General features: G+C 49.4%; 57 protein-coding genes, 2 tRNA genes and 2 pseudogenes (1 of these 61 running past the window's edge). 34 read left to right on the top strand and 27 right to left on the bottom strand.

The features are described from left to right. Window positions 1-147 carry the final stretch of a C40 family peptidase gene (locus NNO08_RS06950; RefSeq protein WP_137381281.1) on the top strand. 684 nt of this gene lie to the left of the window's left edge, so 147 of the gene's 831 nt are visible here — the last part of the coding sequence; the start codon falls outside the window, past its left edge; it ends in the stop codon at window positions 145-147. Between the two features lie 127 nt (window positions 148-274). Beyond that, window positions 275-856 carry a superoxide dismutase [Fe] gene (gene sodB, locus NNO08_RS06945; protein ID WP_048211764.1) on the top strand — a complete coding sequence of 194 codons (582 nt, stop codon included), beginning with the start codon at window positions 275-277 and terminating at the stop codon, window positions 854-856. A gap of 40 nt (window positions 857-896) precedes the next feature. Here the strand turns inward: sodB and NNO08_RS06940 are convergent, their stop codons facing one another. Together NNO08_RS06940 and cydH are read right to left on the bottom strand one after the other, a co-directional pair. Beyond that, window positions 897-2066, bottom strand: coding sequence for an MFS transporter (locus NNO08_RS06940; protein WP_271456423.1), 1170 nt, complete (start codon window positions 2064-2066; stop codon window positions 897-899). A 177-nt stretch (window positions 2067-2243) separates the two neighbouring features. After that, a complete protein-coding gene (cydH, locus tag NNO08_RS06935) occupies window positions 2244-2333 on the bottom strand; it encodes a cytochrome bd-I accessory subunit CydH (RefSeq protein WP_003029209.1) in 90 nt (29 codons plus the stop codon). A 297-nt stretch (window positions 2334-2630) separates the two neighbouring features. On the opposite strand from cydH, the gene purR reads away from it, so the two are divergent. Then, the gene (gene purR / locus NNO08_RS06930; protein WP_137381283.1) at window positions 2631-3656 is read left to right on the top strand and encodes an HTH-type transcriptional repressor PurR; all 1026 of its coding nucleotides are present in this window, start codon (window positions 2631-2633) and stop codon (window positions 3654-3656) included. Here the strand turns inward: purR and punR are convergent. Further along, a complete protein-coding gene (gene punR / locus NNO08_RS06925) occupies window positions 3653-4585 on the bottom strand; it encodes a DNA-binding transcriptional activator PunR (RefSeq protein ID WP_271456422.1) in 933 nt (310 codons plus the stop codon). The genes purR and punR overlap by 4 nt on opposite strands. A gap of 111 nt (window positions 4586-4696) precedes the next feature. On the opposite strand from punR, the gene punC reads away from it, so the two are divergent. Both punC and cfa read left to right on the top strand, forming a co-directional pair. Further along, entirely contained in the window at window positions 4697-5902 is a 1206-nt protein-coding gene (gene punC, locus NNO08_RS06920) for a purine nucleoside transporter PunC (protein WP_271456421.1), read from the top strand. Between the two features lie 290 nt (window positions 5903-6192). Continuing rightward, complete coding sequence (gene cfa / locus NNO08_RS06915; RefSeq protein WP_271456420.1) at window positions 6193-7341, top strand: cyclopropane fatty acyl phospholipid synthase; 1149 nt, start codon at window positions 6193-6195, stop codon at window positions 7339-7341. Between the two features lie 41 nt (window positions 7342-7382). Here cfa and NNO08_RS06910 read toward each other — a convergent pair whose 3' ends face one another. Then, complete coding sequence (locus NNO08_RS06910) at window positions 7383-8030, bottom strand: riboflavin synthase subunit alpha (protein ID WP_271456419.1); 648 nt, start codon at window positions 8028-8030, stop codon at window positions 7383-7385. A 217-nt stretch (window positions 8031-8247) separates the two neighbouring features. Between NNO08_RS06910 and mdtK the strand changes: the two genes are divergently transcribed. After that, window positions 8248-9621 carry an MdtK family multidrug efflux MATE transporter gene (gene mdtK, locus NNO08_RS06905; RefSeq protein ID WP_271456418.1) on the top strand — a complete coding sequence of 458 codons (1374 nt, stop codon included), beginning with the start codon at window positions 8248-8250 and terminating at the stop codon, window positions 9619-9621. A 19-nt stretch (window positions 9622-9640) separates the two neighbouring features. Here mdtK and NNO08_RS06900 read toward each other — a convergent pair whose 3' ends face one another. Then, the gene (locus NNO08_RS06900) at window positions 9641-10339 is read right to left on the bottom strand and encodes an RluA family pseudouridine synthase (protein WP_271456417.1); all 699 of its coding nucleotides are present in this window, start codon (window positions 10337-10339) and stop codon (window positions 9641-9643) included. A 302-nt stretch (window positions 10340-10641) separates the two neighbouring features. Here NNO08_RS06900 and NNO08_RS06895 point away from each other — a divergent pair, with 302 nt between their 5' ends. From NNO08_RS06895 to NNO08_RS06860, 8 genes are all read left to right on the top strand, one after another. Next, window positions 10642-11337, top strand: coding sequence for a hypothetical protein (locus NNO08_RS06895; RefSeq protein WP_271456416.1), 696 nt, complete (start codon window positions 10642-10644; stop codon window positions 11335-11337). A gap of 285 nt (window positions 11338-11622) precedes the next feature. Continuing rightward, window positions 11623-11940 (top strand): hypothetical protein, encoded by a 318-nt coding sequence (locus NNO08_RS06890; RefSeq protein ID WP_271456415.1) that lies wholly within the window; start codon window positions 11623-11625, stop codon window positions 11938-11940. Window positions 11941-11985: 45 nt separating this feature from the next. Next, window positions 11986-12369, top strand: coding sequence for a His-Xaa-Ser system protein HxsD (gene hxsD / locus NNO08_RS06885; protein ID WP_212734694.1), 384 nt, complete (start codon window positions 11986-11988; stop codon window positions 12367-12369). A 4-nt stretch (window positions 12370-12373) separates the two neighbouring features. Next, window positions 12374-12598, top strand: a complete 225-nt coding sequence (locus tag NNO08_RS06880; protein ID WP_271456414.1) for a hypothetical protein — start codon at window positions 12374-12376, stop codon at window positions 12596-12598. After that, entirely contained in the window at window positions 12588-14045 is a 1458-nt protein-coding gene (gene hxsB / locus NNO08_RS06875; protein ID WP_271456413.1) for a His-Xaa-Ser system radical SAM maturase HxsB, read from the top strand. The genes NNO08_RS06880 and hxsB overlap by 11 nt, the downstream gene beginning before the upstream one ends. Further along, window positions 14042-15250, top strand: coding sequence for a His-Xaa-Ser system radical SAM maturase HxsC (hxsC, locus tag NNO08_RS06870; RefSeq protein WP_271456412.1), 1209 nt, complete (start codon window positions 14042-14044; stop codon window positions 15248-15250). The genes hxsB and hxsC overlap by 4 nt, the downstream gene beginning before the upstream one ends. 169 nt (window positions 15251-15419) lie before the next feature. After that, a complete protein-coding gene (locus NNO08_RS06865) occupies window positions 15420-16529 on the top strand; it encodes an AI-2E family transporter (RefSeq protein ID WP_271440582.1) in 1110 nt (369 codons plus the stop codon). A 116-nt stretch (window positions 16530-16645) separates the two neighbouring features. Beyond that, a complete protein-coding gene (locus tag NNO08_RS06860; RefSeq protein WP_271456411.1) occupies window positions 16646-18430 on the top strand; it encodes a sensor domain-containing diguanylate cyclase in 1785 nt (594 codons plus the stop codon). A 62-nt stretch (window positions 18431-18492) separates the two neighbouring features. On the opposite strand, the gene NNO08_RS06855 is transcribed toward NNO08_RS06860, so the two are convergent. After that, window positions 18493-19890, bottom strand: a complete 1398-nt coding sequence (locus NNO08_RS06855) for a hypothetical protein (RefSeq protein ID WP_271456410.1) — start codon at window positions 19888-19890, stop codon at window positions 18493-18495. Between the two features lie 311 nt (window positions 19891-20201). Between NNO08_RS06855 and trpS the strand changes: the two genes are divergently transcribed. The 3 genes from trpS to NNO08_RS06840 all read left to right on the top strand — a co-directional run bounded on the left by trpS (window position 20202) and on the right by NNO08_RS06840 (window position 22936). Further along, complete coding sequence (trpS, locus tag NNO08_RS06850) at window positions 20202-21206, top strand: tryptophan--tRNA ligase (RefSeq protein WP_271456409.1); 1005 nt, start codon at window positions 20202-20204, stop codon at window positions 21204-21206. 391 nt (window positions 21207-21597) lie between these two features. Beyond that, window positions 21598-22335: an SDR family oxidoreductase gene (locus NNO08_RS06845; protein ID WP_271456408.1), complete on the top strand. Its 738-nt coding sequence runs from the start codon at window positions 21598-21600 to the stop codon at window positions 22333-22335. Between the two features lie 118 nt (window positions 22336-22453). Continuing rightward, a complete protein-coding gene (locus tag NNO08_RS06840) occupies window positions 22454-22936 on the top strand; it encodes a glutathione peroxidase (RefSeq protein ID WP_271456407.1) in 483 nt (160 codons plus the stop codon). Between the two features lie 88 nt (window positions 22937-23024). Here the strand turns inward: NNO08_RS06840 and NNO08_RS06835 are convergent, their stop codons facing one another. Together NNO08_RS06835 and NNO08_RS06830 are read right to left on the bottom strand one after the other, a co-directional pair. Then, a complete protein-coding gene (locus NNO08_RS06835; protein WP_271456406.1) occupies window positions 23025-23333 on the bottom strand; it encodes an AzlD family protein in 309 nt (102 codons plus the stop codon). Continuing rightward, window positions 23330-24037: an AzlC family ABC transporter permease gene (locus NNO08_RS06830; RefSeq protein ID WP_271456405.1), complete on the bottom strand. Its 708-nt coding sequence runs from the start codon at window positions 24035-24037 to the stop codon at window positions 23330-23332. The genes NNO08_RS06835 and NNO08_RS06830 overlap by 4 nt, the downstream gene beginning before the upstream one ends. A 124-nt stretch (window positions 24038-24161) precedes the next feature. On the opposite strand from NNO08_RS06830, the gene NNO08_RS06825 reads away from it, so the two are divergent. Next, complete coding sequence (locus NNO08_RS06825; protein ID WP_271456404.1) at window positions 24162-25034, top strand: LysR family transcriptional regulator; 873 nt, start codon at window positions 24162-24164, stop codon at window positions 25032-25034. 179 nt (window positions 25035-25213) lie between these two features. On the opposite strand, the gene NNO08_RS06820 is transcribed toward NNO08_RS06825, so the two are convergent. After that, complete coding sequence (locus NNO08_RS06820) at window positions 25214-25588, bottom strand: winged helix-turn-helix transcriptional regulator (RefSeq protein WP_442870772.1); 375 nt, start codon at window positions 25586-25588, stop codon at window positions 25214-25216. A gap of 400 nt (window positions 25589-25988) precedes the next feature. Here NNO08_RS06820 and NNO08_RS06815 point away from each other — a divergent pair, with 400 nt between their 5' ends. Next, window positions 25989-26966, top strand: a complete 978-nt coding sequence (locus tag NNO08_RS06815) for a zinc-dependent alcohol dehydrogenase family protein (RefSeq protein ID WP_271456403.1) — start codon at window positions 25989-25991, stop codon at window positions 26964-26966. Between the two features lie 300 nt (window positions 26967-27266). Here NNO08_RS06815 and NNO08_RS06810 read toward each other — a convergent pair whose 3' ends face one another. Both NNO08_RS06810 and NNO08_RS06805 read right to left on the bottom strand, forming a co-directional pair. Further along, window positions 27267-28160, bottom strand: a complete 894-nt coding sequence (locus NNO08_RS06810; protein WP_271456402.1) for a dihydrodipicolinate synthase family protein — start codon at window positions 28158-28160, stop codon at window positions 27267-27269. A 50-nt stretch (window positions 28161-28210) separates the two neighbouring features. Continuing rightward, window positions 28211-29101, bottom strand: a complete 891-nt coding sequence (locus tag NNO08_RS06805) for a DMT family transporter (RefSeq protein WP_271456401.1) — start codon at window positions 29099-29101, stop codon at window positions 28211-28213. Between the two features lie 103 nt (window positions 29102-29204). On the opposite strand from NNO08_RS06805, the gene NNO08_RS06800 reads away from it, so the two are divergent. The 3 genes from NNO08_RS06800 (at window position 29205) to NNO08_RS06795 (ending at window position 31746) form a co-directional block, all read left to right on the top strand. Further along, entirely contained in the window at window positions 29205-30539 is a 1335-nt protein-coding gene (locus NNO08_RS06800; RefSeq protein WP_271456400.1) for an aminotransferase-like domain-containing protein, read from the top strand. A 234-nt stretch (window positions 30540-30773) separates the two neighbouring features. Beyond that, entirely contained in the window at window positions 30774-30986 is a 213-nt protein-coding gene (locus tag NNO08_RS23100; RefSeq protein ID WP_442870775.1) for a hypothetical protein, read from the top strand. A 301-nt stretch (window positions 30987-31287) separates the two neighbouring features. Further along, window positions 31288-31746 carry a hypothetical protein gene (locus NNO08_RS06795; protein ID WP_271456399.1) on the top strand — a complete coding sequence of 153 codons (459 nt, stop codon included), beginning with the start codon at window positions 31288-31290 and terminating at the stop codon, window positions 31744-31746. Between the two features lie 326 nt (window positions 31747-32072). Here NNO08_RS06795 and NNO08_RS06790 read toward each other — a convergent pair whose 3' ends face one another. Both NNO08_RS06790 and NNO08_RS06785 read right to left on the bottom strand, forming a co-directional pair. Further along, window positions 32073-32654: a GNAT family N-acetyltransferase gene (locus NNO08_RS06790; protein ID WP_271456398.1), complete on the bottom strand. Its 582-nt coding sequence runs from the start codon at window positions 32652-32654 to the stop codon at window positions 32073-32075. 220 nt (window positions 32655-32874) lie between these two features. Beyond that, the gene (locus NNO08_RS06785) at window positions 32875-33345 is read right to left on the bottom strand and encodes a GNAT family N-acetyltransferase (protein WP_271440597.1); all 471 of its coding nucleotides are present in this window, start codon (window positions 33343-33345) and stop codon (window positions 32875-32877) included. A gap of 199 nt (window positions 33346-33544) precedes the next feature. Here NNO08_RS06785 and NNO08_RS06780 point away from each other — a divergent pair, with 199 nt between their 5' ends. Beyond that, entirely contained in the window at window positions 33545-33889 is a 345-nt protein-coding gene (locus NNO08_RS06780; protein WP_271456397.1) for a DUF1294 domain-containing protein, read from the top strand. 128 nt (window positions 33890-34017) lie between these two features. Beyond that, window positions 34018-34878: a DMT family transporter gene (locus tag NNO08_RS06775; protein WP_442870771.1), complete on the top strand. Its 861-nt coding sequence runs from the start codon at window positions 34018-34020 to the stop codon at window positions 34876-34878. A 395-nt stretch (window positions 34879-35273) separates the two neighbouring features. On the opposite strand, the gene NNO08_RS06770 is transcribed toward NNO08_RS06775, so the two are convergent. Then, window positions 35274-35495, bottom strand: a complete 222-nt coding sequence (locus NNO08_RS06770) for a hypothetical protein (protein WP_271440600.1) — start codon at window positions 35493-35495, stop codon at window positions 35274-35276. A gap of 97 nt (window positions 35496-35592) precedes the next feature. On the opposite strand from NNO08_RS06770, the gene NNO08_RS06765 reads away from it, so the two are divergent. Continuing rightward, window positions 35593-36105, top strand: a complete 513-nt coding sequence (locus NNO08_RS06765) for a GNAT family N-acetyltransferase (RefSeq protein ID WP_271440601.1) — start codon at window positions 35593-35595, stop codon at window positions 36103-36105. Between the two features lie 381 nt (window positions 36106-36486). Here NNO08_RS06765 and NNO08_RS06760 read toward each other — a convergent pair whose 3' ends face one another. Next, a complete protein-coding gene (locus tag NNO08_RS06760) occupies window positions 36487-37686 on the bottom strand; it encodes an RES family NAD+ phosphorylase (protein WP_271456395.1) in 1200 nt (399 codons plus the stop codon). A gap of 155 nt (window positions 37687-37841) precedes the next feature. On the opposite strand from NNO08_RS06760, the pseudogene NNO08_RS06755 reads away from it, so the two are divergent. Both NNO08_RS06755 and NNO08_RS06750 read left to right on the top strand, forming a co-directional pair. Beyond that, window positions 37842-38160: pseudogene (locus NNO08_RS06755) on the top strand (integrase core domain-containing protein); the annotation flags it as partial. Window positions 38161-38350: 190 nt separating this feature from the next. Further along, window positions 38351-38962, top strand: a complete 612-nt coding sequence (locus NNO08_RS06750; protein WP_271456394.1) for a hypothetical protein — start codon at window positions 38351-38353, stop codon at window positions 38960-38962. Window positions 38963-39098: 136 nt separating this feature from the next. On the opposite strand, the gene NNO08_RS06745 is transcribed toward NNO08_RS06750, so the two are convergent. Then, entirely contained in the window at window positions 39099-39647 is a 549-nt protein-coding gene (locus NNO08_RS06745; protein ID WP_202038756.1) for an AAA family ATPase, read from the bottom strand. 263 nt (window positions 39648-39910) lie between these two features. Between NNO08_RS06745 and NNO08_RS06740 the strand changes: the two genes are divergently transcribed. The 5 genes and pseudogenes from NNO08_RS06740 to NNO08_RS06720 all read left to right on the top strand — a co-directional run bounded on the left by NNO08_RS06740 (window position 39911) and on the right by NNO08_RS06720 (window position 41423). Further along, window positions 39911-40243 (top strand): EmrE family multidrug efflux SMR transporter, encoded by a 333-nt coding sequence (locus NNO08_RS06740; RefSeq protein WP_271456393.1) that lies wholly within the window; start codon window positions 39911-39913, stop codon window positions 40241-40243. Window positions 40244-40276: 33 nt separating this feature from the next. Next, on the top strand, window positions 40277-40825 hold the full coding sequence (locus NNO08_RS06735; RefSeq protein WP_271456392.1) for a GNAT family N-acetyltransferase: 549 nt from the start codon (window positions 40277-40279) through the stop codon (window positions 40823-40825). 16 nt (window positions 40826-40841) lie between these two features. Further along, window positions 40842-41068, top strand: a pseudogene (locus tag NNO08_RS06730) (glutathione peroxidase); the annotation flags it as partial. Between the two features lie 198 nt (window positions 41069-41266). Beyond that, window positions 41267-41343, top strand: a tRNA-Val gene (locus NNO08_RS06725). A 3-nt stretch (window positions 41344-41346) separates the two neighbouring features. After that, window positions 41347-41423 (top strand) — tRNA-Val (locus tag NNO08_RS06720). 67 nt (window positions 41424-41490) lie between these two features. On the opposite strand, the gene NNO08_RS06715 is transcribed toward NNO08_RS06720, so the two are convergent. Continuing rightward, window positions 41491-42288 carry an MBL fold metallo-hydrolase gene (locus NNO08_RS06715; protein ID WP_271456391.1) on the bottom strand — a complete coding sequence of 266 codons (798 nt, stop codon included), beginning with the start codon at window positions 42286-42288 and terminating at the stop codon, window positions 41491-41493. A 248-nt stretch (window positions 42289-42536) separates the two neighbouring features. Here NNO08_RS06715 and NNO08_RS06710 point away from each other — a divergent pair, with 248 nt between their 5' ends. After that, on the top strand, window positions 42537-43277 hold the full coding sequence (locus tag NNO08_RS06710; RefSeq protein ID WP_271456390.1) for a substrate-binding domain-containing protein: 741 nt from the start codon (window positions 42537-42539) through the stop codon (window positions 43275-43277). On the opposite strand, the gene NNO08_RS06705 is transcribed toward NNO08_RS06710, so the two are convergent. The 6 genes from NNO08_RS06705 to puuE form a co-directional block, all read right to left on the bottom strand. Next, window positions 43246-43998, bottom strand: a complete 753-nt coding sequence (locus tag NNO08_RS06705) for an ABC transporter ATP-binding protein (protein WP_271456389.1) — start codon at window positions 43996-43998, stop codon at window positions 43246-43248. The two genes, NNO08_RS06710 and NNO08_RS06705, sit on opposite strands and share 32 nt — an antisense overlap. Further along, window positions 43995-44999, bottom strand: coding sequence for a FecCD family ABC transporter permease (locus NNO08_RS06700; RefSeq protein ID WP_271456388.1), 1005 nt, complete (start codon window positions 44997-44999; stop codon window positions 43995-43997). The genes NNO08_RS06705 and NNO08_RS06700 overlap by 4 nt, the downstream gene beginning before the upstream one ends. Beyond that, a complete protein-coding gene (locus NNO08_RS06695; RefSeq protein WP_271456387.1) occupies window positions 44986-46041 on the bottom strand; it encodes an ABC transporter substrate-binding protein in 1056 nt (351 codons plus the stop codon). Before NNO08_RS06695 ends, NNO08_RS06700 begins: the two co-directional genes overlap by 14 nt. A gap of 164 nt (window positions 46042-46205) precedes the next feature. Further along, window positions 46206-47216 carry an ABC transporter substrate-binding protein gene (locus tag NNO08_RS06690; protein ID WP_271456386.1) on the bottom strand — a complete coding sequence of 337 codons (1011 nt, stop codon included), beginning with the start codon at window positions 47214-47216 and terminating at the stop codon, window positions 46206-46208. Between the two features lie 9 nt (window positions 47217-47225). Further along, window positions 47226-49358 carry a TonB-dependent receptor gene (locus NNO08_RS06685; protein ID WP_271456385.1) on the bottom strand — a complete coding sequence of 711 codons (2133 nt, stop codon included), beginning with the start codon at window positions 49356-49358 and terminating at the stop codon, window positions 47226-47228. Window positions 49359-49572: 214 nt separating this feature from the next. After that, complete coding sequence (puuE, locus tag NNO08_RS06680; RefSeq protein WP_271456384.1) at window positions 49573-50835, bottom strand: 4-aminobutyrate transaminase; 1263 nt, start codon at window positions 50833-50835, stop codon at window positions 49573-49575. Window positions 50836-50940: 105 nt separating this feature from the next. On the opposite strand from puuE, the gene pdxR reads away from it, so the two are divergent. Next, window positions 50941-52419, top strand: coding sequence for a MocR-like pyridoxine biosynthesis transcription factor PdxR (gene pdxR, locus NNO08_RS06675; RefSeq protein WP_271456383.1), 1479 nt, complete (start codon window positions 50941-50943; stop codon window positions 52417-52419). Between the two features lie 98 nt (window positions 52420-52517). Here the strand turns inward: pdxR and NNO08_RS06670 are convergent, their stop codons facing one another. From NNO08_RS06670 to NNO08_RS06655, 4 genes are all read right to left on the bottom strand, one after another. Next, window positions 52518-53726 carry a cytochrome c gene (locus NNO08_RS06670; protein ID WP_271456382.1) on the bottom strand — a complete coding sequence of 403 codons (1209 nt, stop codon included), beginning with the start codon at window positions 53724-53726 and terminating at the stop codon, window positions 52518-52520. 3 nt (window positions 53727-53729) lie between these two features. Beyond that, window positions 53730-55622, bottom strand: coding sequence for an NAD(P)-binding protein (locus NNO08_RS06665; protein ID WP_271456381.1), 1893 nt, complete (start codon window positions 55620-55622; stop codon window positions 53730-53732). Window positions 55623-55712: 90 nt separating this feature from the next. Then, window positions 55713-56186, bottom strand: a complete 474-nt coding sequence (locus NNO08_RS06660; protein ID WP_137383302.1) for an ester cyclase — start codon at window positions 56184-56186, stop codon at window positions 55713-55715. An 11-nt stretch (window positions 56187-56197) separates the two neighbouring features. Then, entirely contained in the window at window positions 56198-57625 is a 1428-nt protein-coding gene (locus tag NNO08_RS06655) for a gamma-aminobutyraldehyde dehydrogenase (protein WP_271455232.1), read from the bottom strand. Window positions 57626-57671: the final 46 nt, after the last annotated feature.

Genomic DNA, 57671 nt, shown 5'->3' with positions numbered 1-57671 from the left:
CACGTTGGCGTCTATGTTGGCAATGGTAAATTTATCCAGTCTCCACGCAGCGGTCAGGAAATTCAAATAACCTCTCTGAGCGAAGATTACTGGCAACGCCACTACGTGGGCGCTCGCCGTGTGATGACGCCGAAAACAATTCGCTAAAAACTTACCCTACAGAATATGCTGTAGGGTAAGTTCTTCTTTTGCATAACCTTTCAATTTGCTACCCTATCCTTACTCACAATGAGGCTATTGTGTGTACTCACTATAAATAATAAGGAGAGAAGCAATGTCGTTCGAATTACCTGCATTACCGTATGCCAAAGATGCTCTAGCACCGCACATTTCTGCCGAAACGCTGGAATACCACTATGGCAAACACCATCAAACCTACGTGACCAATCTGAATAACCTGATTAAAGGCACCGCGTTTGAAGGTAAATCACTGGAAGAGATCGTACGTAGCTCTGAAGGTGGTGTATTCAATAACGCAGCACAGGTATGGAACCACACGTTCTACTGGAACTGCCTGGCACCAAACGCAGGCGGCGAGCCGACCGGTAAACTGGCCGAAGCGATTGCCGCCTCCTTTGGCAGCTTTGCAGACTTCAAAGCACAATTCACCGATGCCGCTATCAAGAATTTCGGTTCTGGCTGGACCTGGCTGGTAAAAGGAACGGATGGCAAACTGGCTATCGTATCCACCTCCAACGCAGGTACACCGCTGACGACTGACGCGACGCCTCTGATGACCGTTGACGTGTGGGAACATGCTTACTACATCGATTATCGTAATGCCCGTCCTGGCTACCTGGAACACTTCTGGGCACTGGTGAACTGGGAATTTGTTGCGAAAAACTTCGCAGCATAAAATGACAACGCAGAAGGGGTTCCCTTCTGCGTTTTTGTTTTTAATTCGTTGCGTTGCAGACTTCTTCCGCTTGCTTTCTTGCCGAGACAAAGACCAGCAGTAGCGCAAGTCCCGCCACAATCGCCCCCATTACCGGGACGAAACTGTAGCCCAACCCTCCGGAAATTACCGCCCCACCGGCGGCCGCTCCCAGGGCATTCCCCAGATTAAACGCGCCAATATTCACTGACGATGACAATCCAGGTGCCTCACTGGCAACGCGCATCACACGCATCTGCAGCGGCGGAACCACCGCAAACGTTGCTGCGCCCCACACCACCATACTCACGGCCGCACCCAGCTCATTACGTGCAAGGAAAGGTATCGCCAGCATAATAACCATCAGCAGCAATAAAAAGCCTTTCAGCGTACCGTTAACCGAACGGTCAGCCAGTTTACCGCCCAGATAGTTACCGATAGAGAACCCAACGCCAATCAGCACCAGCATACCGGTGACAAACGCCGGCGTAGCATGAGTAATGCTATGCAGCACGGGTGAGATGTAGGTATAAAGCGTAAACATCGCTCCGGCCCCCAGAACGGTCGTCAGTAAAGCTGACACCACTTGTGGACGCATTAATACAGCCAGTTCTTTGCGCACATCAGGGCGCTCACCTGCCCCGCCTTTCGGTAACGAGAAGAACAGACTGACCATCGCGATAATGCCTAGTCCCGCCGTCGCCATAAAGGACATACGCCAGCCGATGGTTTCCCCAAGCCAGGTTGCCGCGGGAACACCGCCAATATTCGCGATCGTTAGCCCCATAAACATAGTCGCAACGGCGCTGGCCTGTTTATGTTTGGGGACAACGCTTGCCGCCACAACCGAGCCGAGGCCAAAAAATGCCCCGTGGTTAAGACTGGTCAAAATGCGCGACAGCATCAGCGTCGTGTAATCCGGAGATATCGCCGAAAGCACATTACCCAATGTAAAAATGGCCATCAGGAAGATAAGCGCATTGCGACGCGCACGATGGGACAGCAGTAAGGTCATCAGCGGTGCGCCAACCATCACGCCTACCGCATACGCGCTGATTAACATCCCTGCGGCCGGAATGGAAACATCCACGCCTTTGGCAATGACGGGTAGCAATCCCATGGGAGAGAATTCGGTCGTTCCAATGCCAAACGCACCTATCGCCAGCGTCAGTAAAGGATAATTTATTTTCATCTATCGACTCCGTAACGTCGAGCCTTGGCACGACACATCATAAGAGTCAAAAGCATGACATTGATCGCAAAATTAATAAAGTTAACAAAACTGCAAAAGACTTTTGCTTATTTGCAAAAAATAGGAAGGGAAAGACAAGCAGAAAGGATGAGGGAGAGTGAACTCCCCCGGGGGAAATCAGTGCAGTGCTGCAGTCAGGCCACCCGCAACAATCAGGCCCAGAACAATTATGGTCGTCACTAACGAAAATTTCAGATCGGTGCTCATCAAGTTTTCTCCTTTTTATTCCCACACAAAAAGTGATATTGCGCATTTTTACACACTTGAAAGCAAAAATCTCTCACGATTTATATTGATAACTGCTTTTAACTCTTCCCCTTTTCGTTAAGATCAGACAAAATTCCACGCTTACTTGATTAGCGTACCGGCCATTGACCCCTTCCTGACGTTCCGTGTCGTTTTCCCGGCGTGCCGCAACCCTGACGTTGCGTTGAGGGTGTGTGAAGGCAAACGTTTACCTGGAGTATTCTCAGGAGCTTAGGATATGGTCTGGAGTGAGATGTAATGGCAACTATTAAAGATGTAGCGAAGCGAGCAAACGTTTCCACTACAACCGTATCACACGTAATTAACAAAACGCGCTTTGTCGCAGAAGAAACGCGCAACGCTGTCTGGGCAGCGATTAAAGAACTGCACTACTCCCCTAGCGCAGTTGCACGTAGCCTGAAGGTGAATCACACCAAATCGATCGGTTTGTTGGCAACCAGCAGTGAAGCTGCCTATTTCGCCGAAATTATCGAGGCTGTTGAGAAGAATTGTTTCCAGAAAGGCTACACACTGATTCTGGGCAACGCCTGGAACAGTCTTGAAAAACAGCAGGCCTACCTGTCTATGATGGCGCAAAAGCGCGTAGATGGCCTGTTGGTAATGTGTTCAGAGTACCCGGAATCACTGCTTTCCATGCTCGAAGAGTATCGCCATATTCCAATGGTGGTCATGGACTGGGGCGAGGCAAAAGCCGACTTTACCGATACCGTCATTGATAACGCTTTTGAAGGTGGTTACATGGCAGGCCGGTATCTGATTGAGCGCGGTCATCGTGAGATCGGCGTGATCCCAGGTCCCATGGAGCGTAATACCGGCGCAGGCCGCCTGGCTGGCTTCATGAAAGCGATGGAAGAGGCTCTGATTAAAGTTCCCGAAAACTGGATTGTCCAGGGTGATTTCGAACCTGAATCCGGCTACCGCGCTATGCAGCAAATCCTCTCCCAGTCGCATCGCCCAACCGCCGTATTCTGTGGTGGCGATATTATGGCGATGGGTGCGCTGTGTGCCGCAGACGAGATGGGACTGCGCGTACCGCAGGATATCTCAGTTATCGGTTACGACAACGTACGCAACGCCCGATACTTCACCCCTGCGCTGACAACCATCCATCAGCCAAAAGATTCACTGGGTGAAACGGCCTTCAACATGCTGTTAGACCGAATCGTGAATAAACGTGAAGAATCGCAGTCTATCGAGGTGCACCCACGCCTGGTAGAACGTCGTTCCGTTGCCGACGGTCCATTCCGCGATTATCGTCGTTAAGTCAGTTGTGCGGGAGCCTCATCCGGTTCCCGCAGCCACTCTTTATTCAGCGTCTCACTATCCCCCAGGTAGTCCAGTAACCAGCTCAGTGCAGGCGACGTATCGTTCTGCTGCCAGGTCAGGCAACAAGCGGCATCCGGGAACGGATTTTCCAGCTGTAACGCCACCCATTTTCCGCTATCGATCCACGGTTTTGCAAAATGCGTCGGTACCATCCCGACACAGAGTCCGGCTGACAAGCAGGTGGCCGAGGATTCCCAGTCAGGAACCACAACGCGTTTTTGGTTGTCCAGCAACCATGTAATACGTTTCGGCAGTGTGCGGGAGGTGTCTTCGCGTACCAGCGATGGCCAGTTGCGCAACGTATCGTCACTGATCGGTCCCGGCATCGCCGCCAACGGATGATGACTGGCTACCACGCAACTCCAGCTCAGCATTCCCATATCCCGGAACGTATAGCGTCCCCCTACCGGAATGGCCTGCGTTGCTCCGATAGCTAACTCCACGCGACCATCCGACAGCGCGTCCCAGACGCCATTAAACACCTCCTGAAAGACCAGAAGTTCCACATCATCGAAATGGCGGTAGAAATCCACAATCATCTGTCGGGTCCGTTCTGGACGCACAATATTATCTACCGCAATCGCCAGCTGTCCTCGCCAGCCATTGGCGATTTGTTGACATTGCTGACGGGTGATCTGCATTTTTTTGATAACAGACCGACCTTCTTTTAAAAACCACGCGCCAGCAGGCGTTAATTCCACGTCCCGATGACGGCGTTCAAAAAGAGGCACAGCCAGCCACTCTTCCAGTTGGCGCACCGTGTAGCTTACCGCCGAAGGTACGCGGTGCAACTCCTGAGCAGCGGAACTAAAGCTACCGTTACGCGCCACTGCATCAACCACCTCAAGTGAATATTCCGACCACATGCTCTGCCTGCAAAAAATTTGAAATCAGTAAGCAAATATTAGCGTTTCACAGCGAGAATTACACTCACTACACTCAGCGGCAATGTTCTATTGCTAAAAAGAGAAACGATAATGCAACCAGGAAAAGGGTTTTTAGTCTGGCTGGCAGGTCTTAGCGTGCTAGGTTTTCTGGCAACGGATATGTATTTGCCCGCCTTTGCTGCTATTCAGTCCGATTTACAGACACCCGCTTCTGCCGTGAGTGCCAGCCTTAGTTTGTTCTTAGCGGGTTTTGCCGTTGCACAACTTTTGTGGGGGCCACTCTCCGACCACTATGGTCGTAAACCGATTTTGATGCTGGGCTTATCCATCTTCGCGCTGGGCAGCCTGGGTATGTTGTGGGTAGAAAACGCCACCGGCTTACTGGTGCTGCGCTTTATTCAGGCCGTTGGTGTCTGTGCGGCTTCGGTTATCTGGCAGGCGCTGGTTACCGATTATTATCCTTCACAAAAAGTAAACCGCATCTTTGCCACCATTATGCCGCTGGTCGGATTGTCTCCTGCACTTGCACCGTTATTAGGCAGTTGGATCCTGGTACATTTTTCCTGGCAGGCCATTTTTGCCACCCTTTTTGCGATTACCCTGCTCCTGATGTTGCCGGCCCTGCGCTTAAAACCAACGGCAAAAGCACGCGATGATAGCCAGGATAAACTGACGTTCGCTACGCTGCTGCGCTCCAAAACATACCGTGGAAATGTACTGATTTACGCAGCATGTTCCGCGAGCTTCTTCGCATGGCTGACGGGTTCACCGTTTATCCTTAGTGAAATGGGCTATAGCCCGGCGGTGATTGGTCTGAGCTATGTCCCGCAAACTATTGCATTTTTGATCGGTGGTTACGGCTGCCGTGCGGCACTGCAAAAATGGCAGGGTCGCCAGCTTCTGCCGTGGTTACTTATCCTGTATGCCATTAGCGTTATCGCCACCTGGGCTACTGGCTTTATTCATCACGTTGCGTTGGCTGAAATCCTGATCCCATTCTGCGTGATGGCCATTGCAAACGGGGCAATCTACCCTATCGTTGTCGCCCAGGCGCTGCGTCCATTCCCTCAGGCTACAGGCCGTGCCGCTGCGCTGCAGAACACGCTGCAACTGGGACTATGCTTCCTGGCAAGCCTGGTCGTTTCGTGGCTAATCAGCACGCCGCTGCTCACCACCACCAGCGTTATGCTGACGACAGTGCTGCTGGCCGCGCTAGGCTACAAAATGCAGTCACAGACTGACAACACATCCTTGCCGGATGAGAGCGCGCAAATTGCCCACGGTGAGTCACATTAATCATTGTTGCAGGCATTTAGTTAGCCCGCTAACAATTATCGGTTGAATAGCCAAAAATTCAGGCCTATACTGATTTTCGGTTGTTAATAAAACGATAAGATTTATAGAGTAACGGGAACAAGCAGGTTCCCGTTTTTCCATGGATGGCCTTTTCGGCAAGGGTTCCTCCCTTCCTCTGTTCTACGTCGGATTATAGATTCGCGGATTAATTCCGTGAGATTTCTCACAAAGCCCAAAAAAGCGTCTACGCTGTTTTAAGGTTCTGATCACCGACCAGTGATGGAGAAGCTATGAGTTCATCATGTATAGAAGACGTCAGCGTACCGGATGATGACTGGTACCGAATCACCAATGAGTTATTGAGCCGTGCAGGCATTACCATTAATGGCCCGGCACCGGCAGATATTCGCGTTAAAAACCCCGACTTTTTCAAACGCGTGTTGCAGGAAGGATCGTTGGGTTTAGGTGAAAGTTATATGGACGGCTGGTGGGAATGCGATCGGCTGGATATGTTTTTTAGCAAAGTCCTGCGTGCAGGTCTTGAAAACCAACTCCCCCGCCACTTCAGAGATACGCTACGTATCGCAACGGCCCGTCTGTTTAATTTACAAACCAAAAAACGTGCCTGGGTCGTTGGCAAAGAACACTACGATCTTGGCAACGATCTCTTTACCCGCATGCTTGATCCCTACATGCAATATTCCTGCGCCTACTGGAAAGATGCCGATACCCTGGAATCTGCCCAGCAGGCGAAGCTAAAAATGATTGCCGAGAAATTGCAATTGAAGCCTGGTATGCGCGTACTCGATATTGGCTGCGGCTGGGGAGGCTTGTCCCAGTTCATGGCGTCACAATACGGGGTGAGCGTGACTGGCGTGACGATTTCAGCAGAACAGCAAAAAATGGCGCAGACGCGCTGTGAAGGGTTGGATGTCACGATTTTGCTGCAGGACTACCGCGACCTGAATGACCGGTTCGACCGTATCGTTTCCGTTGGTATGTTTGAGCATGTGGGACCGAAAAACTACAACACCTATTTTGACGTAGTTGACCGCAATTTAAAGCAAGATGGTCTTTTTTTGCTGCATACCATCGGCTCTAAAAAAACCGACAATAATGTTGATCCGTGGATCAATAAGTACATCTTCCCGAACGGCTGTTTACCGTCAGTTCGCCAGATTGCTAACGCCAGCGAGCCACATTTCGTGATGGAAGACTGGCATAACTTTGGTGCGGATTACGATACCACTCTGATGGCCTGGCATGAGCGTTTCATGACCGCCTGGCCAGAAATTGCCGACAACTATAGTGAGCGTTTTAAACGGATGTTCAGTTATTACCTGAATGCGTGTGCTGGCGCATTTCGCGCGCGCGACATTCAGCTGTGGCAGGTTGTGTTCTCTCGTGGCGTTGAACACGGGCTCCGCGTTCCCCGTTAGACAGCATCGCCCCCGAACTCGCGGGGGCTTTTTATTCCGACTTAAACGCCCGCTTCGCCAGTCACGTTACTCATCGCGCTTTCACGCGCGGTCAGTACACGTTCAACCGTATCAACAACGGCCTGTGTTTGCGGGTCAATTTCGATATTGACTCGTGCACCCAGTTTTTTCTTGCCCAGCGTTGTACGTTCCAGAGTTTCCGGAATCAAATGCACGCAAAAACGTGTCGGTGTTACCTCACCTACCGTCAGGCTAATACCGTCAATACCGATAAATCCTTTGTACAGGATGTATTTCATCAGCGACGGATCCTGAACTTTAAACCACACCTGACGATTATTTTCAGAGGTCAGAATTTTAGATACTTCAGCGGTAGTCATAATATGGCCCGACATCAGATGTCCGCCGATCTCATCGCTGAATTTTGCCGCACGTTCAACGTTGACCAGATCCCCGACGTTCAGGTCCCCCAGATTAGTGATACGCAGCGTTTCTTTCATCAGATCGAAGCTTATCTGGTTACCGTTAATTTCGGTCACCGTCAGACAACAACCGTTGTGTGCCACCGATGCGCCGGTCTCCAGCCCTTCTAACATGTATTCAGGTAACTCCACTACATGTGTGCGAAAATTCGGTTTTTCATCAATCGACACCAGTTTCGCGGTGCCCTGCACAATACCCGTAAACATACCTGTAACTCCTGAACTCAATTAAGACATCTCTGCTGTGCACAATAGCAGGTGGAAAATCAGGTTGCCAGCAATGCGCCACTCCCGCCTATTTTTTCACTGGAGAAATACGGATTCCTCGCTACAATAGACTGAAATTTCCCCTGCATTTTCTCCTTGCTGCCATATAAGGCGGCTTTTTTAGTCTCTCAAATAACAACAATATAGTGGTGTACACGTGCAAAAGTATGTAAGTGAAGCGCGTCAGTTATTAGCTCTGGCAATTCCGGTGATTCTTGCGCAAATCGCTCAAACCGCAATGGGGTTCGTCGATACCGTGATGGCCGGCGGATACAGCGCGACGGACATGGCTGCCGTTGCTATTGGTACGTCCATCTGGCTACCCGCAATTTTGTTTGGCCACGGACTGTTGCTGGCGCTGACGCCAGTGATTGCGCAACTTAACGGTTCCGGACGCCGCGATCGAATTGCTCATCAAATACGTCAGGGTTTCTGGCTGGCGGGGATGGTATCCGTTCTGATTATGATTGTGCTTTGGAATGCGGGACACATTATCCGCTCTATGCATAACATTGATCCTGCGCTGGCCGACAAAGCCGTTGGCTATCTGCGTGCGCTGCTATGGGGTGCGCCCGGATATTTATTCTTCCAGGTTGCCCGTAACCAGTGCGAAGGTCTGGCCAAGACCAAACCGGCAATGGTAATGGGTTTTCTCGGCCTGCTGGTGAACATTCCGGTTAACTATGTTTTCATCTATGGCCATTTAGGTATGCCAGAACTGGGCGGCGTAGGCTGTGGTGTGGCAACGGCGGCGGTATATTGGGTGATGTTTGCCGCCATGCTTTCTTACGTAAAACGCGCCCGATCAATGCGCGACATCCGTAATGTCAGTGGCTTCCAGAAACCTGACACCGTAGTGATGAAACGCCTGGTGCAGTTGGGTTTGCCCATTGCGCTGGCATTATTTTTTGAAGTCACGCTGTTTGCCGTGGTGGCGCTGTTGGTCTCCCCTCTGGGGATTGTCGACGTCGCCGGACACCAAATCGCGCTGAACTTCAGCTCATTAATGTTTGTCTTGCCGATGTCTTTGGCTGCTGCCGTCACCATTCGTGTGGGATACCGCCTGGGTCAGGGATCAACGCTGGATGCACAGACCGCAGCCAGAACAGGTTTAGGTGTCGGCGTATGTATGGCGATGATGACCGCCATTTTCACCGTCACATTGCGCGAGCACATCGCCCTGCTCTACAACAATAATCCTGAAGTTGTCACACTGGCTGCACAGCTGATGTTACTGGCTGCCGTGTACCAGATTTCGGACTCAATTCAGGTTATTGGCAGCGGGATCCTGCGTGGTTATAAAGATACGCGTTCCATTTTCTTTATCACCTTCACGGCGTACTGGGTGCTGGGTTTGCCAAGTGGATATATTCTTGCGCTCACCGATCTGGTCGTCGACCGCATGGGGCCAGCGGGCTTCTGGATGGGCTTTATTATTGGCCTGACCTCTGCCGCGGTGTTGATGATGCTGCGGATGCGTTTTCTGCAACGCCAGCCGTCAGCCGTCATTCTGCAACGTGCAGCAAGATAACACCGTAATAGCCGCCGGGTTAAAATGGGCTGGCATGGCAGATATTGATTTGTTCTTTGCTGATGGGATGTACCAGGCGCAATTCGCTAGCGTGTAACATCAGCCGTGACGTCTGCTCCGTGCCAGGCCACTCGCGGCCACCATAAAGATCACAGCCCCAGATCGGATGACCCAAATGCTGACAGTGAAGACGTAGCTGATGGGTTCGTCCGGTCTCCGGCATCAGTTGCACCCGCGTCAGGGGCAGTGACCTTCCATCCTTCAGTCGTTGATTGAAGCGCTCAATCACCCGAAAACGGGAGCGCGCAGGCTTACCGCTAATTGCACTAATCGACATCAACGGAAACAGTGCAGGATCTTTGGCAATGGCAGCATCAATCACACCTTCATCCTGTTTAAGGTGTCCACATAACAATGCGCTGTACACCTTAGTCACCGAGCGTTGGCTGAACTGCTGACAGAGCGCAGCATTGATTGCTTTATTGCGTGCAACGACCATCAGACCTGAAGTACCGAAATCAAGCCGGTGCACCAGCGTGCAGCCCGGGTATATCTGTACCAGGCGATAGTGCACTGAGTCGAGATTTTGCGGATTTTTCCCCGACAGACTCAGTAACCCACTGGGTTTATTGATAAGCAGCAGATGTTCATCCTGGTAAAGGATCTCTATTTCGTCATGGCACGGCGGAGCAACAAAGGAGTCGAGAATCGTAGACATCAGACAACCAGACTAAAAAGTGGGGGTGGATCATAACGAATTTTCAACCGGCTGGCGAATCAACTCGCTTCATGAAAGGACGATAATCAACCCAATGCGGTGGCATTGGAAATTGTCTACTTTCGATGAGATAATGTTGAGCATATGATAAATACCATGCTGTTCTTTTACAGAACCGTTATTAAATATACGGTATGAATCGTGAGACTCAAGTCAATGTGTACATTAATACACATATTTTCCATTTGCATATCTGGAACAAATAATTATCATTAACCATCCATTGTTCTTCGGCCATAGTCATGTCTACAATAAAACAGCTAGTATTGGGGCTTATATGCCTTTTCGGCATTATTTCACCCGGTGCACTCTACACCGAAGGTTATAATGGCACGACTGTGTTATCTGTCATTATCATTAGTATCGGCATGCTGTATTTTAAATATAAATGGGCAACTAATTACTTCAAAGACATGGCATTCTGGCAAGCATTCCTATGGTGTTATGCTGCAGCCGTTTTTGTACTATACCTACTGGCATTGGATCTTTCCATAAACAAAGCGATATCTGTAAGCGATACGTTTGCCTACTTCTTACATAACAACACAAGTCTTTCCACATCCGTGTTTGTCACCCCTGTACTACCGATAATAATCAGCCTGTATATTTTTAGTTGGGTGTTCAACCAGAGCAAACCATTCCCGCCAAAGTCTCAAGAAACGCATGAACTCTCATCCATTGAACCACCGGCTTATAAAAAAGAAAACCCAATTAATTTCGTTAGTTATGATGAAAACAAGTCAATTCACCTAAAAACCAACAAGGTAATTGATTATGCTTTTAATCTGCATGCTGCTCACCCAGATCTTTCCATCAGGTCAATACTCACTATGCACCGGGATGACTTTGAGGAAATACAATCTATTATGTCAGATGACATGGCTTTGGAGTTTGAATTATCCGTGACCAGCACATTGAGAAAACTGAGAGAGATATAATCAATAGCCAGGATAAGAAATTAACACAGCTTAATCATCTATCACAGCATGGCGTTAATGTAGACATTAATTCAGTGTAACATATCTGTGTACACATTTTATCTAAATGCCTAACCATGGTTAAATCCCCCTAATACCAACTTATTTACATTAGCTCAGTAGTTTATTTTCTAATGATTCAAATCAAATATTTAANAAATATAACTCGCGAACCAAATGTAGCAGCGGTTTATTATGTTAAAGATAACAACGCCGTTATCAACTCACCTTTGGTAAGGATTAAAAATGAAGGTTTTGCCGAAAGTAGCAAAAGGTTCCGTTAACGAACTTTCAAATAAAAACATTACACCTATTGTCGCAGGTATAGTTGCCGGGGTTATGGCAGGTGTGAGTGCACCAGCAATGGCATCCAGCAGTAGCGGAGCCCCGGTTTCGACAACGCAAATGCAAACCGTAGTTAACCATACGGCACAACAAACCAATACCGCCATCATCCTGGCGAAGCCATCTCTTGATGGGCAAGCCTTCGCTGCGCATTACAGCCACTCCAGTCATGCCAGCCATTCCAGCCACTATTCCTGCACACCAGGCTCAACGTGCTAATACTCACGGCCAGCAGCAACGCTGGCCAACCTAAAGGTAATGATGATGGAAAATGTTGTGCAAGGTACCAATGCGTTAGGTGACTTCTTTCTGCTATCACTGGATAAAGAAATTTACAGTCGTGAAGCGATAATGAAGACTTGTTATGCTTTTACAGATAATTATTATATCCATGTTGTGAAAGTCGCTAATAACACAACTGGGATCTGTTTTTACAGCAAAAATGAGGATCACAACAATCAGCATATAGATGCTGGAATCAGGCAATTTTTACAATCCCTTACCGAAAACCAGATGCGCCAGATAATTTATCAAGAAACATCTGTTTTACATGAAGAAATTGTAAAAAAAGCTTTCGCTCCGGCAACAGCACTTATTAACAACAAGTCCCACAATGACACTCTAAATATCATTACGTCGGCAGTATGATTCCATGAAGATTACATTAGACCCTGAGTTTTATTCCCTGGAAGCTGTTGCTGATATGACGCAGCAGTTTTCTGACTTTATGCGTGTTGAGTCTGTTGCCGGAGAGGAAATGTTGCTCATAATGAATGTGAAACAGGAGTATGACGAAGAACGCTCGCAGATTATAAACGCCTTCCTCAATAACATCCTTGAGTTAAGCATACAGGATATCATGAATAATGAGCGTTAAATTCCAGCTTCCCGAGAAATTCTCCCACGAGTCATATCGTCTTCTGCCATTCCGCTTTAGTTTGCTGGACAATGGATGCTATTTCCTGTCGACAGATTATGGTGAGTGGATTTGTCTGCAACCCGAACAACTTATCGCGCTAACAAATAAAGAAAAAATTGAAGATGAGTCGCTTTGGTATGAACTGAAAGCCAGGCACATTGTCTGCGAGCATAATGACACGGGAAATATTGCATTATTAGCCTCACGCTATCGAACGAAAAAAGCGTTTATCGAGAACTTCTCTCAATTGCATATTTTTGTTTTGACCGTACGCTGTAATAACTCGTGTGTATACTGCCAGGCATCACGTAAAAGTTGCCAGTCAGATCAGGCGCGCTATGACATGAGCCCTGCAGTGATGGAAAAGAGCATCGAACTATTTTTGTCGATGCCAGCAGATAAGTTAACGCTGGAATTTCAGGGTGGTGAGTCCACACTCAATATGCCACTTATCAGGCAGGCTGTCGCACTGGTTAAACAGAAAAATACACAGAAGGATATTCAGTTTGTCGTTTGTACTAACCTGTGCGAGCTGAACGATAGCGATCTTGAATTTCTCATTACGCATGATTTCTCAATCAGTACGTCACTGGATGGCCCACAAGAGTTGCATGATGCGAATCGTAGATATGCAAACACAGGCGCCTGGAATGCGCTGATCTCAACACTGGGTAAAATTAAACAGCAAAATGCTTTTGACAAGGTCAGCGCATTAATGACGACAACCCGGCAAAGCCTCGAAATGCCGCATGCGATTATTGATGAATATGTGAAGCATGGGTTTCGCAGTATCTTTATTCGGGAACTTAACCCATATGGTTTTGCCCATAAATATTTTCACAAAATTGGCTACAGCACCGCTCAATTTTTGGCATTTTATGAAACGTGTCTCGATTATATTATTCACCTCAATCGTCAGGGTATTCCCTTTCGTGAATCCTATGCCAGCCTGATAATGAAAAAGCTCATGACCCCGTGGGCAACCGGCTTTGTCGATCTTCAGTCTCCCTGTGGTTCTGGTTTTGGCGTCACGTTGTATAACTACGACGGGAATATCTACCCCAGTGATGAAAGCCGCATGATGGCTGAAATGGGTGACCAACACTTCAGAATGGGCAATATTTTCGAAAGTAGCCGTGAAGAACTCTTCTTTGGCCCTGTAATGCAAGAATTAGCTGCCTCTGGTGTGAATGATTGCTTACCTGTCTGTTCAGATTGCGCATTCGCACCTTATTGCGGCGCAGACCCAATTCGCAGATATCAGGTAACGGGTTCGGTATATGGACATCCTGGAAAAGATGATTTCTGTTTGAAAAACAAAGGAATTATCGCGATGGTTATCAAAAAATTCACCGAGGGCGATGACGACACACGTCGTCTGTTGATGCAGTGGGGCATGAAATGAATACACCGTACGCAAAAGATACACTCTTTCTTTCTGTGCAGGCAGAGAACACGCTGCACTTAAACGCCCCGCTTTTCGGTAAGGTTGTAACCGATTTTCAGATAAACCAGGCCGATACTATTCTCTACCTACCACCAAACCAACAAGACTCTCTGCCGTCATTAGACCTTGTCAGCGCGGTAATATGTACAAACCACGACTCCCGTCTGAATATGATTAAATTGCAGAAAACAATTCCAGTCATTGTTGTTGCGGCCGATGTCGTATTTAGCCAGGGAGATATTATCTCCGTTAGCGAGCGAGGGAGGATTCATCGCTACTTCCGGGCATCTTCACAAAACAACGCGTTCTTAGTGACCGAAGCGTGCAACAATCTTTGTATAATGTGCCCGCAGCCACCTAAACCACAATCACAGGTTAATCATGGCGCTATTGAACAACGGATCCTGCAGACGCTCGCCCTGATTGATAATGAGCACGCTCCCTCATCTCTCTGTATTACCGGTGGTGAGCCAACAATGCTCGACGACGGGTTACTGCGCATTGTAGATGGTATTTCAGTAAAAATGCCCCAAACCCTAATCCATCTCCTGACAAATGGACGATATCTCTCTGATGAATACTACACCGCACGTCTGGCTCGAGCGGGGAGGCATCAGTTGCTCGTGGGGATCCCTCTTTTTGGTCATGTATCTGAAATACATGACTACGTAGTTCAGTCCGACGGCGCTTTTAATCAAACGATTGAAGGGCTTCTGAACTGTTACAAACAGGGGATCAGTATCGAACTACGCGTCGTATTAAACAAGGCAACCGTACCCTATCTGAAAGCACTAGCCGAGTATATCTCGCGTAATCTTTTCTTCGTAAAACATGTCGCCCTGATGGGCATGGAAAATATGGGTTATGCAAAGCTGAATCGGGAAACAGTATTTATCGATCCATGGGATTATAAAGACAAGCTTTCAGCTGCAATTGAAATTTTTCAGCTATATGGGATTGACGTACGTGTTTTTAATCTCCCTCTTTGCCTCGTGAATCCTGATACCTATACATATTGTAAGCAGAGTATCAGTGATTTTAAAAATAGCTGGAATATAGCCTGTACTGGCTGTGTGAAACGAGACAATTGCTGTGGTTTGTTTGAATCGACAACGGATAAATTTTGGCTTTCCAGACACATTGCCCCATTTCTCGACGCGTAGATAGTTCATTCGCTCACCCCTGACAGAGACAGGAACACGGGGCAATTTTTTGCTCTGAGTTCACTGTTTGATCATCAAGGCGGCGTTAAGCTGGAATCAACATCCACAGTTGGTAATTCTGCTGAACAGTTCTATAGTCGAGACTGCTTCTCAGTTACAGGATTCACTAATGCGATTTAACGGACTGACCAAAGGTTTCTTCATTTTCATTCTTGCCCTCGTGACCTGGGCGTTTTTCGACGTGTTGTCCCCCTACTTCTCCGCAATCTTGTGGGCTGCAATTCTGACGACTATCTTTAACCCGGTGAAAAACAAACTGCGCAGTGCGCTTGGCGAACGTAACGGTCTGGCATCGTTAATCACTATCGGGATTATCTGTTTGATTGTTTTTATTCCTCTGATGGTGATTCTGTCATCGTTGGCAATCGAACTGAATGTGGTTTACACCAAGTTGCAGCAAAACAATACACAGTTTCCGGAAGTGGTCAGTTCTATTCTTTCTTATCTTCCTGACTGGGCCAGAGGGTTCCTCGCAGAACACAATCTGGATGATGTCGCGCAGATCCAGAAAAAACTCTCCGACATTGCGCTGCAGGGCGGGCAGTACCTCGCAGGCAGTGCTTTCCTGATTGGTAAAGGAACCTTTGGCTTCGCCATCAGCTTTGGCATCATGCTGTACCTGCTATTTTTCCTGCTGAAAGATGGACCGTATCTGGTGCGTCAGATTCTGGATTCCTTACCGCTGTCCGATTTTGCCAAGCAGCACTTGTTTGCCAAATTCGTGGGTGTCACACGGGCGACAGTCAAAGGCACGGCGGTTGTCGCTGTCGTACAGGGCACGCTTGGCGGCATTGCTTTCGCCATTGTCGACATCGACGGCAGCATTTTGTGGGGCGCACTAATGGCATTTCTCTCGCTGGTGCCCGCGGTTGGCTCGGCAATAGTCTGGGTCCCCGCCGCCATTTTCCTCTTCGCCACCCACCAGCTGTGGCAAGGGCTGTTTATTGTCGGATTTTTCGTCATTATTGTCGGACTGGTGGACAATATCCTGCGCCCGTTACTGGTAGGAAAAGACACCAAAATGCCGGACTACCTGATATTGATTACCACTCTCGGTGGGATGGAGATATACGGTATCAACGGTTTTGTGATTGGCCCGTTGATCGCCGCACTATTTTTGGCCAGTTGGAATCTGTTCTCCGGACGTGATCATGAAGGCAACGTAGAAGGTATCGATGAAGCGTTCATGGAAGAAGGAAAAACCCCTCCAGATTTATGATGGCATGACGATAACAAGGGGCGGCCTCGGGTCGCCTTTTGTTTTCACGCAAAATCATACGTTTCCTATAATTTCAATCATGCTTATTCATTAATCGTCGCAGAAGGAACGAAAAAGTGCGAATAGCCACAATCACCAACTGGGCTTACAGTGCGACGGTATGCCTGACCATTGCCTCCGGCGTTGTTATGCTGATGGCATCCGGAGCAGACAATACTGAACGTCAGGTGGTAGAGCAGCGGTATAAATTTGATCAGCTAACCGAAGAGGTAGAGCTCGATGCCTGGTCATTGTCCGATTTAGCTCGCGAGTACGTGATCGCTAAAGATCCAGAGGCGCTGAACGCCTATCGTCAGAAGGCGTCGTCGCTAAAAGCGGTTGAGCTGCGGTTAACAAAATTAAAAGACGTCGGTGCGACAGGTGAAGAACTGGCGCTGCTGCATGAAGGATTACAAATTGTCGATGCGCTACAGGAAGAGCAAGCAACGGCGCTCGCCAGTATGGCCCGCGGAGAAACGTCACAGGCTATCGCGCTGCTCTACGGCAAAGCCTATGAACAGGAGCTGGAACGGGCACAGGTGAGGATAGATCATTTCCGGCAGTTGCTCGATAACCGTGTACGTAACAGCATTGACGATGCCACCAGGACATCCCGCATACTGCGTACGCTCTCTGAAGTCATGGTCGGATTAACCGCGCTGCTGTTTTTGTTTGTCCTCGGTTTTATTTTGAAACGCCGCGTACTGCGTCCGGTTGTGCGTCTCAGCGACGTGGTTCACCGCCTCGCATCGCAGGATTATGCCGTAGAAACACCTAACTTTAATCAGATTGATGAGATTGGCGATATGGCGCAAGCCATTCGCATTTTTCGCGAGAACGGACTTGCGCGGCAGCGGCTGGAGAAAGAGCGGGATGCCGACTGGGCAATCCGCGAACTGTTGGCTCGTATGACCCAGCGTTTACAGGGCTGCGAAAACTTTGCCGATGTTATCAATGTCGCGCAGCTTTTTGCCCCGAACATTGCCCCAGGCGTTGCCGGACGGCTCTACATTCTTGATCGGGAAGCCTGGCACATGCGCTGTGCCGCCGAGTGGCTCTCGCCGCAGGGCAAAGCAGACCCTTTCCATCCGGATGAATGCTGGGCTGTGCGCCGTGGGCAAAGTCATCCTCCCGTGCAAGGTGAGCCGGATATCGCCTGCTACCACCTGCCTGAGTCGTGTCAGGATCATACCCTGTGCGTACCGTTGATCGCCCAGGGTGAAGCCATCGGCCTGCTCTCATTCCAGAATCTCAGCGACAATTCTGCCCCTTCCCGTGCTTATCTGGAGCTGCTGGCCGAGGCACTTGGACTGGCATTGGCCAACCAACGTCTGCGCGATGCACTACTGGAAAAAGCGCTTTATGACCCACTGACCGGCCTGCGCAATCGCCATCACCTTGAAGACACTCTGCGTACCCAGATGAGTCAGGCTGTCCACAACCAGGAACCGATCAGTTGCCTGATGATCGATATCGATCACTTCAAAAGCATCAACGACCGTTTTGGTCATGAGGCAGGTGATGGTGTGATAAAAAGTATCGCTGCAATTATTCAGCGCGTTGTTCACGACCACGGAATGGCCTTCCGCTACGGTGGTGAAGAGTTTTTGGTTCTACTTGCCGGTATGGATGAAGAAGCGGCCAATCGTTTTGCGACGGACATTTATAACGGCGTACGCGAGTTGACGCTCAGCTTTGGCGTCTCTGATATCGGTCACGTTGATGTTTCTATTGGTGTCGCCAGCTACCCGCAGCACGCCCAGAGCGATAACCTGTTACGTGCCGCGGATGTCGCGCTGTATCGTGCAAAAGAGCTGGGGCGTTCGCGAATAGTGAGCTTTGGTATGCTGGAAGCGAGCTAAAAAGCGGTGCGCAAGCCCAGTCGGGTACTTCCTGAAATATCTCACCCGAGGAAGTACCCCCATTAATGGGTATATTCATCAATAAGTGACTGGTGAGTTTTCTGGATTACATCCTGAATATAGGCAGTTGCCTGCTCACCTGGCACACCTGCAGAAGAGAATTTTATACAGGAGTCAAGACTGGCGTAACTGTCTTTTTTATACTGGCACCAAAGTTTCAAATTATTAGCACGTAAGCGTCTAAATTTAACTAACTGTATTCGGCCAGGCGGTGAAACTTTGTGTATGCTTCTTATTCTGCGCAGACCTGAAAGTGCCGTGTTTCTAATTAGTGCACGCTGGGCACAATATAGCATCTGGCTGGCGCTAAATTGAAGCGTTGCACTCGCCTGATTCCAGGCAGCAATGTCGATAAGGGGATTATCTCCGAACCAATAGTGATGATTAAGTTCATATAAATTTTGTAGCAGTCGGTGGCTATATTTAAACATTATCGCATAATGCTGTAATTTCACGACGTGTTCATTCTCATGCCACCGTTCTGCCAGCGCAATCTGCTCAGCAAACTGGTGCTCCATAGCACTGGCATTCTTAATGTGCTGTGCAATAATCCAGGCACTTGCTTCTTGCTGAGCGCTCTCTGCACCCTTCATACTTGCGGCGATTTTATCGTAGACGTCGCGATTGCTTATCATCGTACGCAAAAAAGGATCTTTACTCCGTTTTTGATAAGGCGTTCCGTAGCCATAGGTTCCCGGCAGCAGACTACCAGCATCGACAAACGCATCCGTAACCACGGTTAATCGGCATTCTGGCAATAAAAAATCATTTGGCGAAACGGTCTGCGGATCACGTCCATCGGTAAACAGTTCCAGACCGAGTCTGGAAAAAAATGTAGCGACAAGCTCAGAACAAAATGCGCCCCGCGTTCCTTTATCAAAACGGCAGGACTCGATTGCTTGCGCAACATGTTTTGCCAGTAAATGTGGAAAATCTGGTAGCGTTATGGCCTCAAGAAGTCTTGGTACAGCAGAGTAGCTTTTATAAAAATCATTTTCTTGTAGGTCTTTCGAAGCCTGAATCATCCTGGAGAGATCAATGTTTTCGCATTCAGGATGGCGCAATAAAATCCATTCTCTCGGATTTTCGGGGATGCAAATAACCTTTTCAGCAGTGGAATGCCCCCCAGGATACAGACGCATTGGCAATAAAAAAGTAAATCCAACACCCGATGTATCCGATTCGGCAAGATATAGACTTTCAATGCCTGAATCACCATCATGAATCCAGATAGCGGCATGAGAGTATGGTCCGCCGCTCGCTTTCACAATTAGTGAACTGAATGGACTGTTTCCACAAACTAACAAAACGTCACCTGGACGCAACTTTTTCTCCCACAGCAATGGCCCACTACTTTGCAATGCTGCTAGATCGAGTTTCACAGGAACTTCTTTATGCATTGTACTTCCTTGTCGAGAGTTATCGCCATGATTACAAAGGGATTTCCAAACATAACAATGGGTACCCTACCCGTAAAGCCAAAATGATGTTGCCCACCCCGACCGGGCAGAGCATTACTTTACCTCAGCGCCTGGCAGTGATATGTTGATCAGATGAATATAAAACACGATTGCAACGGTTTTAATCACCAGCGTTGGTGGCTGCCTTCTTAAAGGCGGTCAGAATGTGTTTATCCATTTTTAAATAACCGCCGAAAGGCGGTTATTTGCATTTTGAGACCCCTTTCGGTTTTATGCTTAAGGAGTCTTCTATGTACAACAAATCCATCATCCTTACCGGCGACCGTCCTACTGGGCCATTGCATCTTGGCCACTATGTAGGTTCCCTGCGCCAACGCGCGATACTGCAACACGATTATCAGCAGTTTGTTCTGGTCGCAGACCTGCAAGGTCTGACCGATAACGGCAGCAATCCACAAAAGATCCAAGATAACATACCCGAAGTGCTGGCCGATTATCTCGCTGCAGGTATTGATCCCTCACTCACCACCTTTTGTTTACAATCGGCACTACCTGCCCTTGCCGAACTCACCGCACTGTATATGAATATCGTTACTGTGGCTCGCGTCGAGCGTAACCCAACGGTCAAAAATGAAATTGCGCAAAAAGGTTTCGCCCGTTCGCTGCCGGTCGGTTTCCTGGTTTACCCGATCAGCCAGGCAGCAGATATTACGGCGTTCAAAGCCAGCCTGGTACCCGTCGGCGACGATCAGTTGCCGATGATCGAGCAAACTAATGAAATCGTACACAAGATGAATAGCCTGTTACCGGCCCCCGTTTTGCATCATTGTAAAGCTATGTTAAGCGAAACCAGCCGTCTTCCGGGTATTGACGGCAACGCCAAGATGTCGAAATCACTTGGCAATACGCTGCTCCTGTCGGCAAGTGAAGAGACTATCCATCGCGCCGTCGGCGCAATGTACACAGATCCTAGCCACCTAAAAGTATCCGATCCGGGGCAAATTGAGGGCAATGTTGTGTTCACCTATCTGGATGCTTTTCATCCGGACAAGGCCAAAGTCGCAGAAATGAAAGCGCATTATCAGCAAGGAGGATTGGGTGATCGGGCATGTAAAAATGAGCTGGAGATGTGCCTGCAAGAACTCATCGCGCCAATGCGTGAGCGTCGGGCAACCTATATTCAGGATAAAGGTATGCTGATGGCGATGCTTAAAAAAGGAAGCGAGCGGGTCTACGACATCACGCAGCAAACGCTAAGAGAAGTAAAACAAGGATTGGGGCTGTCGGTATTTTAATCTGGATTGATGTCCCACCCGGCGGAAAATAACCACCGGGTGGGATGACTCTTTTTGCCCCGCATGTTACCCACATCACGCGGAACATGAAGCTGTGATTAAATGCTATCCAGCTGATTGTAAATATCGAATTCAGTCATTTACATGCCCGACGCCTGGCACCATTCGCAGGACTGGTTGAAAGCAACGACCAGGATGAGCCCCCTTCATGCCTCCTCCCCGTCAGTATGCATTTTGCTTAAATCTGATTTGCGCCCTTTTTGAGAGCGATAAAACGTATGCAAACCGCTATTTATGTCCCGCGTAAATGGCACTAACGGGAAGATGTGACCCCGTATCACCATGCTATATATCCAGCGACACAAACTCATCACGAAAGGGAAGCATCGTTATGTTGAAAGGCAAAAGAGCCGTTATCACCGGCGGCGGCGGAGGATTTGGTCAGGCGTTGTGCGTTTGGTTGGCACGAGAAGGCGTCAACGTGGATTTTTCTGCCCGGCGGGTTGAGGATATTCAAAAAACCTGCAGCATCATCGCCACTGAAGGTGGTGTTGCAACAGGGTATCTGTGTGATTTAACCCAGACTGAATCTATTTCTCAGTTTGCTTCACAACTTTTAGATATAGACGGGTCCATCGACATTCTAATCCTCAATGCTGCTCAGTGGTTGTCAGGGACCATAGATGAACATCTGGACTCAGAAATCTTCAACACCGTCAGCTCAGGCCTGACAGGTTCAATTCTACTCACACAGGCATTACTTCCAGGATTAAGGCGTTCAGACAGTGCTGACATCGTCTCGATTATATCAGTATGCGGCATTCCGAATTTTACGGATTCAATTGCCCATCCCGCTTTTTTTGCCAGTAAACACGGGATGAGTGGTTTTACAACTAAACTGTCGAAACAGTTATCCAAAGAAAATATACGGGTAACCGGGTTATACCCACCGGATTTTGAATTGACCGGGTTAGATCCTCTTGTCGACACTCAATCCAGAATGGGAGAGCATCTAATGAATGGGCGTTCTGTCTGGGAAACAATTCGTTTTGCGCTGACTCAACCGCGTAGTTGCCATATTAGTACCCTTTACTTTCAAGGACCCACTCGCGAAGATTTGGAGCATTAGGGACGGAATCTGACAGCACTAAACCGAGCGGACTCACCTCCGCTTCTCACTTGCCCCAGCAGCACCGTGCTGTATGGCTATGCCGATGTCTAACAGGTCCCGCTCTGAGGAGTTCGCTATGACCACCTTTTATCAACTGACAGCCACCAGCCTGTACGGTCAGCGCATCCCTATGGCTGACTATGCTGGCAAGCTGGTTCTGGTGGTAAATACCGCCAGCCATTGTGGCTTCACGCCACAATACGCAGGTCTGGAAGCGCTTTACAAAAAGTACGCAGCCCAGGGACTGATGGTCCTTGGCTTCCCCTGCAACCAGTTCGGTAAGCAGGAACCCGGCAACGCCGACGAAATCGCGCAGACCTGCCACGTCAACTACGGTGTAAGCTTCCCGATGTTTGAAAAAGTGGAGGTTAACGGTGCCGCTACGCATCCGGTATTTCGTTATCTAAAAGATGAATTGCCCGGCATACTGGGGGGACGGATAAAATGGAACTTCACAAAATTCCTTATCGGACGCGATGGCAAGCCGCTAAAGCGTTTTGCTCCGTTCACTACCCCTGCGAAAATGGAAACCGTCATCCTGGCTGCACTTGAAATCTAGGTATTCTTGTCATTTGAACCTTCAGCCTGGTGCCAAAAGCGGACCTTACCGTAATGAAGTCAGTCAGGAAAACATTCGTTAGAACGGTTTAACAAAACCTGACCAGCGCTGAAACGACAATTCCAAAAGCGATCGCAAGCAAAGGTTTTTTAAAAACCAGCATTAAAATAGCGGTGGTCAATAATGCCATCTGAGCACCTTTGTCGCCGGTAAGAGCCACGGGGGCTAAAATCGCAACGAGAACGGAGCCTGACATGCCCTGAATAAAGGCTTTTATTCTGTTATTAAAAGGAACAAAAGACATAACCCAGACGCCCCCCCATCGGGTAGCAAGAGTGACCAGGGCCATAATAATGATAATAATCAGAGGCCCAAAACCTACCGTCTCAATACTCATTTTTTATCTCTCATGATGATTCCAGCGATGCCTCCGGCGAGGGCTCCGGCGATCACGTGGCTATTTTCTGGTAACCCTTTATACGCTATCAGCGAAGCCCCGGCCGCTACGGCCCAGATACAAAGCATCCTTAGATTTCTTTCTCCTTCGAACACCATGGAAAGGAGAAAACATCCCATGACCATGTCGAGTCCATAGCGTTTAGGCTCATGTATAGCATTACCGAAATAAAGCCCTACCAGAGTCCCTGCAACCCAAAAAAGCCATAACGCAAGACCGCCGCCAAAGAGCAATCCAAGTCCTGCTTTTCCCCTGCCGAATGCCTGGATGGACATAGCCCAATTAGCATCGGATGCAACCATCATGATTCCGTAGCGTTTAGCGGGTGTTAAAGAGCGCAGCCACGGGTATAAAGTTGCTCCCATCAACAGATGCCGGGCATTAATGGCAAAGACGGTGGCTATTAGCGTTAATACAGGAACATGAGACGTCCAAAGCTCTAACGTAGCGAATTGCGCATAACCGGCAAAAACCAGCAAACTCATCATTGTTGCGGTTATCTGGTCCAGTCCTTTCTGCGATGCAGCCAGGCCAAAGGCAGCACCAAAAACAGCGACAAAAAGTGACACCGGGATAAGTTGCCGAAAACCAGCCCATACAAGCGAATGATTTAGTTGAGATAAATCAGATTCGTGATACGTCATCTGGGGCCTCATGCTCTTCCTCTCAGTCATGTTAAACAGAGCGCCACTATGACAGCGTTGTGAAATCACTAAAAACGCATAATAATTGATGTTAATATTTGATTATCGAATACAAGGATCAACGGTGCATTATCAAGACCTCCAGATGGACTGGCTCAAATGTTTTGTTGCGGTAGTAGACGCGGGGTCGCTTTCGGCAGCGGCACCTGAGGTTCATCGCTCGCAGTCTGCGGTCAGCATGCAACTCAAGAAGCTGGAATCCGCATTAGGATGTCAGCTTTTACTTCGCGGTCCTCGGCAGCATCAACTCACCTCTGAGGGACAAAAACTGTTGGGATATGCCCGAAGGATGCTCGACCTTCATGCTGAAACGCAGGCAGCATTCCACGGTAAGGAATTAACAGGGCGTATTCGTCTGGGGGTTCCTGATGATTATGCAGCAAAATACCTTACACCTGCGCTGAAGAGATTTGCGCCTAACTTTGGATCGGTCGAGATCGAACTGAGCTGTGAGCAATCAACATCACTCATTCCTCGCGTTGAGAGCGGCGATCTCGATTTGGCCCTGGTTTCCCGGGAACATCCCAGCCAGGGCTCGTTATTGTTTTATGAACCCATGGTGTGGGTAGGTTCTCCGCAATTTGAAGTGTGGAGGCGAGATCCATTACCTATTGCGGTATATGAAAGCACGAGCCTTGCTAAGCGTAGCGCTATCAATGCATTAGCATTACAGGGTCGGCGATATAAGGTGGTGTATAACAGCTCCAGTCTGTCGGGACAGATTACAGCAGTAGAAAGTGGCCTGGCTGTTGCCGTTCTCACCCAGTGCAGCGTACCCCCCCACTTGCAAGTTCTTGGCAGTGAACATCTTTTGGGACCCCTTGAACCGATGGAAGTCGCCTTGTTCAGAAGTCGTGCTTCTCAGAGTTCTTCAGCTGTGGATAGCCTGTATGATTTGCTAATCAGGACATTAAGGGTAAGAAAAGTTGAAAACTGAGACGATTTATCAGGTGCCTCAACGTCCGCTTCTCGCTGTGAGTTCAACGGGTCGATGTCTGGTACACAATTACTGCATAACAGGCGGCCTCATGCCAAAAGCGGGCCGTCGCTATTCAGTTTTCTTCAAAAAGCAGGTTGGGAACACATCAACGTTACACAACCATTCGCCAAAGTAGGTTACTTAGGCGAGACTCGGGTACACTGAAAATTGTCGCCCCAGTCGCGCATCGCAAGTAAAACGGGTTTTAACGAGACGCCTAGCGGCGTGAGTTCATACTCCACTCTCGGAGGCACTTCAGCATATACGGTACGGCTGATGATTCCATCTGCCTCCAGTTCGCGTAGTTGTAAAGTAATCATACGGCGAGTGGCGGTATCAATGAGCTTACACAGCTGGTTAAAGCGCTGTTTCCCATCAAGCAAATGAAAAAGGATTATCGGTTTCCACAATCCGCCAATAACCCCAAGTGTGACCTCAACAGAACATCCGGTGCGCCGAGTGTTGTGCTGGCGGGGCATTTTTTTATCCGAAAGCTCATCAGTATCATTCATGTAACTTAGTCTCAAAATTGTGCGTACTTGATAGGTTAATACCTGGCAGTATAATAGATTTACTGCGTTATGGAACGGGTATATTTAATGTAGTCCTGGCTATCATTATAAAAATGCCAAAACTAATACTCTTCGAATATTGGGAGGCGATGTTTGCACGTTCAATATTTGAAACAAAAGGCGTGATCGATCAATATTTATTACTTAAACGCGTGGCTGAATTAGTGGATAGTGATGTTATTCAGACTATTCAGGGTTAACGCTTCGGTAATATAAATGCAGATAACTTGCGTAAAGCCCATAAAAAATAGAAAAGGATAGGATGATCGGAATAATTGTTCTTGAGAACTTTTAACTCATCTCCCCTTTTTATGAATATCAGATTAATTAAGGTCAATCTATGAAATGTTATAAATTAACCGGTCATTCCAGCCCTGCACTGAAACTTGAAACCGTCGCGGCCAGCGCACCAGGCGCAGGACAAGTTGCCATTGCCATTAAGGCAGTTTCCTTAAACTACCGTGACCTGATCGTCACCGAACATGCCAAAGATAGCGTTCCCGTCTCTGATGGAGCCGGTGTGATTGTTGAAGTGGGTGAAGGCGTGACGGATTATCAGGTGGGTGACCGCGTCGTCATTGGCTTTATGCCAGACTGGGTAGAGGGCAGTTATTCAGAGGCGAAGAAAGCTTCTTCTCTGGGAGGTCCCGGCGTTGATGGCGTCTTAACCGAGCGCTTTATTGTCTCAACATCCGGTATTTGCCGCATTCCCGATAGCCTCTCTTTTGAAGAGGCGGCTACCCTACCTTGTGCCGCGGTTACCGCATGGTCTGCGCTGTTTGAGCATAGTACGCTGGCCCCAGGAAGTACGGTGCTGCTCCAGGGGACCGGCGGCGTCTCCATCTTTGCCCTGCAAATGGCCAAGCTGGCAGGCTGCCGGGTTATCATCACCTCCAGTTCTGATGAAAAACTGGCTCGTGCCCGCGAACTGGGCGCCGATGAGACTATCAACTACAGAAAGACGCCAGAATGGGCCGATGAAGTGCTGAAACTGACTAACGGCCAGGGTGTAGATCTTGCGGTTGACGTGACCGGACCCGCAACGTTGAATTTAACGACCAGGGCTACGCGCTTTGGCGGTCGCATCTCGCTGATTGGCGTACTCTCCGGGTACAACGGCACGATTGATCTCGGCATTCTGGAAAAACGCATTACGCTGCAAGGTATCTATGTTGGGCCAGTATCAACGCTCGAAAAAGTCGTTCGTTCTGGTATCACGCCCTACGTCGATCAGGTATTTACCTTTGAAGAAGCCGAATTAGCTTATCAGACACTGAAGGGAAGCCAGCATTTCGGCAAGGTGGTAATCCGATTCTGATGGAGCCACGAACGGTATATTGCCATCTGGACAGGAGATGAAAGAGTGGGTCACTCCTGTCTGGCTTCACAAGGGACAACCATACTTAATTCTCCCACATTGCAGGAAATTTGATTATTACTGATGGGATGAATATTCATGTGCGGAAGAATTGTGTCAGCCCCCCTTCCCCCAATGCCATCAACTCAGCGTCTTCCGCGATACGCTTCAAAAGGTTACTCATCCTAATACCTGTACTCAGATTTTCTAACCTGTCATTTTGAGATGTCAGCCGCCCTACACTGGACGAATTTCGTGGTATCACGCCAGGAAGCTGAGCTGCTCCAGTGTAGATTCGAGGGCGGCCATTTCTTTTCCGATAAGTGTTTGAAGCGGGAAAGGCAGGCAGGGAGAGTGAACGGTTCCCTGGATCTCCGCGATACTGGCGATCACCCGTAAACTGCCATGACGACGATAGAATACCCACAGTGGTTCGAGTGCCCGATCCAGCAAGCGAGCTTCTGTTGTATTCCCACTTAACGCAGCCTTAGTCAGGTTCATTGCATAATGGGGAAATAGCCCGCCCAGCACCGAGTACCAGATATCACAGCCCACGAGCAAGCCCGTAGTTGACTGAGCATCTCCACTGATCCCAAGCGTCACCCCCCGGGCTATCTGGCTTTTCAAATGTTCAACATGTTGAATAGCCTGTACTGGATCGGCAGGAAACTCCCCAAGTTTGATGGAACCGACGTTGTCCAGATACGACAGGGCTATCAGTAGGTCATCGCTGAAATCGAATCTCGTCGTCGCAGCATTATCGTAGATGCAAAGCGGAACAGATAATTCTGCCGTCACGCGTTCATACAGACGGAAAACTTCTGTGTCGTTGAGTGGCTGATAGGATACAGGAGCAAGTAATACGCCACTGACGCCTGCCTGCTGAGCGTCTTCTGCCAGCCTCATGACATCATCGGTACGAACTGCACCAATACTGGTTATCACCGGGATACTCCCCGCCGCATTGACGGCCAGTTTTGTGACAGACCGGCGTTGTTCATGGGTTAAATAGGCATAGCTGCCCGTAGACCCCAGAGCACCAATAGAGTCCACGCCAGCCTCTGCCAGATGTTCAATCAGATGAGTCAATCTGCTTTCATCAATCTCACCGTTAACCAGCGGAGTCAGAGGGAAAGCGCTCAGACCAGTAAACATAATGATTCCTTCGTCAAAATAGACCAGGTCAACGCTGACCTGGCAATGTTTTATCGGGAAAACTTACGAGAGCCCATCACGCATAGAATGACGCCAAGCGTAACGAATACCATGAGGGGGCTGACGGCCTCGTTCAGCAATGTGGCTGACAGGCCGAGCCCGAAGAATGGCTGAAGGAGCTGTAGTTGGCCGACGGCAGCAATCCCGCCTGCCGCAAGCCCTTTGTACCAAAAAATAAAGCCAACCAGCATACTGAACAGGGAGACATAGCCCAGGGCTATCCAGGCAGAAATGCCGATGCCGGTGAATGTGGCGGGCATTGTTGCAAACGACGCGAGCAACATGAACGGTAGAGAAAGGATCAGCGACCAGCTGATGACCTGCCATCCTCCCAGGACACGAGTGAGTTTTGCGCCTTCGGCATAACCCAAGCCACAGGCCAGTACCGCTGCAAGCATGAGAAGATCGCCGGTTAGTGAAATCGCAGCACTTTGCGATAGGGCAAATCCCATCACGAGCAGGCTACCCAGCACAGAAAAAAACCAGAAGGCCATTTTCGGACGTTCACCACCGCACAGGACACCAAAAATCGCCGTGGTCAGCGGAAGCAGTCCAAGAAAAACGATAGAGTGCGCAGAAGTCACGTGCTGTAACGCCATCGCTGTCAGCAACGGAAAACCAATAATGACGCCCAGAGATACGATAATGAGTGAACCGACCTGGGAGGTTTGGGGGCGTCCCTCACGAAAGCTGTAAATCAGCAACATGACAAACACACCGGCAATCGAAGCTCTCGCAAATGTCAGGAAAAAGGGGTCCATATCGAGAACGGCAATACGCGTCGCGGGAAGCGAACCACTAAAAATTAGCACCCCAATAAAACCGTTGAGCCACCCGGAAACTGAACCGGGTTCTGTTTTATCTGCCACTGTAGTTGTCACAAGGACCTCACTGTTGTTTTTCGCTCGCAGGCTTGAGCGTTAGTGAGGCGGATGGTACGCTGGGGAAATCAATACAATCAAATTATTGTCATGGATACATTTGATGAAAGCACGCTATAAATCGATTGTGGACAGGTTCGCAGAGAGGATCCGTAACGGGGAAATTCCTTCTGGTACGCGTTTACCTACGCATAGAGCACTCTCAGCGCAGGAGCGTATATCTTTGGCTACTGCAACACGGGTTTATAGCGAGCTGGAAGCGATGGGACTGGTCAGTGGCGAAACGGGTAGAGGAACCTTTGTCAGAGAAATCTCGTTGCCCACCGGTCACGGGATTGATCAGCATGCGGTGGCAACGGATGTGCTTGACCTGAATTTTAACTATCCATCGCTCCCTGGACAGGGGGAGCGACTACGTGATGCCCTTCGGCAGATTGCGGTCTCAGGGGATATAGAGTCCCATCTGCGTTACCAGCCACATGCAGGCAGGATGACTGAACGGGAGATTATCGCGGCTCACATTGCAGGGCCGGGGTTCCAGCCTGAAGCTGAAAATGTGGTGATAGTGAACGGGGCGCAGCACGGACTGACCATTACTGTGCTGGGCATGCTGCGACCAGGCGATGTTGTGGCCATTGATGCCCTCACCTATCCCGGTTTTAAAGTACTGGCAGAGTTATATCATCTGGAGCTCATTGCCATACCCGCTTTAACGGATGGCCCGGATTTATCTGTACTGGAGGAGTTGTGCCAGAAAAGACATGTCAGAGCTGTCTATACCATGCCGACATTGCATAACCCCCTTGGCTGGGTTCTCAACCACCATCAGCGAAAGAAAATAGCCGACATTGCAAGAACCTATGATCTTCTCATTATTGAAGATACCGCATATAGCTATCTGATCCGCAGACCGCCACCGCCCATTGCCTTTTATGCACCTGAACGTACCGTTTATCTCACGGGATTTTCAAAGAATGTCGCGACAGGATTGAGGGTAGGCGCTGTTATTTTCCCTGAATCGTACCGGCCAGCACTGGAGAGGGCTGTGAGGGCGACCACCTGGAATACACCTTCAATAATGACAACGCTGGTGTGTAACTGGATACAGGATGGCACGGTTTCACGGTTTGAAACCCTGAAGAGGCGAGATGCGCGCCAACGGCAAGCAGTATTAAGAACCACGTTTGAGGATATTCCCTGCATTGCACATCCGAGCTCATACTTTGCCTGGCTACCGTTACCGGATGAGGCAAGAGCGGACCGGATAGCAAGGAATTTGATGGACTGCAATATTTCAGTTTCAACCGCAGAACCCTTCAGCACATCGTTGGTTGTTCCGCAGGCACTCAGGATTGCTCTTGGATCGGTAACAATTGAAGACTTACAAAAAGCGTTGCTTAAAGTCCGGGAAACGGTGGAGTACGAGCAATATCGTTAACCTGTAGTTCATTTAGTGGCATGTCTGCTTTTCGCTCAACGCGGCGGTCAGATGTTTCGCACTACAGATTGTGCATCATCAGCGGAACAATCTAGGAAGGACAGAATCACTTCAAAGTTCGAGCAGGATAAAATTTAATCTTACCCCTATATCTAGTGGTAGCGGCGTGAAAGTTATTCATCTATTCTGCCTACATCAGCGAGCGGACCGGTGTCACTCTTTGCGGATAATCCAATACTCCAGAAACCCATCATTACACTTATTCTCCTCTGGCAGTTAATAGATGAATTCAGGACAAAGAAACAAAAACATTCTGAACCCGCCATTGAAGAACCTGATTCCAGAGAACGCCATGAATGGCACTATCTCAAATGGGGATTCCGGGCAATACAAGTGGTAGCGGCGGTGTATATCTTAGTTCAGCTGATTCAGTTATTACTGAGATAAATACCATAGTTCTGGACAGAAACACCGGATTGTCCAGGCTGACAGTGGTTGAGCTTCAGTGGTAGCAGATGAGAATGTCCTCTGTGCGCCAAATATAGTCATTCGCCCCCAGAGTCACTTCATATTGTATTTTCACATAAACTTATCGAGGTTCAATATGCCTATACCCTTCATGCCTATATTAATAGGCAGTATCATCAACGCTATCCCGGTATTAGTGTTGTATTTTGTCGTCAGCAAGAATATTAAACGACTGGTCCCATTAGTCCTCCTGTCAATCATCTACTCAGTGGGGAATTCCGTGTATTGGATTTCTAACCACGTTGACCTGACGCTGATTATCACGTTTACCATCTTAGTAATCGCCGGTGTGGTTTGTCTTGCCTCTATACTCAGACGTGAAGGGAATAGACTGAAGTCATGGTTTATTGCAAGTAGCGCTCTTATTCTATGTTCGATTATTCCATTCGTAAGGCTGCGATTGTTTCTGGAACAAATCTCACCTACGTTTTTTTATCCGTTAGTAACAGTATTATTGGCTGTGGCTGTTCTTTCATTAGCATTCGCCCGAGGTCTTGGTGGGCCATTGACTAACGGGGCTGCATATCCAAACGGAAATTCATCTAAGGTTTATGCTACCCGGACAGAAATAGATACGGATTTAGCCATCAAAGGCAGGTCTGTGTTGTCAGATACAAATCTGGATGAAGTCGAGCGAGCAAGATACCGTAAAGCCCTGGACGAGAGAGACAACGGATAACACAAGCGTTCAGTCGTCACGTTAACAGCGTGGCGATTTTCATATCAGCTAACCTGCCGCCCGTTTTTCGTACACAATACTGACAATAACGTCCACAGATCGCTCACAGCGGACCCGACAACCGACTGATTGGCCCGCTTCACACCATGAGCAGGCGTTAGTAACGCCCTCCCTACATCAATTGGAAGAGCGCAGATCAATCTCTTCCCGCCAGCAAAAGAGTGACCGTGGTGTTCCGTTTGAGGCCTGGCGTTCAAAGGCGTCGATTGAGAGGTAAAACAAATAATATCCCTTACCTCCTGTCGGCAATTCTTCGAAAATTTTTCTTATCGGTGACCGGAAAGGCGGCGCTCAAGGTTGGTCTGAACCTGCGGCCACTCATCATCGATTATGCTGTACCGTATGGAGGTACGCTTTCGACCATCAGGCATAATTCGTTCATTTCTGATGATACCTTCCTGGACCGCACCAATACGGAGAATGGCAGCCTGAGAGCGCTCATTCAATACATCAGTCGTAAACTGAACGCGAACACACTTCAGTTGCTCAAAGGCATATCGCAGCAGTAACAGTTTACTCTCGGTATTTGCAGCTGTTTTTTGCCAGCTTTGTGAATACCAGGTGTGACCAATTTCGAGCTTTCGGTTTTCGCGATCAATCTTCCAGAAACGCGTTGACCCAATGACACGTTGGTCGGATGAGAGCGTTACAGCAAACGGCATGACGGTGCCTTCAGCCTGCCCCTTCAGGGCTTTCTGAATGTACGAATCAGCAGTGTCAGCGGATGGAACGACCGTAAATGGCAGAGACCAAAGTTCCCCATCTTCAGCCGCATCAATCAATAGCGGAGCATCCGTCTTAAGCAGAGGACGGAGCGTTACAAGAGCCCCTTGTAAAGTAGGCGTCATATTTGTGGCCTCACAGTTCTTTTGTGTAGATGGATTGGGCTGCATAATCTTGTACCGAATGACTTACTATGCTCCGTTTGCATTTAATAATCGACTCATTAAGGGGCTATTACCTGCTCACCGTTTATAATACATGGCAATATAAGTAATTCCCCCGTGCGTGACTCACTTCCACTATTCGCTCACTACGGACCGTGCCGGGTAGGAATCAGCCGGTGTTCTATTGTTTCGCCAAATATTTCCGCATCAGTGCATTTTGTAGTGTCACGCCACGACACACAGGGAAACCTCGTTCCACGACATGAAAGCCGTGCCGTAGGAAGAATGCTTCCGCAGCCTTACTGACATTTGAAGTAAGTTCACCCATTCCACGTTCTCTGGCTTCTTCATGAATACGGTCCATCAGTAGCGTCCCTACGCCCTGTCTCGGGTAGGCTCCCGAGACATAGAAATGGTCAATGTACCCATTGGGCTGAACATCCGCATATCCAGCTATTTCACCCTCCACTTCAACAACAAAGGGACGTAGTGCCCTCATGCGATTGGTCCAGTGGTCCGGGTCGATATCTGATGGGGCCCAGGCAGCTATTTGTTCATGTGTGTAGTAGTGGGATGCGAGGGTATGTACAGAAGATAAAAATACGCTGAATAACGAAATTTCATCTCCATTTCTGAACCTTCTGATTTTCATATAACCTCGTTATGAGTGTGGCTGGTAGAACAATATCATTACTTTTCATAATGTTCTATTTTCCAGGCTGACCATGCGATCCCGACATTTTCTGCATCGAGATCTTGATAACCCTGGCTTCTGAGAATCTCATGTCCATTTATCGGTGTCGGTTCTGGGTTAAGATAACCGCCTCTCCGTTCTGGCTGTGGTTAATGATATGAATCTCAATCGCTGTTGTTATTTGCTACTGATCTGCGCTGCGATCGGTAGCCTTTTTGCCCCACATCCGTTGCTAATATGGGGCCTGCTCGCCAATATATTGACGCTGGCGATTTACGGCGTGGATAAAATGGCAGCGCGTAAGGCCTGGCGCAGAGTGCCGGAATCCACATTGCTGGTATTTGGCGTTGTGGGCGGATGGGCTGGCGCTATTGTCGGGCAACAACTCTTTCGCCATAAAACACAAAAGCAGCCCTTCAAAACTTACTTCGTCATCAGTGTGATATTAAGTGCCTCCGCTATGGTGGCCGTGTATCAATTCTTTCCATTCTCACTTTCCTGAACATCACTTAGGGATAGCGCCCGCACCTTGCGCAACCTTGGCGTGTTGGATTATAACCAAAAGCATCGTTAGCATGCCTGTCCTGATGTACGCACTCTATACTCAGCAACAGATCGTCAACATTAAGGATGGGTATGAAAAAGCTGTTGCTGGTTCTCTTGGTGTTAACTGCATTCGCAGCCAATTCTATCCTCTGTCGTATTGCCTTAAAGAATGGATATTCGGACCCTGAGACGTTCAGCGTGCTGAGATTACTCGGTGGTGCAGTAATGCTGTTTATCTGGCATATAGCCCTGGGAAAACTGAAAGACATACGCTGGAAAATCATCGATGCCCTGTTGCTGTGTGCCTATGTATTATTCTTCTCAATCGCGTATGTTCAGCTCAATACCGCAACAGGCGCATTACTGCTATTTGGCGCGGTGCAGATCTGCATGATTAGCTGGGGATTAATTAAAGGCGAAACACTTAGCGGATACAAAGCCACCGGGATCGTCATTGCCATTGGGGGAATCATTATGCTGCTGCTCCCCGGCGCAACCGCTCCCCCTTTTATACCTGCCCTGACGATGGTTGCTTCAGGCCTGGCATGGGGAGCTTACTCTGTGCGAGGGAAAAACATTCTCTCTCCTGCCGGGACGACTGCGGGAAATTTCATTCTGAGCCTTCCGGTTATTCTCATTCTGAGTCTGGTACGACAGGAACCCGTGCATACTGACGCCAACGGCGTCATCCTTGCCCTGCTCTCCGGCGGACTGGCTTCTGGTGTGGCTTACGTACTTTGGTATCAACTTGTTGCCAGTATGTCTTCCGCAACCGCCAGCACACTTCAGTTGAGCGTGCCCTGTATTGCTGCGGTAGGTGGGGTGCTATTTCTTGGCGAATTGCCTGATTTGAGAATTCTGGTATGCACACTGATCGTTCTGGCTGGCATAGCCATTGTTATTTCATCCGATCGAACACAGAGTAAGAAATCAGCACGGGGATAACATTGAGGAGTCGCAGCACTGTGCTTCGGTGTTGGTGTTTTGACTCCCCCCTACATGCACCCTGTCACACCCTTTGCGCGATAATCAACTTGCTTAATTACTCTGCGATTACACAGGAAAAAACAATCAACCTAAAACTCAAATACATACATATAAATCAGTAAGATAAAAAATTGCAGTGACAGTTAATAGCGGGTTATAGCAGCTATTAATGTGTCCCTTTTCATGTCCCTGCCCTTAGAAATGCCCCCAAATTTGCCCCCAAAAACTCTCCCATCCATCTGTTAAGGTCATATCAATGGTGCCCCTCAGCTCCACGCCTGGCGCGGAGTAAACGCATCCGTGTAAGTGCACAATTTTCCTATGCCACTAAAGCAGCGAGTTCCCATCGACATTCAGTCAGCTTTATACGCCAGCCACTCGCGCCAGACATTCTCAGGATCAATATCGCGGTAGCCGCGCTCTCTGATTATATCCTCAGCTGCTTCGGCCGACAGGCGGATGGCTGTAGCGCCATCTCGGATAGACTCAACCTCATCGCGGATCAATTCCCGCCCCATGTCCTGTTCTTTATCAATCAGGACAACGATCAACGCAGGGATAAAAACAATCTTCATACTGATAAGCCTCTGAAATATTCGCATACCACTGTATCACTGACAATTTTGATATAGTTCAGTAATCGTTAATTTATTACCAGGACGGGTATCATTCATGTCATTACAAATCCGTGAAGCCACACCGGCCGACGCGATGTTGCTTAATGCGCTGGGTTACCGCATCTACCGCGCACACTTCGAACATCTGTGGGAGTCTGAGTCTGAACTGGAAGCTTTTTTAGCAAGCGAATTTTCTCTGGACGAGCTGGAACAGAGCCTGAAAGAGCAAGCGGTTTGTTGGTATGTTGCAGAGACCGATAGGCCAATTGGTTTTGCGAAAGTGACCTATGAAAGCAGCATCCCTGATACGAATATATCAGGGATGCTGCTTAACAAACTCTATCTTGATCCTGCTGACACCCATAAAGGTTACGGTCAGGTCATGTTTGACACCGTCAAAGAGCTGGCCCGGGCCAGGGGGAAAGACTTTGTATGGCTGGAGGTTCTTGAACAGAACGAACGCGCCTGTAATTTCTACCGCAAACAGGGCATGACCTTAATTAAAAGCGACTATTTCAAAACTGCTTCACAGCAGAGCGTCATCAGGATCATGGGGATCACTGTCTAGCGTGTGACCGGCCGCTCCGTGCCATGAGCGGAACTTTGTGTCTTGAGTTCATCTAAATACAACGGAAAATGGCTTAACCAAAAGGATACGAGCTGACCTTCTTTGACTCACCCAAGAAATATACAGTAAAGCCACTGCACATATTTAAAGCTCAGAAGGTTGCTATGGCTGAGAAACGCAGAACCATTGCTGATAACGGAGTATCTTCGCGTATGACCCCTACGATAAGATTTTTCATTTTCATTGAAAGGGTACCTATCATGACCAGCCGTGAGCATATCACTTCTATATAGGTACTCAAATCCAGTGTGCCACTTCCATCAAAAAATCTTAAAGACATTTCTGAGAGAGATTGCTGATCGCCCAGAGGGGTCCAGAGGCTTAACTAATTTCATTTGATATTGCATTTATCTGAGTTACCTGGTAAAAAGTTACTTGCTTATTGCTTTCAAATGCAACATGGTAATTGTTGACCGAAGAAGTAATATCTTGATCGTTTGAAGACTCACCAAAAATAACATAATTCATACCGCCTTTTAGCTGCGATGAACCGAAGATAATCCCATCGAACATCCCTTTATTGTAGTTCCGAATAGTTTCCGCAAACATTTGTGTCTCTATATAGCTAGTGTCGGTCGCTCTAAATGGTTTTGAAATCAGTTCATGGAGTTCTCCCAGTATGTATCTATTTTTAACATACTGATCTTCTTTAGGATTTTCGAGGATATTGGCATCTATGTGCCGCATGTTAGCTAGAAGGGTGAAATCAAAAAATTTAAGTTTCCTAGTATTCGTAAAAACACCAACTGCAATAATATCACTGACATAGGGGCGAAGTTCAGCAATTGCTGTCTCATGATCACCAGCAGTATACATGAACGAAATCCCTGGTGGGCTCATTCGGCTATTAGTTGCGAAATAATTTGGTGGAGCAGACAGTTCTTTCTCTGGAGTTGATGTGATAGAACTTCTGTGGAGCTCATCTTTTACTAAACGCGCGCGAAAAAAATTATGCCCTTCATCGATAGTTGTTAGTGCAGCGTTGAAAATCTCGTTTTTTTCCATTCTATATACGCAAGATCCAATCAGACTCTCATAAAATCTAGAGGCTTCAATATGCGTAAAACGCCGCGCATGCTTTAGATCATTTGCCAATGCATTCCATTTTTTGATAGCTTCATTTTTGCATTTTTCGATGAAAACTTCATCAACGGTGCTTCTGTACTTTCCGTCAAGTTTAAAAAAAGTGTTATCTTTTTGGCAAAGTAAAATTGACAGCTTATCGAGCACATTGGAATTATCGTATGTAAATCGTTTCAAGACCTCCTTTATTGAAGATGTACCCGGATGACAAACATCTATTAATTCGTAGTGGTTTTTTAGTTTTCTCGTTAAAGTAAACAAAAAATCCTCAAGAAGGATACCGCTCAATTTTGTTTTAGAACAGATCAGACAAATTTTTTCCTCATAGAAATCACTATTTTTAGTGTTGAAATAGTATGATTTTTGATTGCACTCTGCGCAGATTACACCAACAGAAGATTTAATCTCATCAACTCTTCTTTCATGTTCGCTTATCATAAAATCCAATCTGCTACTACTCATACGGAAAAAAATTCTCTTAGGTTCAAAGAAGTAATATCTTAAGCGTTTTCGCCATGATGTCCATATCTGCGATCAGCAGGAGAGACGATGATTATATGTTGTTAGATGGTTAAGCCTAAATGCTATGCGACTATCCGCTGAAGATGCGGATGGACAATGGACCAGAATTAGTCTCACTGGCTCTGGCGCAGTGGGCCGAAGAGCATGGCGTGATGCTCGAATTTATCAAGCCGGGTAAGCCTACACAAAATGCTTTTATCGAACGGTTCAACAGGACATACAGGACATAAATTCTGGATTTTTACCTGTTCAGAACACTGAATGAAGCACGGGAAATTACCCAGCGCTGGCTGATGGAATATAACAACGAGCGGCCTCACGAATCCCTGAACAACCTGACGCAGGAAGAGTACCGGCTGATGGGTGATCTCAAAAAATGCATGGAACTAAAACAGGTGTGCTTACATAAGGTTGTCAGGGCTGCAACAGCAGCCCTGTGCCATAAACGAACGTTGCTTACGCTTCATTTGACCTGCTTTGGCTGGTTAATCATACTATGTTGTCAGAGCCAAATTTTTATATAATTTTAATGTGACAAACCGTCATCATCACTCATCTAATATAAACAAAAAGGGAATGTATGATTCATAACCACCTTGATGCTGAAAAGCAGTGTAAACGTGCCATGTATCATGAGCTAGGGCATTGGCTGATGGGACGTAACGTTGGCTTCGATGTTGGAAGTATAACAATTGAGAAATCTAACTTTGGTGTTTACGGCAACTCGGAGATTAATCCCTCACCTAAAACAAAACTAGATAGTACCAATGCCATATATGAACATTTGTTTAACCGGGTATGCATACTCAATGCCGGAGTGATTGCGGATATTCTTTGGCACAAAAAATATGAACCGGAAATCGACAGTAAAAATGACACCTGCTTTTTTTACAATAATGGCGTAATGGATAAAACTGCTATAACAGACAAAGGAAAAATAGAAGAACTACTTCCCATTATGAACAGTATAGTTAACACTCCGGCTCAAGATAAAAAATTACTGAAGGAACAAATGGATGCAATACAAAAACAAGCTTGGGATAGCTCTCTGTGTTTTTTACAAAATAATAAAGATTTGGAATTCATGGGTAACGAATTAATTAAGGAGTTCGAAAAGTTGGGGAAGCAACAGTTCACAACTGAATATCTAATTAAGTTACAAGAGAATTCAAGGGCAAGTGAAAGCCTCTAATGTCCGCACTTCGCTCACAGCGGACCTTCAGATCCGTTAGTTAGTCCACTCCGTGCCAGGAACGGAAGTTGTATATTCACTGGAATGCGACAGATTCGGGTATGGTGATTCGTCATTACGCGTAGTTGATATTTTATCAACGTACTATCCTGGAAAGGATAAAATCCACACGATCCTCTACAGAAACACATGGCAATTCAATCAACTGATAATCATACGTACGGTATGTTTTCACCATTGCCTGATATGTCGCTATGGCGATATCGAAAGATTGTTTACGCTCTGTATCCTGTACATATATGTCACGCCAGGGTGGTGCAATAAATACAGTTCGGTTATAGCGAAATTTCTCGATGGCATTTTCCAAATGCCTCGGTATGGTAAGTTCAGAAAGGCTTAAATAACCTACAACATCAGGAACACCACGGTCGAATAAGCATGGTTGTGTTTGCCCTTCAGCTTCGTGCCACGAACGCATTTCCCAGGATAGCATGAGCTCTGCAAATGCAGTCTGGTTGGCCCACGGTAATGCATTGCCACCTATGTTCACCTGATCTTGTATAACGCCTCTTCCCGCTTCTTTAGAGCACCAAAACCCTCGTTTTTTAATCGTATCAATTATCGTGCTTTTGCCTGACCCTGGACCACCTGTAAGAATGAAACGATGTTGAAAAGCTGAAGACATTGAACCCTCCTATACATTTATAGACGCGATAAAGCAGCAATACTGATGGCGCACGTTTCACGAGTTGCCAGATTACTTGTTGACGGTTTTACTAGCTATATTTTATATCCCCATTGAATATCTGCTCCCGCTCAAAGCGAACCTTGCAGTGCTTCGCCAGATGCCATGAAACGGACGTTTCAGTAGTCGTTCGGGCTGTTTTCAAACTCACCCACCCCTTTGTGCTACGATATTTGCTTTAGATTGTCACATAGGATCAGATTTTGAATTCATACATTTTCCTTGCCGGGGCCATCGTAGCTGAAGTCATAGGTACAACCCTGATGAAGTTCTCTGACGGATTCACACGCCTATGGCCATCTGTAGCAACTATTGTGTGCTACTGCACAGCCTTTTATCTTCTCTCCCAGACTCTGTCGACCATTCCGACGGGTATTGCGTACGCAATTTGGTCAGGTGCTGGAATCGTATTAATCAGCCTTTTGGGCTGGTTGGTCAGTGGGCAAAAACTTGATTTTCCAGCGATCGCAGGCATGCTTCTTATTTGTGCTGGGGTTCTGGTTATTAATATTTTTTCAAAATCCACCCCACATTGATTCTCTTATCTTGCTCAAGTAGGAAAAGCGCATATGAAAATACCAAAACTCCATACGGAACGCTTGCTGTTAAAACCATTAGAAGCCGAAGATGCCTCGCAGATTCAGGTGCTTTATCCACGCTGGGAGATAGTTCGCTATATGGTTTCCTCAGTACCCTGGCCCTATCCTGATAACGGTGCGGAGAATTACGTCAATAACGTTGCCCTGCCTGATATGGAAAAAGGGATTGCGTGGATCTGGACTATCAGACTCCGTGATGCCCCTGACGCACTCATAGGTTTAATTTGCCTTTATGACGTTGAGGATAATAACCGTGGATTTTGGTTAGATCCGGAATATCAGGGGCAGGGTTTTATGCGTGAGGCCAGTAATGTCGCTACGGATTACTGGTTTAATACGTTAAATAAGACGGTTTTGCGTGCGCCGAAAGCATCTCTCAATATCCGTTCCAAACGTATATCAGACAGTAGCGGCATGCGGCTTATCAAGACGGAAAAAAAAGAGTATGTCAGCGGGTTGCTGGATTCTGAACTTTGGGAAATCACGCGCGACGAATGGAACGCTCGTCAGGTTGGTTAATATAAATGATGGAATGTACAGTGTGGGCTTCCCGATGTTTGAGAAAGTGGAAGTCAACGGTGTCGCTACGCACTCGGTATTTCGTTACCTGAAAGACAAATTATCCGGCGCGCTGGGTGGGCGGATCAAGTGGAATTTTACTACGTTCCTGATCGGGCGTGACGGCAAGCCGCTCAAGCGTTTTACCCCTTCACTACCCCAGAGAAAATAGAAACCACTATCCTTACCGCGCTTAAAATCTGAGCGCCCCTGTAATTCAATCCGACCCTGCCTGCTCCAGTTCGCTGTCTGAATAAAAAACACGCTGCAAAATCAACAAAATATAATCAACTTGCTTAATTACTCTGCAATCGCGTGAAAACATGCAGAAAAATGCTAATTCCCTCTTGCCTCATTCGGTCTGTGCCGCTAATATTCGTCCCCGTTGTCACCTACAACGTTGCGTTCATAGCTCAGTTGGTTAGAGCACCACCTTGACATGGTGGGGGTCGTTGGTTCGAGTCCAATTGAACGCACCATTTGCGTCCGTAGCTCAGTTGGTTAGAGCACCACCTTGACATGGTGGGGGTCGGTGGTTCGAGTCCACTCGGACGCACCAAATCATATCCCTTTGATTTGGTGCTTTTCTACTTCGAAAATTCTCAAACATTCTCCTGAAACACACCCTATTCTTTGCGCAGACAGGCAAGATACTTCTGCACCGATCGCACCACAATCTGTCTGGCGTTGGATTTAATATCCTGACCTTCAAACGCGCCATAGAGCCGGTCGAATCTGACATCCTGCAACGCGTGCATAATGTGGATAACCGCGCTTGCCGGCAATGGCAGCATATTAGGGTAGCTCCACATAAACGACACGGCATCCGCACCGGGAGTGACCTGCAGAATATCGCCCGCGAGGATTATCCCCTCTCCATCATCAATATGCATAATACTCCCCCCCGCAAAATGTCCGCCCAGGCGTAACAACGTCACGGTAGGAAGCACTTTATGCACATCGCCTTCCCATAGCCGAATAGAGGGACTGTCACGCATAATCCACTGGCGATCGTCAGCATGCAGATAGATTGGTGCATCGAATGCTGCCGCCCAATCCTGCATCGTGGAGTAGTAGTGAGGATGCGAAATAGCAATAGCGCTCAACCCACCCAGCGCGGTGACGAGCGTCTGCGTGGCCGGGTCCAGATTCGCAATACAATCCCAGAGCACATTCCCCTGTGGGGTGCGTAGCAAAAATGCCCGCTGGTTAATGGCAAACCGTGGCACAGTCTGAATGCTCAGTAGCAAATGCTCATGCTGCTGCCATTTATTCGTATGCGTCGCGTGAAGCACGGCTGGATCGATCCATGATTGCCCGCTAACGGGAACATACTGGCGCTCATCTTCGCAGATTTTGCAATGCGTTATCGCCCCTTGCGCATCGTCATAGGACGTCCCGCAGGTCTTACACAAGATTGTCATTTGTCTTCCCCCTGCACGCATGCCCTCTTCCGTTCCCGTTCAGGATCTTTTCATTACGGTCAAAGCATAGAACAAAAAAAGATAGCGTCAGCATCCCACCGCACCCTGGATCAAATACCCCGATGAATGTGACTACGACACCAAATGATACCAGCGGAACCGCGTCACCAGATGCCTTCAAAATCCCTTGTGCAGAGCGTATCATTCATCTTCTTCGCATAACCGCCATAGCCCAGAGATCAGATTTCATGCCCTCTTCAATCACCCTCCTTGCTGCGGGAAGTTTACGACTGGCATTTACCCCACTGCTCAATCAGTTCACCCACCTTAGCGGCATTGAGGTCAACGTTGGCTATGGCCCGGCAGGGTTGCTACGCGAGCGTATTGAAGCCGGGGAACCGTGTGCACTGTTCGCCAGTGCAAATCGGGCACATCCGCAACGGCTACTGGACACACGCCAGGCCGTTTCCACGCATACACTGTGCTGGAATCAACTGGGTCTGGTCACCAACCGGCGCGGTGAATGGCTGGATTTACTTCGCGACCCGGCACTGCGTATTGGCACATCCACACCGGGTTGCGACCCTTCCGGTGATTATACCTGGGCATTATTCGACAACATGGATGCACTGGAACCGGGCCTTGGACGACAGCTTCGTGCACGCGCCCTGCCACTGGTTGGCGGCCGCGATACGCTCAGCATCCCGCCTGGTGAGTTGGCAAGCAGTTGGATTCTTCGCCAGGGGTTGGCCGATCTGTTTATTGGTTACGCGCATTATGCAAAAGCACTCGGTTCACAGTCCGATGTTCGCTACGTTGCTATTCCTGCTGCACAGAACATCTTGTGTGAATACCAACTCGCGGTGCTCGATGCTTCTGAGGAAGTGATGAGACTGGTTAAATTTATGCTTGCCCACGACGGTCAGGCGTTGCTGACCGCCGCCGGTTTCTTGCCCGTTAGCGCTGGATCGCAAACAGCGGCGCAATAAACGGAGTCTGATAGTTTTCCACACTGAATTTTCGCAATGGCAGGCCATAGGCCTGGAACAGATTGTCTTCTGTCACCACGCCGTCCGTCGGCCCTGCCAGCCATTTGCCCTCGGGAAGCAACAACAGCGTATGGGTTGCAATCTGAAAGGCGTGCAACGGATCGTGCGTCGAGAAAAGCACGCTACAGCCCTGCCGGTGTGCCAAATCGCTGATGAGCTGTAGCACGACCTGCTGATTAGCAAGATCCAGCGCTGAACATGGCTCGTCAAGCAACAGCGTCTGGCATTCCGTAACCAGAGCGCGGGCAATCATCACCAGTTGCTGCTGACCGCCAGAAAGTGAGCTAAACGATGTGGCGGCGAGATGCGCAATGTTTAGCTGTTCCAGCGCCTGCTCCGCCCGTTGTTGATCCTGACGGCTGGGCTGAGCAAACAATTTTACGTGCTGCGCCCGCCCCATCAACACCACATCGCTCACCGTATAGGGAAACGGTAGATGGCAATGCTGGGCCACAATGCCTATCCCCCCATGAACGTCAATACTCCCGCCCAGTGCGGGTCGCGTGCCCGTAAGCGTATCCAGCAGCGTGCTCTTGCCCAGACCGTTTCGCCCAAGCACCGCCCAGATCTGGCCCTGCTCACACTGAAAAGTGAGGGGGTCAAACAGTGGAGAGCGATAGCCATAGCTAAGCTGATTCACGCTGAGCGCAACAGATGTCATTGTTTCCCCCGACGACTGGTACGAATGAGTAAGAAGGCAAACAGCGGTGCGCCGAGCAACGCGGTGATGATCCCCAGCGGTATTTCCGCATGCATCAGGGTGCGGGCGATATCATCGACCGCAATCATAAAGCCGCCCCCCATCCAGAATGCACACGGGAGCAAGCGACGATGATCAACCCCCACCAGCAACCGCGCAAGATGGGGAATAACCAGCCCGACCCAGGCAATACTGCCGCTGACCGCCACCTGAGCGGCAACTAAAAACGCGCAGCACACCAGTACGCTACGCCGCAGCGGGACCACCGCCACGCCCAGCGCCTTAGCATCTTTATCATTGAGCGATAACAGATTTATCCGCCAGCGCAACTGGTACAACATCGTCGCCGCAATGGATACCGGGATCGCCAGCAGCAGGACTTTATGCCAGTTAGCCGTGGCAAAACTGCCCAGCAGCCAGAATACGATGTTCGGCAAGGTTTCTTCCGTATCAGCCTGGTATTGAATCAGGCTCACCAACGCGGCAAAAAAACCACTTAAAATAATGCCAGACAAGATCAGCACCAGCGTATTTTCCAGCCCTTGTAAGGCCGCAATGGCATACACCAGAATGAGCGCCGCCAGACCGAAGAAGAAGGTTGACCCCATCATCAGCCACGGCTCAAGGCCCAGCAGAATGGCCAGCGTCCCGCCGAAAGCCGCCCCCGAGGTTACGCCTATGATGTGCGGGTCGACCAATGGGTTGTGAAACACCCCTTGCAAGGTAGCACCACACAATCCCAGCGCGCCACCCGCCAGCAACGCCATCAGAATACGCGGTAGTCTGACCGTCCATATCACCTGACTGGCAATATCCTGCGCATCGCCAAAATGGGTGAGTTGATAAAACACTTCACGTAGCGACAGTGGATATTGTCCGAGACACAGCGAACTGCCCCCCAGCACCAACACCCCTGCTATCAGTAATGATTGCAGGGGGAAACCCCGTTTACTTAGCAGCATCAGACTGCCAGTTCACACGATAAAAACGTTGATAGTAATCCTGCGCCTGCGCATCCACGTCGACATTCTTATAGGCATCCGGGTAAAGTTTTTTGGCCATCCACAGCTCACCTATCGCCAACGCTTCCGGCATCGGATAGCCCCAGGCTTTGGCATATTCAGGCATCAACCAGACGCGATGATTTTTCACCGCATCAATGCCCTGCCAGTTAGGATCGTTTTGGATCTCGGTGACCACCTGCGGATATCGGTCCTGAACAAAAATCACCTGCGGGTTCCACGCCAGCACCTGCTCAAGCGCCACCTGACGTGCGCCTTTCACGCTGGCCGCCGCCACATTTAACCCTCCTGCATGTTGCATCATCAGGCCGGTGTATTTCCCGGAACCGTAGGTCATAAGGTCAGGGTTAGCCATATAAATGCGAACCTTTTGCGCTTCCGGTATGGCCGCCACTGGCGCATTGAATTTTGCTCGCGCCGTAAAGACGTAATTGACCAGCGTTTCCGCCTGCGTTTTACGCCCTACCACATCCGCAATCAGGCGGATCCCCTGCTTTAAGCCTTCGTTGTAGACCTGCTCTTCATCAGCCATCGTCGGGTTCATTTTATTCTGTTGCCCGGCAATATCCTGACGTAACGAGATAGCCACCACCGGGATACCCGCATTCTGAATCTGCTGGATCATCTCGGCGGGCGCATAGTTGGCGACGAACACTACCTGTGGATGAATCGCCAGCAGACTTTCGATATTCACGCTGGTCAGATCGCCAGGCGTAGGCAGCGTAGTTATTGTCGGCATAAACCGGGCAAACTCAGGCCCAAGCTGTTTTTTCCAGCTCGACATCACGCCGACGATATCCTGCGCAGCATCCAGTTGCACCAGTATATTCAGCGTCTGGTGTTGCAGAACAACCACCTTATCGACATGGTCAGGGATCGTAACCTGACGCCCAAGTTGATCGGTGATAGTGCGATCCGCCTGCGCGGACAAGGCAAAAAACATGCTGGCGCAAACCAGCACAAAAGAGCGAAGCGTTAACATAGATACCATCTGGACTGGGAAAAATTCGATATGCATTAAATTATATAACGTGATAGCTGGCAACCCATTATCGCCAGGCACGGTATACCGCCACGCGGTTCGTCGCGGCAAATACAGCGTGTAACCCTGAACTGGCCTGCATTTGCCCGTCCGCGCTTCCCGCTTTACCCCTGTGGGGGTAGCCCGGCTAAAATCCGCATCGCCTGCGCCTCGCTAAGCGAGTAATCAAAAAACTGGCGGTAAAAATCGCGGGTTACGTTAACCATGTCCAGACCGCTAAACAGTGTTGGATGTAGCTTTGACGCGGCCCACAGCAACTGCAACGCACTTTCGGTTCCATAGCGATCCCAGGGGAAGACGCCCGCCGGATTGCGCCAGACCTTGCCCTGTTTCACCGCGTTAAGTTCTTTGAACAACGCGGCATAAGGTGAATGGGCAATATCGCCACATCCCGCCCCGAGAATAATCACCTCCGGCTGCCAATACAGCACCCGCTCAGGTGAGACTTCTTTCATGTTACCGTCCACCTCCCCGGCGACGTTCCGCCCACCCGAGAGCGCAATCCAGGTATCAATCAACGTGTTTCTACCGTCGACTTTCAGTGGGTTTAGCGACTGAATGTGCAGAACCCGCGGGCGCTGATTTTCCGCTAACGTCGCCGTTTTAGCGTGAACATCCGCAATAGTGCGGGTTAAAAATTGATTATATGCCACCGCCCTGGCGCGAGCCTGGTCCGTGCCCAACACGTCCGCCGTGGTCGTGACTGACTTTTCCATCGAAGGATAATCAGTAAATGCCATTTCCAGCGTCGGGATACCCGCCTGGTTGTAGCTCTGCGCATCCCCCTTGCCCTTTGCGACAAACAGAACGTCGGTATGCAGAGCCAGCAGGGCCTCGCTATTAAATGATGTCCCGTGAATTTGTAAGGCCTGATTAAGCGATGGGTTTATTTTGAACATCCACGGCTGGCTCTGTGGGTGGTTGACGGTGGCGACAATCTGACGTCCCGCCCCCAGCGTCATCAGCACCGAGTGATGGGCAAACCAGCTATCCGCAATACGTTGAACCTGTGTGGGGACGGTGACAGTGTGACCGGCATTATCCACAACCTGACGCGTGGCCAGGGCGGGAAACGCCAGCCACACACAGAGCAGCCATGTGTGGCACGTTTTCATCAGCAATCCTTAAAAATCAACCTGAACAGAAATCTGCGCCTGACGTGGGGCGCCAAGTTGCGCGCTGGCCGCCCCGGCCCCCGTATAACCCGTCAACGCGCCGGGGACAATGTTGGTCCAGTAGCGGCGGTCAGTCAGGTTAGTGATATCAAACCGGAAAGTCGTGGGCGTGTTCCACAGTCTGGTGGCATAACGGCTACCAATATCCACCGTGGTATAACTGCCTACCCAGGTATCATTCGCGTTATCGGTAGCCCGACGTCCGACGTAATGCACATTGGCATCCACATCCAGTCCCTGAACCTGTTCAATGCTATAGACTGCCAGCACATTCGAGGTAAAGCGTGGCAAGCCGACAACCTGCTTACCATCTGCATTACTGGCGGCAGTGTTGTGCAGCATGGGGTCCAACCAGGCGGCTCCCCCTAACACCCGTAAATTTTCCGTGATATGCCCATCAGCCATCAGTTCCAGCCCGCGGTTTTTCTGCGTACCGTCCTGAGCAAATTCACCGTTGTCGTTGGTATAAGCAAAGGGACGTTTTGCTTCAAATAGTGCAGCGGTGAGCAGCAGATCTTTGACGGGCGCATATTTTGCCCCCACCTCCACCTGATGGCTGCGATACGGATCCAGTACGTGTCCTGCGTTGCTGGCCCCGGCCGGTGCGGTATCCCCCTGCTGCAAACTGTCAGCCCAGGTGGTGTACAGCGTGACGTTCTCAACCGGTTTATACATCAGGCTGGTGGAGCCGCTCATGCCGTTATCCTTTTGGCGACTGGTTTCATGACCGGATTTGTTATAGTTGCTGACGGTAAACAGGTTTTCGCTACCTGACAGCAACAAACTCCATTGCGGAGTGAAATGCAGCGTATCGCTTAACAGAAATGCATGCTGCGTAGTGGTCGCCGAATGATAGCGATTAGTAAAGTCAGGATAAGGCGGGCGTGGATAGTCGGGATGTTGATCAAGTGAAGAATGCCCCAGCGTAAAGGTTCCCCCATTTCTCGGGTTATAGTTTTTCCATACAAATCCGCGCATTCCGGTCGCGATATCCTGCGTCAACCAGCCGGAATCAATGCTGCCGGTCAGGTTCGCTAAATAGCTGTTGATCGTAAAGCGACTGGCCGCTGAATTCGAGGTCGTGGTGGTGTAGTGACCCCGATTATCCGTCAGGGTATTGGTTACCGCCGTCGATTCGCGGTCAGCCACCTGGTGCAAGGCCCCCAGATCCAGCATCCAGTTACCGTCAAAATCATGCTTGATGTGCATGTCCGCGGTGGTCGTTTCATCATCATGACCTGCATACGACTGACCATATTTACTGTTAGTCGGATCGAATGCCGAAGGAAACTGCACGCCTTTTGCCAGCGCAAAGCTGCCCGGCATGCCTTTTTCGTAATAATGGTAATAGCTGAAATTACTCTCCAGCACGGTTTTCTCGGTCAACTGAAAATCCAGGCCCAACCCCGCGTACTGCCGCCGAACATGACTATCAGTGGTGTAACTGTGCCCTTCATCATTCATCAGGTTGAGGCGGTACTTCACTCTGTCTCCCGCGTCGACAGGCCCGCTGAAATCCATTGATGCCAGCGTCCCTGACCCTGTACCTTGCCCTACGGTAACCCGATGCAGTGGCGTATCCAGAGGGCGTTTCGAGACCAGATTAAACATCCCCGCCGGGTTGGCTGGCCCGTACAGTGAACCCGCAATACCGCTCAGTACGTCTATATTCTGGAACTGCTCTGTCGGATATTCGGTGGTGGAAACGGCATTCAGCCCATCAATCATATGGTTTTGCACCACGCTCCCTTGCATGCCACGGGTTTGTGGTCGAACACCCTCTCCCTGAACGGACGGTATGTAGCGATAAACATCCTTAACATCTTTGATTTGTTGCTGATCAATCACCTTTTTCGACAGTGTTTGTACCGACCACGGAACATCGATTAACTCTCGCTGGCCCAGGCTACCGATCGTCGCCTTTTTTTCAGCCGCCGCAGGCTCCTGCTCGGGAAACGAAGATTGAGCAGGCGCGGAGGCAGTCACGGTAATGGTGTCATCAGCATGGGCCGACAGGGGGGCAGCAAGACAAGAAAAAGTCAGCAACCCGGAGGCAATTGGGGTGATTTTGCAATTTAACATGTGTTGATTCAATTCGTTAGATAGAAAGACTGGCGGTCGCTAACACAAGCGCCTTCTCTTGCGGGGCACGTTTATTATATTTGTATGATGAATAGGATAGGCTTAATCGATATATATGTAAATATATAACGAAAGGGATTGGCGAATGCGTGACAACAAAAAAGCCGACGGTAATGGCTACTGTCGGCTTTACACACGATCGGTGCTGACGAGATTACTTCATCGACGTTTTGATTATTTCTAACGCTTTTGCAAACTGATCCTGCGGAATAGTCAGTGGGTACAGGAAGCGGATCACGTTGCCATACTGACCGCACGTTAACAGCAACAGCCCCTGTGCAAGCGCTTTTTTCTGCACGCGCTGTGCGGCGGTGGCACTGGGTTCACCCGTGGCTGCATCGCAGAATTCAGCGGCAATCATCGAGCCTAATCCCCGCACTTCAGCAAGTTCAGGACACGCTGCACGCGCATCGGTCAGCACAGCACGCAGTTGCTCGCCAAGCGCTGCTGCACGCTGGCACAGCTTTTCATCACGAATAATATCCAGCACCGCATGAGCTGCCGCAATCGATAGCGGGTTCCCGGCGTAAGTCCCCCCCAGTCCACCCGGCGCAGGCGCATCCATAATATCGGCTTTGCCTACCACACCCGATAACGGCATCCCACCCGCAAGGCTTTTCGCCATGGTCATCAGGTCTGCTTTATCCGCATAGTGATCCATCGCGAACAGTTCCCCGGTACGGGCGAAACCACTTTGCACCTCATCGGCAATCATCACGATGCCATGCTCATCGCAGATACGGCGAATTGCCGCGACAAACTCCGCCGGTGCGACAACAAAGCCGCCTTCACCCTGGACGGGTTCGAAGATAATCGCAGCGACCTGGCTCGGATCGATATCCGCTTTAAACAAACGTTCTATCGCTTTAATCGAGTCTGCAGTTGAAATCCCCTGCAGTGCAGAAGGATACGGCGCATGGTAAACGGACCCCGGGAACGGGCCGAAGCCTTTTTTGTATGGCGCCACTTTGCCGGTTAATGCCATCGTCATGTATGTCCGCCCGTGGAAACCACCGCCAAAGGCGATAACACCAGGGCGACCGGTGTGAGCGCGGGCAATTTTAACCGCATTTTCCACGGCCTCAGCCCCGGTAGTAAAGAATGTCGTTTTACGCTTACCGTCAATTGGCGCCACGGCGTTGATTTTCTCCGCCAGCGACACATAGCTTTCGTAGGGAACAATCTGATAAGCCGTATGGGTAAAGGCGTGCAGTTGCGTTTCAACGGCCTGCACCAGACGCGGATGGCGATGCCCGGTGTTCAGCACGGCAATCCCGGCGGCGAAATCGATATACTGATTGCCTTCTATATCGGTAATCGTGCTGTTTTCAGCCGACTGGGCATAAAAATCACACATCACACCCACGCCACGTGGGGTGGCATCCAGACGACGTTGTTGCAGGTTTTTATTGTTCATTCTCTACACCTTGTCCATAAACACAATTGGTTGAATTACCCTTTAAATTTAGACGCCATCTGGTACTTTAATCGAGAGCCAAATCGTTTTATTTTAAGGATCCAAATGCGTTCACTTGCCGGAGATGTGATCAAGCATGCATTTAGCCAGCAGACGGACGAGAAGCTGCATCGTCGCCTGTATGCCGCCATCTGTAGCTGCATCCTCGAGGGTAGCCTAAAACCTGCTACCCGCATGCCTCCTTCACGCGACCTGGCGAGTGAGTTGGCGTTATCACGGAATACTGTCCTGCGGGTTTACGAGCAGTTGCAGGCCGAAGGCTATATCTCCGCGCGCACCAGCAGCGGCACATTTGTGACCGACAGCGTGCTGGACAATCTCGGCCTGGCCCCTAATAAACAACTGGTTTCACCTGCGACACATGAAGATCACACCAGTTTGTCCACCCGTAGCCTTGAACTGCTAGGGCATGCCAGCGCCAGTCCCCGCCAGTGGGGGGCTTTTATTCCTGGTGTACCGGACGTGCATTCTTTCCCGCATCGCACGCTGAAAAAGATTCAGGATCGGTTGGCAAGGCGGCTACGCCCGGAGTTTCTCACCTACGATGCCACGGGTGGTTTGATTGAACTGAAAGAAGCGCTGGCGGACTATCTGCGCACCGCACGCGGCGTACGCTGTACGCCAGATCAAATATTGATTACCGAGGGCATTCACCAGGCGTTGGATCTGGTAACTCGCTCTTTATGTAATCCTGGTGATAATACGTGGATCGAAGAACCCGGTTACTGGGGAATAAAAAACATTCTGCGCATCAATGCGGTCAACTTTTCTGCCATCCCGGTGGATGAACAAGGCATGGTTCCGCCTGCTTGCGTCGACCCGGCACCGAAACTCATTTTTGTGACACCGTCACATCAATATCCACTTGGCCCGGTAATGAGCCTTGGTCGACGGCGGCAGCTACTCTATCAGGCACGTGAAACGCACAGCTGGATTGTGGAAGATGACTACGACAGCGAGTTTCGTTTTTCCGGCCAACCCATCCCGTCATTGCAGGGGCTGGAAGAAGATGCTCCGGTTATCTATATCGGCACCTTCAGCAAAACCCTCTATCCGGCACTGCGGCTCGGGTACGTTGTGATACCTAAACCGCTTGCCGCCCCACTGATGAAGGTACATAACGATCTCTATCGTGGTGGGCATCTCCTGATTCAGGCGGCGCTGGCTGAGTTTATTCGTGAGGGTTACTATGCGGCGCACATCCGTAAAATGCGCCAGTTATATAGCCGCCGACGACATACGTTGGTAGAGCTCATTGTCAGCCAGCTTGGTGAGGATTATCTGGGGCCTTACAGCAGCAACGCCGGGCTACATCTGATTTTACAGCTACCTGCGGGTACTGATGATAGCGCCATTGCCCAACAGGCCAACGCACAAGGTCTTCTGGTTCGCCCACTTTCGCGCTACTACGTGAAAGAAGAAAAACGCAGCGGTCTGCTACTGGGCTTTGCCAGTATTGAAGAACATGAGATGGCTGCGGCGTTTACCCGACTGGCGGGTATTATCAGAATAAACACCGAGTAAGCACTGTCGGATGGCGGTGCAAGCACCTTATCCGGCCTACGAATTACGCATTTTTGTAGGCCGGATAAGCGCAGCGCCATCCGGCATCATCGCACCGATTAATGTGAGGCTTTTTTAATCCCGGACAGATCGTCCTGGCTTACCTCACCATTACCCTCACCCCAGCTTTTACGCACGTAATTGATCACGTCGCGCATTTCGCTGTCGCTGAGCAACCCACCATAGGCTGGCATCTTAAAGGAGACATTCCCCCGTGTCGTCGGTGTTTCTGCGCCGTGGGCAATCACCCTGAACAACGGCGTTGGGTCGTCTACCATCACTAACGGGTTGTGAATGAGCGAAGGTGCATTATCATCGGTTCCTTTCCCTTCCAGACCATGACAGGTCGAGCAGTAGCGGTTGTAAGTCACTTTACCCGCTTCAGGCGAATTCGACCAGGAGGCCGTGGCAGCTACCGTACGTGCCGGTTCCGTCTTCTCACTTTTCAGGCTCAACAGATATTGTGCAATCGCCGTGGCATCTTCGTCCGTCAGATACTGTGTGCTCTGGCTGACGACTTCAGACATCGATCCCGATACTGCAGCATGTTTGCTTTTCCCCGTCAGCAGCAATGACGTTAACTCCTGCTCAGACATCCCGGTTCCCCGTAGCGATGGCGCATACCAGCCGTCGATCATCGCCCCGCTCAGATACTCAGCATCGGCATTGGTATAGGCTTTTTCGTTCATCGCCATCCCTCTCGGGGTATGGCATGACCCGCAGTGACCCGGACCTTCCACCAGATAAGCACCCCGTTTTACCCGTGCTGCCGTATCATCCGCTTTGTTGTCTTCAACAGCGGCAGTCGGCGCATCGGTAAACAACCAATTCCAGATATGCAGCGGCCAGCGGGCCGAGACAAGCCAGGGAATAGCGTTCTCTTTATTGGGCTCTGCTGACGGCTTAACATCATGCATGAAGTAGCTATACAGCGCCTGAACATCTGCGTCGGACAGTTTCGAGTAAGAAGGATAAGGCATCGCCGGATACAGGGGATGACCGTCTTTGGCAATCCCCTGGCGCACGGCCTTCTCAAAATCATCGTAAGAATAGTTGCCGATACCGTGAGTCTTATCCGGGGTAATATTCGTCGAATAGATATCACCAACCGGCGTGGGGAACTTCTTGCCTCCCGCCATCGCCGCTCCGCCTTCCGCGGTATGGCATGCCACGCAGTCTGAGATCCTTGCGATGTACTCACCGTTAGATTCAGCGGCAGAGACAGAAGCAGTAAACAGGCAGGCGATTAGAACGGTTACATTACGCATAGATCACCCCATATCCTTGAGTTCATTGACCGCGCGCCATGCCTGATCGATAGCAGCATGAGCATAAGCGCTCCAGTCAGCATCAGAGTTAGCGATGGCAATACGTCCGATAGGTTTACGCGCCCGCTCAATAATCTCCGGCATTTTTTCCATATCGTCGAACAGTGAATTAGCGTAATACGCATAACCATGCGCCCAACGGTTAACAGTAATGGCCGCGATATCCCGCTGATTGTCAAAACCGGTTGAGCCAAACATTTCCTGCAACTGAGAACGGATCATCTCTTCATGTGCGGCAAACGTGGTCCCCAGCAGATAAGCACGCCCCAAACGGAACTGCTCCCTCGCGGACAGATTACTGCCAGGATACGTGGGCACATAAACCATATGAATCACCATTGGCTCGTCCGGCGAGGCCGGGTGTTGATATCCACCGATACTGACCGGATAGTCGAGCTTGATTCGGCTATAAGGCGCGGCCGGTGAATAAAACTCATGAACCCCCAATTGCTTAAATGCTTGCCAGTTTTTGACCACCACATTGGTGTACACCAGCGGCGCCTTCACGTTCAGTTTGAGATCGGCCTGCTGCTGCTCTGGCGTTTCCGGTACCAGATACGGGATCATCATGTTATAACCCGCCATAATGGCGTTCTTACCGCGCACGCGATGCATTTTGCCGTCGCGAAGATACGTGACGGCAACGCCCCCCTCCACGTTCGCCGCATTAATCACCGTGCTGTTCAGGCGCAAACGCGTGGCGTTTTCCGGCAGGTCGAGCTTTTCATAATGCAGTCTGGCGAGGACAGAATCTTCCATGGTATTGCCCGGCAGCGCGTCCGGCAGCATGTGTCTGACCAGCAACCGTGCCAGACCCGCATTGCCATCCGGGAAATGATAGACATAGGGCTCTTCGAGGTCGGCCAGCGATTCACCGTCCAGCGGCGGCAGCCCTAACGCTTCCATTCCCGGTAATGCACACGCACGAGCATCACTACCGGATATGCCTTCAATACCGATGGCAAAGAAATCGTTGGAACGTTGCTGAAAATAGAGCAGCGCCATTTTGCTTAAACCAACCTTGGTGGAAAGAAACTCACTATAGCTGTGGGTATCCAGCCATTCCGTTTTCTCATCAACCGTCATCCCTGGAAGATAATCAACCGGACGTACGTGCAGATCGATTAGCGCTTTACGATCTTCCTCACTCAATGGGAAGTCATTGATAAAATCTTCGATATTACGGCCATTGAGCCGATCTGGCGGAATATCATCGGATACCGCACGACCCGGATCACCGCTGACTATTTTCGTCTCACCAAAATTCTTTTTATCGAAGAAGACGCCGCGACTAAGCTGCCAGTCGGGGTAGAAATTAACGTCAAAACTCTTTTTCAACCGCGTGACGCTTACGCCGACAGTTTCCATCAGCTTATTCACTTCGGGGCTGAAGTTATGCGCGGGTGATTGAAAGGCTTCACTCCCGCCATATCCGATCAGTTTTTTGCCTGCGGAGGTGAATTCGTTGCGTTTGGCGTGACCACCAAAATCATCATGGTTATCGAGGATCAGCACCTTGCTGTTTTTCCCGGCCAGTTCATGCCAGAAACAACCTGCGGCCAGTCCGCTGATACCGCCGCCCACAATCACCAGATCGTACTCTTCCTCTACGGGCAGAGCGCTTAAATCAAAGTGCTTATGTTCACGGCCTAACGCATGGGCCATTTCAAACGAACCCGGATGGTTACCGCGTAGCCCCGTTAACGCCGGCGGATAATAACTTCCATCAATAAATTCGTGCCCCTTTCCTGCCGCTCTGACCAGATCCAGAGGGGTCAGTCCCGCAGCGATCGTCACCGCCACGCCGTTGAGAAAATCACGTCGGGTAATTGCCATTAACTTTGTCCTTTTGCCACTGACACATTGTCCTAAAAAACACTACAAATGAGAGGTTCCCCCTCGTAGATACAAGGAGGACACCGCCGACTACTTCACTGGCTTCAGCTCTTCATCCAGTTTTTTAGCGTCATAATAATCACCCTGCCAGGTGATTTTTCCTGCCTTAACATGAATATAGCTGACACCTTCAAATTTGATCGGATTATTTGTCGGCGGGCTTCCCGCCCATTCGCCGCTATTTTTACCCGAGAATTCCCAACGAAATGCCACAGTATCTTCATCAGCGACAGGTTTACCGACCATTTTCCAGGTCAGATCCGGAACCGCCTTAATAAATGCACCGATCACGTCTTTTTCAGCTTTTTCCCGGCCGGTTACCGGCTCCCCTGCGGCGGCATCGTAATAAACGGCATCGTCCGCCAGGTACTGCGCTGCCAGCGGCGCATTATGCGCATTCCATGCTGCCATATACGCTTTTACCGTGTTCAGCGGTGAGCTTTCTGCCAGGCTGAATCCTGAGAACATCACCAATGAAAGTACGGCTATTTTTAATGTTTTCATCGTATTACCTGTTATTCGGAAATATCACACATGATATGTTTCACCCGGGTATACTCATCGAGCGAATAAGAGGAGAGATCTTTTCCGTAGCCGGATTTTTTGAATCCACCGTGCGGCATTTCGGCGCACAGCGGAATATGACTGTTAATCCAAACTGTGCCGAAATCGAGATCAATACTGAAACGCTGCGCGCGACTGTGATTGCTGGTCCAGACGCTCGCGGCCAGGCCATATTCCACATCGTTCGCCTTGTGCAACGCTTCTTCATCACCAGAAAACGACTGAATAGTCATTACCGGGCCAAACACTTCGTGTTGAATGGCTTCATCGTGTTGATGCAGGCCGGAAATTATCGTCGGTTCAAAGTAGAAACCCGGCCCAGGCCCCGCATGACCACCGGTTTCAATTTTCGCATGTGCAGGTAAACGCTCAATAAACCCCTTCACCTGCTCAAGCTGATTTTTGCTATTCAGCGCGCCATATAACGCATCCTGATCCTGCGGAGGACCAAACTTGATACTTTTCGTTTTTTGGATCAGTTTTTCCAGGAACGTCGCATAGACAGAATCTTCCACCAGGATGCGCGTGGCGGCAGTACAATCCTGTCCGCCATTGAAAAATCCTGCGGTAGTGATAGCAGTAATCGCCTTGTCCATATCTGCATCAGCGAATACGACGGCGGGCGCTTTGCCACCCAGTTCAAGATGGGCCTTTGTCAGGTTAGCTGCTGCTGATGCCGCAACCTGCAGACCAGCGCGTACCGAACCGGTAATCGACACCAATGAAGCCGTCGGGTTAGAAACCACCAGCGAGCCAGTACTGGCCTTGCCCAACACAACGTTAAACGCCCCTCGCGGAAATAAGGGTGCCGCCAGTTCAGCCAGGAGCAGCGTACTTACCGGGGTGGTATCGCTCGGCTTTAAAACCACCGTATTGCCAGCGGCAAGCGCCGGTGCAATCTTCCATACCGCCATCATAAACGGGTAATTCCACGGTGTGACTTGTCCCACAATGCCCAACGGCTCACGACGAATCGTTGAGGTGAACCCGGCGGAATATTCTCCGGCGGCCTTCCCTTCCAGACAACGTGCTGCGCCGGCAAAAAAACGGATCGCATCGCACGACGCAGCGATCTCTTCTTTCTCGATAAAATGACGCAATTGACCGGTTTCCTGGCTTTGCGCGTTGACCAGTCGTTCAACATTTTTTTCTATCTCATCCGCCAGTTGCAGCAGTGCTTTTTGTCGCTGGGCAGGTGTCGATTTTTTCCATATGTTAAATGCCGCCGCGGCCGCCGAGTAGGCAAGCGCCACCTCAGTCGCACCGGCATTAGGCGATAACGCGTACGTTTCACCGTCAACCGGGCTCACCAACTCAAACGTGTCTTCCGTGTTACCCGCTACATATTGCCCGTTTATAAAATGCTTCAGGGTTCTCATGCCTTTCTCCCGCCAATCAATACATAAAGAAGCTTATGTAATATAT

Source organism: Citrobacter sp. Igbk 17 (genome assembly GCF_028069775.1).
In the GTDB taxonomy this organism is placed as follows: Bacteria; Pseudomonadota; Gammaproteobacteria; order Enterobacterales; family Enterobacteriaceae; genus Citrobacter.
Note: the sequence above shows the minus strand (reverse complement) of the source record. Positions and strands in the feature narration are given on the sequence as shown.

Bases quoted from the DNA above. Each gene is read 5' to 3' on its own strand.
- sodB (WP_048211764.1), top strand. From the start codon at position 275: ATGTCGTTCGAATTACCTGCATTACCGTATGCCAAAGATGCTCTAGCA.
- NNO08_RS06940 (WP_271456423.1), bottom strand. From the start codon at position 2,066: ATGAAAATAAATTATCCTTTACTGACGCTGGCGATAGGTGCGTTTGGC.
- cydH (WP_003029209.1), bottom strand. From the start codon at position 2,333: ATGAGCACCGATCTGAAATTTTCGTTAGTGACGACCATAATTGTTCTG.
- purR (WP_137381283.1), top strand. From the start codon at position 2,631: ATGGCAACTATTAAAGATGTAGCGAAGCGAGCAAACGTTTCCACTACA.
- punR (WP_271456422.1), bottom strand. From the start codon at position 4,585: ATGTGGTCGGAATATTCACTTGAGGTGGTTGATGCAGTGGCGCGTAAC.
- punC (WP_271456421.1), top strand. From the start codon at position 4,697: ATGCAACCAGGAAAAGGGTTTTTAGTCTGGCTGGCAGGTCTTAGCGTG.
- cfa (WP_271456420.1), top strand. From the start codon at position 6,193: ATGAGTTCATCATGTATAGAAGACGTCAGCGTACCGGATGATGACTGG.
- NNO08_RS06910 (WP_271456419.1), bottom strand. From the start codon at position 8,030: ATGTTTACGGGTATTGTGCAGGGCACCGCGAAACTGGTGTCGATTGAT.
- NNO08_RS06900 (WP_271456417.1), bottom strand. From the start codon at position 10,339: ATGTCTACGATTCTCGACTCCTTTGTTGCTCCGCCGTGCCATGACGAA.
- NNO08_RS06895 (WP_271456416.1), top strand. From the start codon at position 10,642: ATGTCTACAATAAAACAGCTAGTATTGGGGCTTATATGCCTTTTCGGC.
- NNO08_RS06890 (WP_271456415.1), top strand. From the start codon at position 11,623: ATGAAGGTTTTGCCGAAAGTAGCAAAAGGTTCCGTTAACGAACTTTCA.
- hxsD (WP_212734694.1), top strand. From the start codon at position 11,986: ATGGAAAATGTTGTGCAAGGTACCAATGCGTTAGGTGACTTCTTTCTG.
- NNO08_RS06880 (WP_271456414.1), top strand. From the start codon at position 12,374: ATGAAGATTACATTAGACCCTGAGTTTTATTCCCTGGAAGCTGTTGCT.
- hxsB (WP_271456413.1), top strand. From the start codon at position 12,588: ATGAGCGTTAAATTCCAGCTTCCCGAGAAATTCTCCCACGAGTCATAT.
- hxsC (WP_271456412.1), top strand. From the start codon at position 14,042: ATGAATACACCGTACGCAAAAGATACACTCTTTCTTTCTGTGCAGGCA.
- NNO08_RS06865 (WP_271440582.1), top strand. From the start codon at position 15,420: ATGCGATTTAACGGACTGACCAAAGGTTTCTTCATTTTCATTCTTGCC.
- NNO08_RS06855 (WP_271456410.1), bottom strand. From the start codon at position 19,890: ATGCATAAAGAAGTTCCTGTGAAACTCGATCTAGCAGCATTGCAAAGT.
- trpS (WP_271456409.1), top strand. From the start codon at position 20,202: ATGTACAACAAATCCATCATCCTTACCGGCGACCGTCCTACTGGGCCA.
- NNO08_RS06845 (WP_271456408.1), top strand. From the start codon at position 21,598: ATGTTGAAAGGCAAAAGAGCCGTTATCACCGGCGGCGGCGGAGGATTT.
- NNO08_RS06840 (WP_271456407.1), top strand. From the start codon at position 22,454: ATGACCACCTTTTATCAACTGACAGCCACCAGCCTGTACGGTCAGCGC.
- NNO08_RS06835 (WP_271456406.1), bottom strand. From the start codon at position 23,333: ATGAGTATTGAGACGGTAGGTTTTGGGCCTCTGATTATTATCATTATT.
- NNO08_RS06830 (WP_271456405.1), bottom strand. From the start codon at position 24,037: ATGACGTATCACGAATCTGATTTATCTCAACTAAATCATTCGCTTGTA.
- NNO08_RS06820 (WP_442870772.1), bottom strand. From the start codon at position 25,588: ATGAATGATACTGATGAGCTTTCGGATAAAAAAATGCCCCGCCAGCAC.
- NNO08_RS06815 (WP_271456403.1), top strand. From the start codon at position 25,989: ATGAAATGTTATAAATTAACCGGTCATTCCAGCCCTGCACTGAAACTT.
- NNO08_RS06810 (WP_271456402.1), bottom strand. From the start codon at position 28,160: ATGTTTACTGGTCTGAGCGCTTTCCCTCTGACTCCGCTGGTTAACGGT.
- NNO08_RS06800 (WP_271456400.1), top strand. From the start codon at position 29,205: ATGAAAGCACGCTATAAATCGATTGTGGACAGGTTCGCAGAGAGGATC.
- NNO08_RS06790 (WP_271456398.1), bottom strand. From the start codon at position 32,654: ATGACGCCTACTTTACAAGGGGCTCTTGTAACGCTCCGTCCTCTGCTT.
- NNO08_RS06785 (WP_271440597.1), bottom strand. From the start codon at position 33,345: ATGAAAATCAGAAGGTTCAGAAATGGAGATGAAATTTCGTTATTCAGC.
- NNO08_RS06780 (WP_271456397.1), top strand. From the start codon at position 33,545: ATGAATCTCAATCGCTGTTGTTATTTGCTACTGATCTGCGCTGCGATC.
- NNO08_RS06775 (WP_442870771.1), top strand. From the start codon at position 34,018: ATGGGTATGAAAAAGCTGTTGCTGGTTCTCTTGGTGTTAACTGCATTC.
- NNO08_RS06770 (WP_271440600.1), bottom strand. From the start codon at position 35,495: ATGAAGATTGTTTTTATCCCTGCGTTGATCGTTGTCCTGATTGATAAA.
- NNO08_RS06765 (WP_271440601.1), top strand. From the start codon at position 35,593: ATGTCATTACAAATCCGTGAAGCCACACCGGCCGACGCGATGTTGCTT.
- NNO08_RS06760 (WP_271456395.1), bottom strand. From the start codon at position 37,686: ATGATAAGCGAACATGAAAGAAGAGTTGATGAGATTAAATCTTCTGTT.
- NNO08_RS06750 (WP_271456394.1), top strand. From the start codon at position 38,351: ATGATTCATAACCACCTTGATGCTGAAAAGCAGTGTAAACGTGCCATG.
- NNO08_RS06745 (WP_202038756.1), bottom strand. From the start codon at position 39,647: ATGTCTTCAGCTTTTCAACATCGTTTCATTCTTACAGGTGGTCCAGGG.
- NNO08_RS06735 (WP_271456392.1), top strand. From the start codon at position 40,277: ATGAAAATACCAAAACTCCATACGGAACGCTTGCTGTTAAAACCATTA.
- NNO08_RS06715 (WP_271456391.1), bottom strand. From the start codon at position 42,288: ATGACAATCTTGTGTAAGACCTGCGGGACGTCCTATGACGATGCGCAA.
- NNO08_RS06710 (WP_271456390.1), top strand. From the start codon at position 42,537: ATGCCCTCTTCAATCACCCTCCTTGCTGCGGGAAGTTTACGACTGGCA.
- NNO08_RS06705 (WP_271456389.1), bottom strand. From the start codon at position 43,998: ATGACATCTGTTGCGCTCAGCGTGAATCAGCTTAGCTATGGCTATCGC.
- NNO08_RS06700 (WP_271456388.1), bottom strand. From the start codon at position 44,999: ATGCTGCTAAGTAAACGGGGTTTCCCCCTGCAATCATTACTGATAGCA.
- NNO08_RS06695 (WP_271456387.1), bottom strand. From the start codon at position 46,041: ATGTTAACGCTTCGCTCTTTTGTGCTGGTTTGCGCCAGCATGTTTTTT.
- NNO08_RS06690 (WP_271456386.1), bottom strand. From the start codon at position 47,216: ATGAAAACGTGCCACACATGGCTGCTCTGTGTGTGGCTGGCGTTTCCC.
- NNO08_RS06685 (WP_271456385.1), bottom strand. From the start codon at position 49,358: ATGTTAAATTGCAAAATCACCCCAATTGCCTCCGGGTTGCTGACTTTT.
- puuE (WP_271456384.1), bottom strand. From the start codon at position 50,835: ATGAACAATAAAAACCTGCAACAACGTCGTCTGGATGCCACCCCACGT.
- pdxR (WP_271456383.1), top strand. From the start codon at position 50,941: ATGCGTTCACTTGCCGGAGATGTGATCAAGCATGCATTTAGCCAGCAG.
- NNO08_RS06670 (WP_271456382.1), bottom strand. From the start codon at position 53,726: ATGCGTAATGTAACCGTTCTAATCGCCTGCCTGTTTACTGCTTCTGTC.
- NNO08_RS06665 (WP_271456381.1), bottom strand. From the start codon at position 55,622: ATGGCAATTACCCGACGTGATTTTCTCAACGGCGTGGCGGTGACGATC.
- NNO08_RS06660 (WP_137383302.1), bottom strand. From the start codon at position 56,186: ATGAAAACATTAAAAATAGCCGTACTTTCATTGGTGATGTTCTCAGGA.
- NNO08_RS06655 (WP_271455232.1), bottom strand. From the start codon at position 57,625: ATGAGAACCCTGAAGCATTTTATAAACGGGCAATATGTAGCGGGTAAC.